The organism is Allobaculum fili, assembly GCF_020969955.1.
Taxonomy (GTDB): domain Bacteria; phylum Bacillota_I; class Bacilli_A; order Erysipelotrichales; family Erysipelotrichaceae; genus Allobaculum; species Allobaculum fili.
This window is the reverse complement of the sequence record NZ_JAHDSX010000007.1, coordinates 1-57671: the sequence shown is the minus strand read 5'-3', so window position 1 is coordinate 57671 and position 57671 is coordinate 1. Positions and strand designations below refer to the sequence as shown.

The window sequence follows — 57671 nt, the reverse complement described above, 5'->3', positions numbered from 1 at the left end:
GATTTCCTTAGGCAATGCCCGTCTTTCCGGCGTACGACGCAAGCTGACACAGGATGGTAAAACTGACCTGAGTGCCCAGTTTATGGCCGCTTATGAATCGCTTGTACCAGGCACTGTGTATGAAGGTGAGCTGGATCTGACGTCCAAAACGGCTCAGAATCTGATGATCACCACATCTCTGATTGCCCCCGACAATACTCTTGTCGATGTCCAGAGCAAACCGCTCACGCTCAAAGCCAAAGAAAAAGTCTCCCTTCCCGTGTCCATGTCGATTCCAGAAGATCTCAAAGACGGCAGCGTTTTACGGCTTATGATCTGGAACACGGATACCCTTGCTTGTGGGGGCGACTGCGTCTTTACGACTACGCTCAAAGACGATCAGGGACAGGATGCCGAAGCCGGCAAATATCCACAGCGCAAAACCGCCCTGGAACGTCCAGCGCAAACGGTCGTTGTTCCTGGCGATGAAATGGAGAAAACCGGAACCTGGGGCCGCTGGCCGGCTTCTGGCACGCAGGCAGGAACGCTTTCCGGCTACGAAACGTATGTCGAATCGAATAACTGGCAGAACACTTCCCTCTCCTATACCTTCACAGGAAGCCGCTTTACTCTCTATGCGAAAAAAGACGGCAGCCAGAGCGGCTGTGAAGTCTTCGTAGACGATCAGTCGCTTGGAACAGTGAGCACAAAGCGAAACGACGGACAAAATACGTATGAAGCGGTTTTCTCCCATTCATTAGAAGAAGAAGCCGAACATACCGTAAGACTTGTCCCTACCGGCAAATTTGGCTTTGACGCCCTTGAAATTCGTCAAAGCGGCCTCGTTCCCAAACCGGAATATGTGGAAGGTACGCCCGATACGACCCTGTATGGCTCTTCCGATCAGATTCAAAAGAGCAGCGGATGGGGGCAGTGGAAAGATGAAGCGGCCGGCGATTACGAAACGTACAATAACAGCGCCAATGCGACGCTGAGCTACGCCTTTACCGGTACCGGCATTTCCATGATGACCAAGTTTGACGGCGGCAAAACCGGTGCCCATATTTACATCGATGACAAGGACTATGGCGTTGTAAACTGCACAGACAGTACAGATGCCTATCGCAAAGGAATCGATATTCAGTCTCTGCCTTTGGGAACTCACACGGTCCGTCTGGTTACCACCGGCAAATTCGGTTTCAAAACGATTACCACAACGTATGGAACGCTTGAAGATCGCAGCGCGCTTTCCAAAGCCGTTGAAGCTGCGAAAAACCTCAAGGAAAGCGATTATGTAAGCGGCTGGAATTCCCTGCAGGAAGCCCTGAGTGAAGCCGACTTCGCGCTGCGCTCTTACAGCTTCTCTCAGTCAGAAATTGATGAACTGACCGATACGCTCAATGCGGCTATTGAGGCTTTGCGCAGACCGTCTTCCCTTTTTGGATCGGATCTTGGAAACAGTGTCGTAAAGGCAATTACCGTTTTGCGCACCAAAGACTACGATCCAGATTCGACGCATAAAGCGCAGTTTACCCAGGCTTTAATGAAGCCGTTGCGGGTCTGTTGGAAGACAATGCCACCCAGGCCAAGACTTTAAATTCAGCCCTTCTTGCCGGTATTGCGGCTATTCAGTATCCCAAAATCGACTTTGTTCTGGACGCCCTGGAAATGACTGTTACTAAAGCAGAAAGCCTGCTTGAGAACCGTACGGAATTCCCAGAGTCTTCGATGGATAAACTGGAAGAGGAACTCTCTAAGGCCAGATCCATTCTTTCTGCACCGCAAAGTCAGATCCAGATCGATGAACAGGCCCAACACATGAACCGCCTGCTGCTGAGTCTGCGCAAAGTCCCGAATTCGAATAATTCTTTGTTCTAGTCTCTCTTGCAACGTTCGCTCAGGATTCAAAACAGCCGTTTCCGATTCTGATCGGTTTTTGAACGGCTTGAGCAGATGGTTTAAAACTTCTGTCTGAACGCGGGTGGACTAAGCCATCCAGAATATGGATTTACCCAGTATTTCTAAAGAGTAACGCCGCAGAACAAACGGAATTCCGTTTGTCTGCGGCGTTCTTTCGTGACAAGCGAACAGGGGATCCCCTTCCTCCAGGCGGGTTACGAGGGCGTCATCCAATGGATTTGCGCAGATTTCGATCATGAATGGAAAGAGAAGCAGTCATCCTGATTCGCCGGAACGCCTGTAGACCTTCCATTCGTCTGTACAAAATTGCCCTGTTTTGTGTACATTCCGGCACGGATCGAAAGACCTCCAATCCTCCATATATAATTCGACATGTCTGCTACCCGATTTTTGAAGACGCAAGTCCTTTCAGACATCGCAGGCTGATCGAGATCAAAGGAGAATGGAACAATGAAAACAATTCCGAAAAGTGCTTTACGATTTATGCGGCTGCAGCAAGTCGGTTATGAACATGCACAGGCCGCATTTGAAGAAGATTTTGAAATTGAGGTTCTCACAGGCCGGATTGCCTGTCAGTACAAAAAGCCGTATGACAGCGATCTTCCCAGCGATGAGCGGGCGATTTATTACATTCGACTTCCTTTTGATTCTTCCAAAGTGATTGTTTCCCGCCATCCCGGAATTGTGGAATGGTTTCGAAAGTACAAAGGCATTGTGGATGCCCCGATTGTAGCCACAGCAAGACCAAAAGATGTAAAAGGAAAAATTGTGTATACCTCAGGAATCAATGTCGGTCTGCTCAAATACGCACAGGGCGCCTATATTGTCCGGATTCATCGAATGGCGGATATTGACTTTGATACTATCACCGCTGAGGAAATTGAAGAACTTGGACCGCAGCTCGTGTTTGTACGGGCCGCTGAGACAGAAATTTCAATTGACGCGGATATTTCCACTGCTCCAGAGCTGCCGGCTTTATAAATCGATTCGGATACGCCAAAAAGCTGAAAAGCGAATCAGCCCATTCACTCTTTTCAGCTTTTTGTCTGTTAAACTATGGATTTGAAAGCCCGTTCTGCCGAACTCCTTACCGTCTGTATCTCAGAAAGAATAGAGTTTTCAGGGCCTTACCAGTTTTTTATAGAAAGTAAAGGCTGGTCCAGGTTCAGAACGCGGATCGTTTATCAAATGAAAAGTATCCTGACCTGTTCAAGATGTTAACGCACCTCGAAGTTCGTCAAGTAAGGGAAATTGCTGAAACTGATCAGGATTTATACGAGGAGTCCATATGAGTCAAAAGAAAAAGTCTTCCGCAAAGTCTTCCAAAAAGAAAAAGAAAAGTGCGAAATTACCCTCCTGGAGCTCTATCGTTCCAAAAATTCGGGATGAGAATCCATCCGTTATCGCTTATGCTGACCGCCTTGGTCTTGCGGATGTAATGAAAGATTACACATGTGATCAAAATGGATATGCGCATTTTGGCGAAATTCATCTGGACAGTTTTGTTCTGAAAAGGAGAAACTGGCAGTCGGAATCCTCATATTTGCGCTTTATGCGTCTGATCTTAAATTTGAATCTGCTTATGAAACATATGCCATCGGTCAATGGACAGTCCATTCTCGTATGGGGACCAGAGGCGCTGCTTTATGCCGGGGCTGCTGTGAAGAGATTTCCTCAATCGCCCATTTATGTACTCGATACTTCCTCATCGGCTATCCCTTTTGAACGGCTTGTTTCCAGGGAAAAATCCTTTCGAAAGATTACGATGATAAGTGAAGGAGAATGCGATCTGATGCAGTTTGATTGTGTCCTAGGCGTAAATCTTTTTAATGAATGGCTTTACGATCGTAAAGTTCAGGATTTTCTTCCTGTTCTCGATCGGGTACGAAGCTATATAAAGGAAATAAAGCCTCGACTGCAATGGCTTGGAAAACGCGTTTCGAAGGGCGGCTGTTACGTGAATCTGCAGGACGATGCGGGATCAATGGCCTATTTAACATTTCGAAGATATCAGCTTGAATATTTTGAGCTCGGCCAGGGATCGCTGCTTTATCAGACAAGTGATAAAGACCAGAAGATGGATCCGTGGTGTAAAAAATTCACTGTGCTTGATGTATCTCTTAAAATCGATGAGCAATCCGTCATTCCTGAGAAAAGTCCGGAAATAGGATCCTTAAATGTGTATGACCGAATTTTTATTTCCCATATGACCCAATTCAGAAACGAACTGATCGATGCGAAAAACAATTCCAAGATCGAATCGGAGACCCCGGCAAATGAAGGAACTATAAACCGATTTATCGTTGAAACGTATTGGGAAGCCATCCGAACTGTAGAACTGGACGTCCTGCTGAAATCCGGAAAGCAGACCAAAATCCGCTCCTCCCTTTCGTTCTGGCAAGAAGAGGAGGGCAGCGAGCCATACTACTGCGTTTCCTTCTGGGAAATTCCTCAGGACAGCTATACGGTATTGACTTATAAAATCAACATCGAAGACCCAGAAAATCCGACAGCCAGACGCAGACTCACTGATCTACATAGAGATGCAATTTATGACCATTTTGAAGACGCAGTCATTCTGAATTCGAAAACGCTTCGCCGTAAGAAACTCGGCTGATCCGCACGCACAAGATCACTGCATATCCTACAGCCTGAAATCTTATATGGATTTCGGGCCTTTTTTCTGAAATTTTTCGCCACTGAAAATATTACCCGAAAAAAAGATGGAGAGCAGAACGATGGGATGGTATATAATAGGTAACCAGTTACATATAGCGGGTTAAAAGCCAGCTTTTCTAATTCAATACAGGAAGTCGAGCATTTTTACAGGAAGGAAAGGTACAGAAATCTCATGGAACTCAAAGATCGAATCGAGAAGTCCTCTCAAAATCCGGAACTTGCGCAAAGAGCCATCTTCAATCTTCTGTTCATGCTGACAAATCGGATCCAGAATCTCTTTGATGCAGGTATTCCGGAGGTTACACTTCGCCAGTTCATGCTGCTGTCGACTTTGCATGACCTTGAGCAGCCGCTCAGCCTGGGAGAATGCGGCAAGATGCTCGGCTGTTCAAGGCAGAATGTTAAAAAGCTCGCGCTTTCTTTAGAAAAGAAGGGCTTCGTCCATATAGAAACAAACCCGGATCGGCCGCGCGCTTTAATGATTCTTCTGACTGATAAAGCGGATGCCTGTTTTGACGGAGCTTTCGCTCCGTATCGCGAGCAGCTTGGCGAACTGTTCACCGGCTTGAATGAGGATCAGACGCTCGCGCTTTTTGAAATGCTTCTCAGCCTGTTAAACGGGGCAGATCTTCTGGAAAAAGCCGCAATGAAAGCACCTGATGAAGAGTCCCCTGTTCCTGCAAAAATCGAAGAAAAGCGCGCAGAAAACAAAAAAGACAAACTGCCGGAAACCCGACTTTCCGCAGACAAAGGAGAATAAGGATGAAAACAGCTGTCCTCTGCCATTCCCAGACCGGCTTTACAGAGCGGTACGCCCAATGGATTGCAAGCCGGATTGATGGCGAATGCTTCCCGCTCTCCAAAAGCCGAACTATGGATTTGTCGACTTTTGACGTACTGATCTTTGGGACCTGGATGCAGGCGGGAAACCTTCATGCCCTTGCCGACTTTGCCAAAATCCGAAAAAATAATCCAGATCAGCCCGTCTTTCTTTTTGTAACCGGAGCCGCTTCTTCTCCTTTTCCGGATACGCTCCTGGCGCTCGATGAAGCTGGAAAAGCACTGAATACTGCCCCGGAGCGTGTTTTCTATTTTCCAGGCGGTCTGAATTATTCAAAGATGTCTCTGGCGAGCCGGCTGATGTTGAAAATGCTTGCCAGCATGCTCAAAAAGAAGAAGGACAAATCAGAGCAGGAAGAGGCCATGTCCAGATTGTTGAGTCAGTCCTGTGATTTCACCGATCCTTCGATTATCGAACCGCTTTTTCAAGCCCTTGACGCTTTAAAACATCCAGAAACACTCCGGATTAATAAGCCGGTTTTCATTGTCTGTTCTTTCGGAGCAGGCGACTCGCCTGCATGTGCTAATTTAAATTGATCAATTTGAACGGATCGTCTTTAATGCCAAAAGAAGAAGGATTATTCCCGAGGATCTCTAATCTGCTATTAATTAAATCTAAAATCTCGTAATAGGCTAACCTCTTTCCTTTAGCGAAATCGCCAGACAAGGATCCCAGTTCACGGTTGTTTTCCAATATCCTTATCACGACGTCTTTAATCAATTCATCCATCACATGACCTCCTTGGGAGCATGAATCTAAGAACATTATGTACGGCTTCTAAGTGTTAAAAAACAATATTGTTTGGGAACTGATCTGCTTTGGTGTGAAGAAGACTCCTCTTTCTAATACCCATAACGAGACAAGGCTCAGCCTCCTGTACGGGACTGAGCCTTTCGTTTCGGTTTTGAATGTGATGAACCAGGCGATTGGACGCTTAACTGAGTTTCGTTCCGCAGTTGGTGCAGAATTTGGAACCTGGAGTCGTTTTCGCTCCGCAGTTCGGGCAGAATTTCACTTCAGGTTTTGACGTCCCGCAGTTTGCGCAGAATCGGCCAGTTGCGGTTTCGCCGCAGTTCGCGCAAACCCAGGTCTGGCTATCACTGCTCGGTGCAGGCGCAGCCGCTGCTTTGGCTGCTGCTTCCTGCGCTGCCTTTTCCTGTTCCATTTTCTGGGCAAGGAGCGAGGCGGTCTGCGAATTGCCACCGGCCATATTCATTCCCATAAAGCCGTTTACTGCCCCATTGGCATTGGCTGCAGCGTTTTGCATCGCATTGTTCTGCGCATTGACCATGGAACCGAACGCCATCTGGGAGTTGGAGAGCGTGCGCGCATTTTCCAGCTGCATGACGCGTTCCAGATCTGCTGGGGCAACTTCCGGGTTCAGAGCGACTTTCACGAGTTCAATGCCGCGTTTGTCGAGCCATTCCTGACCGAGCGCTTCGTTGAGCGCGTTGGCAAGATCGGTATCGTGAACGTAAATATCCTGATAGCCATTTACGCAGGCAGGCGCAATGCGGGTCAGCGCACCGGAAATTTTCGGCATCATTTCCACGCGCAGCTGTTCAGTAATTTCTTCCTTACGGTATTTTTTCGACGGATCCATCAGCAGATTTTCATAGAACGCTGCCGGGTTGGAAATCCGGAATGTATAGTAGCCATGAACGCCTAAAAGAAGACGTGTACCGAGATATGTATCGATAAAGGGTACTTTGCCGACACCAACCGGGTTTTCGGTGATTTCCTTCAGGTTGATATACACCAGCTGCATGCGGTTTGGAGACTGGCCGCCGTACTGGAAACGGCTCTTCACCAGATTCCAGACATTTTTCCATTCGCGGGTTCCGCCGTTTAATAAGGACGGCTCACGGGACGTATCGTAAATATACTGACCGGTCATTTTTTCATCGTCCGCAATGACGAAATCATGAACCTGACCATTTTCAATGAGCAGTGCGGCCTGGTTGATTCCAACGTTAAAGACGGAGCCGTCAGTTAAGACGTTTGGCGTGCCTTTTTTTCCTTTTGCCGTTGCGGGAACGGCCAGGACATCGTTGTTTAATCCTTCCGCAAATAATACTTCTTTGGGCTGATCCGCATACGCTGAAGCGGCTGCGTCAATTCCCCATCTGAGAATTCCCATTCTGTTTCCTCCATAAGGAATCCGGTTCACGTTCAGTCCAGTTCAGACGAAAGGAACACAGGATTTTCGATATTTGTACTATAGCACGGATCAACATTTCAAAAGACGGCTGTAAAGAAGCTTAATAGAGGATTCAGGATTCGTTAAGAAACAAAACCAGAAGACAAAAGCATCCGTATCTGTGGATTCTTATTTCTTCCGGTTTTACTGCTGCATATGCATCAGGAGCGCAGACTTTCCGTCTGTTCAAAGGACGGCAGCTGCCTCTGCAGCGTCTGGGCAATCTTTTTTCTTCGGGCCGCCTTGCGTTTTCGTTTGGCCCGGTTTGCGGCAAGAACGGCTTCCATCTTCTCTTCCATCTTGCGGCGGACCAGACGAACCATCCGCTTAGCATTGCGGTCGCTTTCGTATTCTTCTACGGCCTGCTGCCATTCGTCCAGATCCTCCTGTATGAAGACCAAAGGCGGATAGCCGTTTTGCATCAGATCGTAGCAGAGAAGCAGCTGCGCAACACTTTTGTCGGCATTTTCAAAGGGATGAATCGCCAGAAACTCGAGATAAAAGCGCGTAGCCCGTTCAATAGGATGCATTTCCTTTTTCCAGCGCGAGTTCAGATTGAGCAGTTCACTGAGTTTGGGTTCGATCAGATCGAGGGATATGGAACGATCGGCACCCGCACAGATGCGGACATGCACTTTCCGATACTTTCCGCGCGAAAAGGAATGATTGAGATCGGCCAGCGAATGGACCGCGCGAATCATGTTCTGGCTGAGCGTTTTCTTTTCCTTCAGACAGCTGAACAAATAAATCCAGGCATCGTGAACGCCTCGAACGTCGAGATGTTCGGCAAGGGAAAAAACTGGTTCGACCTGACCGTCGACCATATGCGAAGCCTGTTCAAAACTGAGATCCGCTCCCTGCTGGGCGCAGATGGAACTGGCAAATTCACAAATAAAGTTTTTCCTGCCGACCGCCTGGGTCAGAGGATCTTCCTGCGGAAGTTCCTTAACCAGCTTCTTGAGCAGATCGAGCCGGGTAAAGTCGTTGTATTTACGCTCTTTAGCCGCTTTATTGCGGCTTACCCTCTCATCTTTAGGCTTTTCTGCGTTTTCCGGAATCAGATAGCGCCTTCCCTGCTGCAGAATTCCGCGGATTCGGCCATTGGAACAGAGATAGCGCACGCGGCGATCGGAGATGTCCCATTTTCTTGATGCCTTCTGTACCGTCATATATTTCATCGGCATCAGCCCTTCCTAATCGGCAATACCATTATACTTTTCGGATGATAAAACCAAACGATGCCTGCCCAATGATCGATGTCAGAATTTACGCTTGAAATCGAATTTCACAATCGATCTCTGAAAATCCAGATGTCTGTATTTTGCCGGATCAGCAAAGCGGGCTCGATAATCCGCCTCACTCTGGCGCAGAGAGAACGGTTTTGGACAGGGAGATTCTTCCTTAAAAAAATCCGTCCCCTTTGGGCAAGAGATATGGAGAACGAGAAGAAGTTTGTTATCGTGGGCAGGCGTACTTCTGGACACGCATTGCATTTTGATTGCGTTTCCGTCATAATCCTGAAAACATTTACAGTTTCTGGAAAGACGCGGGATTGTCGTTTTCAAGTGTGATAAACTTTCAAATATTGTGAACAGCCTGTCAAAATCTTCGGACATTTGTCCCTTTGCACAGCCTGTTCCTTTTCATTAGGACAGGAGAAAAATTATGAAAAAAACCAACCTGCTTTTATCGGCTCTGGTCGCCGGTTCCCTGCTTGCCGGCTGCTCCGGCAATTCGAATGCTGGTGAGAGCGCAAAAGCTTCCAGCCAGAGCGGAAGCGACGCTTCGGCGAAAACGTTTACGGTAGGCTTCGACGCCGAATTCCCGCCATACGGCTATAAAGACGAGAACGGCGAATACACCGGATTTGATCTGGAACTGGCCGAAGCGGTCGCTGAAATGGAAGGCTGGACGCTCGTAAAACAGCCGATTGACTGGGATTCCAAGGATATGGAACTTTCCAACGGCACGATCGACTGCATCTGGAACGGCTTCACCATGGACGGACGTGAAGACGATTACACCTTCAGCGATCCGTATATTGATAACTCGCAAGTATTCGTCGTACCGGCAGACTCCGATATTCAAAGCGCGGCCGATCTGGCCGGCAAAAACGTCGGCGTACAGAAAGACTCTTCCGCGCTTGCGGCTTTGGAAAGCGAAGATAACGCCGATCTGGCAAGTTCCTTCGCCAACCTGACGCAGTACGGCGACTACAACACCGCCTTCATGGATCTTGAAGCCGGAGGAATTGACGCGGTTGCCCTCGATGTCGGCGTCGCGGATTACCAGATCGCCAACCGTGGAGACGGTGCATTCCGCAAGCTGGATGAGCCGCTGGCTTCCGAAGTGTACGCCATCGGCTTCCTGAAAGGAAATACCGATCTGCGTGACACAGTACAGGCCGATGTCTACACGCTGTATGACGAAGGCAAGGTTCAGGAAATTGCCGAGAAATACGGTCTGACGGACTTCCTTGTCATTGAGGATTATAAGAAATAAGGCTTTGCGATGGACTGGTATACATTTCTGGAAATCGGCAAAAGCCTTCTGGTCACCATTGAAATCTTCGCGCTGACCCTGATCTTTTCCTTGCCGCTTGGCATGATTGTGGCTTTTGGCCGAATGTCCAAAAACAAAATTATAAGTACAATTACCCGCATCTACATTTCCATTATGCGCGGCACCCCGCTGATGCTGCAGCTGATCGTCGTATATTTTGGCCCGTACTATCTGTTCCGTATGAAAGTCGGCGCGGACTATCGCTTTATTGCCGTCATTATCGCGTTCTCGATCAATTACGCTGCCTACTTTGCGGAAATTTATCGAAGCGGTCTGCAGGCCCTTCCCAAAGGCCAGGAAGAAGCCGCGAAAGTCCTTGGCTATTCGAGAACCCAGACGTTCTTTCATATCCTGCTGCCGCAGCTGATCAAGCAGGTCATGCCGGCGATTACCAACGAAATCATCACGCTCGTTAAGGATACGTCTCTGGCCTTCGTCATTGCGGTAGCGGAAATGTTTACAATGGCCAAACAGCTTGCCGCAGCGCAGGCGACGATTATGCCGCTGATGATTGCCGGTCTGTACTACTACGTGTTCAACCTGATCGTCAGCTTTGTCTGTGAGCGGATTGAAAAGCATTACGCCTATTACCGGGTATAGAAAGGAGCGCTTTTATGAATTCGAATGAAAACGCCTCGATGCCCGTACTGAAAATTTCGCATCTTTCCAAATCGTTTGGCGAAAACGAAGTGCTCAAGGACGTTTCGCTTCAGGTCATGCCCGGCGAAATCGTCTCGATTATCGGACCGTCCGGATCCGGCAAATCCACCCTGCTTCGCTGCTCCACGCTGTTAGAGACGATGGACCACGGTTCCCTTTATTACGGCAGCGATCCCGTCTGCAAAGCTCAGGGCACAGAAAACGGACCTTCCCAGTATGTCGATAAAAAGACGCTGGCAAGGCTCCACCGGTATTTCGGACTCGTCTTTCAGAACTTCAATCTGTTCCCGCATTACACCGTCTTAAAGAACATTACGGATCCCCAGACGCGCGTGCTCAAGGCGCCAAAAGACCAGGCGAAACAGACGGCTCTGGATCTGCTGGCGCAGTTTGGTCTGGCCGATAAAGCCGATGCCTATCCCTGCCAGCTTTCCGGCGGGCAGCAGCAGCGCGTAGGCGTTGCCCGTGCTCTGGCGATGAAGCCGGAAATTCTCTTTCTGGATGAACCGACTTCCGCACTGGACCCGGAGCTGACTGGCGAAGTGCTGAAAGTTTTAAAACAGCTGGCCAGCGAACACATCACAATGGTCATTGTCACCCACGAACTTGGCTTTGCCAGAGAAGTTTCCGATCGCATCATTTTTCTGGAACACGGCGTGATTCTCGAAGAAGGAACGCCCGAAGAGCTGTTCTCTTCATCCAAAACCCGCGTACAGGAATTTATCGGCAAGCTTTCTTCTTAAGCGGCAAGCCGGCTGTATTCCCTGGATAAAGTAAAAAAGCGCGATCTGCGTTGAAGGCATTTCCTTCTTGTGCAGATCCGCTTTTTCTTCGCATAAAATCTAAATCTGGTCAGGCTGTTTAGAAAATTTCATCTTCCTCTGGTGCAGGCATCGTTTTTGCCAGCGATGGATATTCCTCGCGAAGCTCGCGCATGGTAAACAGTCTGCATCCATGCAAAAGCGATCTAGGAATATGGCAATAGCCGCCGGGATTGCGACCGAGATAATTCTGGTGTTCCTCTTCTGCCGGGCAGAAGTTATTGAGCGGTTCTACCTCAATCTGAATGGGTTTGGAATAATGCCTCTGCAAGTCTTCCAGCATGCCCTTCGCGATTGCCGCTTCCTTTGGATCGTTCGTATAAATGCCGGTACGGTAGTTGATGCCGATATCGTTTCCCTGCCGGTTCAGACTGACCGGATCGACAATGGAAAAATAGGAAGCCAGAATCTGAGGCAGCTCAATACAGTCCGGGTATTCAATGCGAATGCCTTCGGTATGTCCGCTTCCCTCGCAGACATCCCGGTAGATTGGATGTTCTCCAGGACCGTTTACATACCCGACTTGCGTGTGCAGCGGGCGAAACTGGCGAAAGAAGGCTTCTACGCCCCAGAAACAGCCTCCGGCCAAAACGATAGAATGCATGATAAATATTCCTCTTTTCCAGCAGGCGATCTAAATACCGAAATTTTTTTGCCTCGATACGTAAACGGATCGGGGCAGATACGTTCGTATCTAACGGTCAAAAATTTCTTTCCAAATCGCCTTCTGATGGTGTTCTATGATGTTTTTCCACTTCTTATTATACTAGTTGGTTGATATTATCATCCTTTAACACTTTTTCACCGATGGGTCGCCCATTCAAAGAAAATTTACATTTACCATACAGGCTTGCGCAGACAAAGAAAAACCGGGATTAGTCCTCCCGGTTGTTGCAGCGATTTTTCAGTGTCTGACTGGGTTTGAATTTAGGAAGTTTGGTCGCTGGGATTTCCATACGTTCTTTCGTAACTGGGTTGATGCCCATTCGTTTCTTGCGATCAAAAATAACGAATTTTCCAAAGCCGGTAATTTCAACGGTTCCTTCGGAAATCAGAGCCTCCGACATTTCTTCAAAAAGCAGGTTCACGATCTCCGCAGAGTCTTTTTTCTTCAGGTTGAATGCAGAAGAAAGGCTGTCTGTAAGAGAATCCTTGTTTACGTACTTAGGCATGAATTAAAACTCCTTCTTTAAATCTCTAAGCATAAGATCACAGGCACAGTTTTTCGGTTCCTTGCCTTCGAAAAGGATCTGGTAGACCTCTTCGCAGATCGGCATGTCAATTCCGGTTTCTGCGGCGATATCATGAACGACTTTTGCAGTACGAATGCCTTCGGTCGTTTTCTTGTTCGTCTGAAGAAAATGTGTGACGTCATTTTCTTTGCCGATCTGAAGACCGGCCTGGAAGTTGCGGGAATTGATAGAGGAACAGGTAACGATCAGATCGCCGATGCCGGTCAGACCAACAAACGTTTCTGGACGGCCGCCAAAGCGCGTGCCAAAGCGGATCATTTCCTGCAGGCCGCGGGTAATGAGCGCTGCACGGGTATTGTCCTTGTACCCGAGACCGGCAATGATGCCCGAGGCGATCGCCATGACGTTTTTAACGGCGGCGCCAAGTTCGCTGCCGATTTCATCGTCGCCAGTATAAATACGCAGATACTGGTTGGAAAACAGCAGCTGAACGGCTTTCGCGTCGTCTTCCTTCAGGCTGACCGCATCAATGCTGGTCAGCTGACGCTCAATGACTTCTTCCGCGTGGGAAGGTCCAATCAGAGAAACGACCGAGGAAAGACGGTCCGCCGGCATGACGCGCCGGATGACCTGGCTCATGCGCTCATCGCTTCCCGGGTTGAAGCCCTTGGAAACATTGACCGCAATGACGGGTTTCGTTACATGCTCTGCGGCTTTTGAAGCAACCGATTCAATGGCTGCAGTCGGTACCGCAAAGAGGACGACGTCCGCGTCGTTTAAAACGTTCCAGTCCTTTGTGGCGTGAAGGGCCGGATTGAGATCGACGTCCCTGAAGTATTTCGAGTTTTTATGGTTTTGGTTAATGTCCTGAATTTCGGCATCGTCGACGCCGATCAGTTCGACAGGCTGATGGTTGTCACAGAGAACCTGAGCCAGCGCTGTGCCCCAGCTTCCGCTGCCAATCACAACAGTTTTCATTTTTATCTCTTCCTTGCGTGAATTCGAATCGGGGTTCCGATAAATCCGAAAGCCTCACGGAGCTTGTTTTCCAGGTATCTCTTGTACGAGAAATGGAACAGTTCCGGTTCGTTGACGAATATCAGAATCGTCGGAGGCGATACAGAAACCTGCGAAGCGTAGTAAATCCGCAGCTGCTTGCCGTTATGCGGTTTTGGCGGGTTCATCATCTGGGCGTCCATAATAACGTCGTTCAGTACGTTAGTCGGAACGCGCATCGTGCAGGCATCATGGACCTGATCGATCAGCGGGAGCAGCGTATTGACGCGGGCTCCGGTTTTCGCGGAGACAAACGCAATCGGCGCGTAGGAAAGATACTTGAACTCTTCGCGGATCTTTTTCGAGATTTCGTTCATCGTTCTTTCGTCTTTTTCTACGGTATCCCACTTGTTGTAGACGATGATGACGCCTTTTCCTTCATCATGGGCCAGTCCGGCGACGTGCTTATCCTGATCGCGGATTCCTTTTTCTCCGTCAATCAGAAACAGGACGACATCGGCGCGCTCAATCGCGGAAACGGCACGGAGAACGGAATACTTCTCGATGTTCTCCCAGACTTTTCCGCGCTTGCGCATGCCTGCGGTGTCGATAATGACATAGTCGCGGCCCTCGTAGCGAAACGGCGTATCGACGGCATCGCGCGTTGTGCCTTCCACATTGGAGACGATGGCGCGGTCTTCTTTGAGAATCGCGTTGACGAGCGAGCTTTTGCCGACGTTTGGACGGCCGATGACACAGAAGGTCGTCATGCCGTCGTAGACTTTCAGTTTTTTATCCGGCAGGTATTTTACAATTTCATCGAGGACTTCGGCAACTCCGGTTCCATGTTCAGCGGACATGGGAATCGGATCGGAAAGACCGAGCGTATAGAAATCGTAAATCGACATGCGCAGGTTTTCATTATCGGCTTTATTTACCGCTAAAACAACCGGTTTCTTCGATTTCTGCAGCTTGCGGGCAATGGCGATATCGTCATCGGTAACGCCTTCGATGGCGTTGACCAGAAACAGAATGACATCTGCTTCTTCAATCGCGATATCGACCTGCATGCCGATCTCATCCGCAAACGCCTGATCTTCCAGCTGGATCCCGCCGGTATCAATTAAATAAAACGGCTGTGTCAGCCACTCCGTCTGTCCATAAATGCGGTCACGGGTAACGCCCGGCGTATCATCGACAATCGACTTGCGCTCGCCGATGATGCGGTTGAAGACGGTAGACTTGCCGACGTTTGGCCGGCCGACTACAGCCACTGTACCTTTCATCATAAAAAACACTTCTTTCTGTCTGCCTCGCAGACTTTATGCATTCATTATGCGTGAGCCTCTGCTTTTTGCGCAGAGAGTGCCTGATTAATCCATTCGCAGACAACGTCTACGGTTTCCTGGAAATTCAGGCTGCTGGAATCAAGAACACGCGCGTCTTTGGAAACGCGAAGCGGGGCTTCCTTGCGGTTTTTATCGCGCGCGTCGCGCTCGATGATGGCCGCCAGCACCTCTTCGTACGGCTCTTCAATTCCCTTTTCTTCATTTTGAAGCATACGCCGCTTTGCACGGGCTTCCGGCGCAGCGTCCAGATAGATTTTGACGTCCGCATCGGGCAGCACGACATCGCAGATGTCGCGTCCGTCCAGAATATAGCCTTTGGAACGGGCGATTTCCTGCTGCAGGGCCACCAGCCGTATTCGAACTTCCGGCAGTGCGGAATAAATCGATGCCAGACGGCTGACTTCGGGCGTACGTATGATCTGGGAGACATTTTCACCGTTGACGGAAATGCTCTGATCGGCCGGATTCACTTTCAGATCGATGGAACTAAGCGCGTCTTCGAGTTCTTTCGAGCTTTTCGGCTCCATCTGCATCGCGTGCAGCTTCCAGGCCAGAGCCCGGTACATGGCTCCGGTATCGAGATGGATCAGATCATAGATCCGGGCGATTTCATCGGCAACAGAGGATTTGCCGGCTCCGCTTGGCCCATCGAGGGCCACATTGAATTTTTGCATCAGCTATTCAATCCAGAACGCTTTTTACGTCTGGATCTCCTCCTTTAAAATCTAGAAAATACCGAGTTTGGACATCCAGAAAATCGTAAGAATAATCAGAATGACGAGAAGGATGACACAGACGATCATGAAAATGGCTGCGCCTTTGGAAACAGGCTGATCTTCCTGATCGTAAACGGAAGCGCGAGGACGGGAATATTCTTCACTTTCGTCTTCTTCATCCTGCGTATGCAGTTCCGGCTTTTTTGCTCTGGCTTTGCGGGCGTGTTTTTTGCGGTGTGTCGGACGCTTTTCTTCGACTTCGTCTTCTGCATCGAGATCGTTATAGTCTTCATCAAAGAGGCGATCCTGATCGTCGTAGGAAAATTCGGAGCGTTTTGCAGGGGCGGCGATAATGACATCCTCTTCGACGAGAGCGTCGTCATCAAAGGCGCCAGGCACCTCTTCTTCCTCATCGATTTCGACATATTCGTCTTCATCGTCTCTGGATTTTCTGCGGGACTTAAAGAACGGTTTTCTTTTGCGCCGGCTTTTAGGCTTCTCTTCGTATTCTTCTTCGAATGCTTCTGTCGTTTCCTCTTCTGGTTCGGATTCGGGTTTTGCGAAGAAGTCATCGCGGGCAGAATGCTTTTTTGAAGCGGACTCGAGTACGCTTAAATCCACTTCAATTTCGCGCTCTACTGGCTCTTGATCTTCCTGGGCGGCTGCTTTTTGGGCCGCTTCTTCTTTCTGGCTCTTGCTTCTGGCAGCCAGATCCATGAGATCGGAGCTGTAGAGATTGAGCGTCGTGGAACCTGGAGCGGCGGTTTCCATCTCTTCAAGATGACGGTTTCGCTTATCCGCTTCGGGGTTTCGGTCGCTGTTAATGGTATGCAGAATCTGCATTTGTGTATCGTCACTGACAAGATCGCCGTTGGAGAGGTTGTACTGTTTTACTTCTCCAAGCAGATCTTCAAGAACAGGGTTTGTCGATTGTGCACGACTGTTTACCGGAGCCGCTTTGGCACGGCTTTCGCTTTTGACATCCGGTGCGGCCAGGCGAACGGTCTTTTCATTTTTTTTGCGCACTTGGCGCGGAAGTTTTCGCTTCGCCATTCTGGTCGCTGATCGTCTGACGCAGATCCTGGTAACGGTCTTTACGGGACAGTCTGGTCATTCATTTCCTCCTTAAGCACGGTTTTCATTATAACAAATTCATAGCAAAATAATTAAAACAAGCCTTTAAATAAAGGCAAAAAACCAAAAAGAAAAGCCGCGGTATGCGGCTTGGAAGAAGACTAGTTTTTCGCGCGTCCGGAATATTTTCCGTCTGCAGTCGAAACAACGATCATTTCGCCTTCGTTGATGAACAGAGGAACTTTCAGCTCAAGGCCGGTTTCCAGTTTTGCATTTTTCTGCGCAGCACTGGTGGTATCGCCTTTTACAGCTGGTTCACATTCAACAACCTGGAGAGTTGCTTTGTCCGGAAGAGAAACACCGATGATTTCGCCTTCGTAGCTGGTTACGTTTACGTTATCGTTTGGCTTAACAAATTTGCGTTCCCATTCCAGGCGAACTGTCGGGATCTCAATCTGTTCGTAAGTTTCGTTATCCATGAAAACCATGGCATCGTCTGTATCGTACAGGTACTGCATTTCGCGCTTGTCGATCATGGCAGGCTCTACTTTTTCACCGCCGCCCCAGGAAAGCTCTACGTTGCTTCCTGTACGCAGGTTGCGGACTTTGGCTTTGACAACCATTGCAGAACGGGCTGTCTTATTCTGAAGGGTGTCCAGAACTACGAAGATATCATCTCCAACGCGAATTGTCTGTCCTGGTTTTAAATCGTTCGAACTGATCATGTCGGTTATGGCTCCTTTGTGATTGAATTTCGGTTTTATTTTAAAGAATTCCTGCCCCTTGTCAACTTTGCATCCTGCCTGCATGAATTTGATTGGCAAATATTTGAATTGCCGATAGACAAAGGCGATTCGTTTCTCCTGCGCTTTTTCGTCTCTTTCACAAGGCAGAAAACGGGTTTAATACCAAACCGGTTCATCCGTTCAGTAAAGCAAGACTGGATCAGTAAAAATCATGCACCCGTATTTGTGCTGCGACAAAAGATACAAAAGAATCGGGAAGAAAACGTGAAAACAGACAGAAGCGTCTGTCCGCAAAAAATCCGGACAGGCCTTCTGCCTGCAGTTTGAATCGTTTAAAGCAGAATCGGGAAAACTCAGGCGTCTTTGAGCAGCGCCTTGTCGATGGCTGCGGCGGCTTTCTTGCCGGCACCCATCGCGGAAATAACCGTAGCGGCACCCGTAACGGCATCCCCGCCGGCGTAAATGCCTTCGCGGGTCGTCATTTCGTTTTCGTCAACGATCAGACAGCCCTTGCGGTTGGTTTCCAGACCTTCGGTCGTCGAGCGGATCAGCGGGTTTGGCGAAGTACCGATCGCCATGATCATGCAGTCGGCATCGATCATGAAGCTGCTTCCTTCTTTGGCAATCGGGCGTCTTCTTCCGGAAGCGTCCGGTTCGCCGAGTTCCATTTCGATGCATTCCACCGCATTCACGCAGCCGTTTTCATCGCCGTGGACGGCAACTGGGTTGTTGAGCAGTTTGAAGATGATTCCCTCTTCCATGGCGTGTTCAACTTCTTCCTTACGGGCCGGCAGTTCTTCGAGCGAACGGCGGTAGACGATGTACACCTCGCTGCCAAGACGTCTTGCGCAGCGCGCCGCATCCATGGCGACGTTTCCGCCGCCGACAACGACCGTCTTTTTCGGATGCTGGATCGGGGTCGGCGAATCTTCACGGTACGCTTTCATTAAATTGAAGCGGGTCAGAAATTCATTGGCGGAGAATACGCCCTTGAGCTCTTCACCGGGCAGATTCATGAAGTTAGGCAGACCGGCGCCGGAGCCGACAAAGACGGCTTCATAGCCTTCGTTCATCAGCTCTTCGATCGTTTCGGAGCGGCCGACTACGAAGTTGGTCACAAATTCAACGCCGAGATCTTTCAGCTTGGAAATTTCGTGCTGAACGATGGCTTTGGGCAGACGGAATTCCGGAATCCCGTACATGAGTACGCCGCCCGGCGTATGCAGGGCTTCAAATACGGTAACTTCATAGCCCATGCCGGCCAGATCGCCGGCTGCGGAAAGTCCGGCTGGACCGGCACCGACCACTGCAACTTTATGACCGTTTGGCTGCGGTTTTTCCGGCTTGCCTTCGCCTTTTTCGCGCATATAGTCGGCAACAAAGCGCTCGAGGCGGCCGATGGCCACCGGTTCGCCTTTAATGCCGCGTACGCATTTGGATTCGCACTGCGACTCCTGCGGGCAGACACGGCCGCAGATGGCCGGCAGCGAGCTGGTCAGCGAAATGATGCGATAAGCGCCTTCAAAATCGCCTTCGGCAACTTTCGCGATAAAGTCCGGAATATGAATATTGACCGGGCAGCCGCCGATGCAGGGCTTGTGCTTGCAGTTGAGGCAGCGCTTGGCTTCTTCGATTGCCGTTTCCGGCGTATAGCCTAAAGCGACTTCTTCGACGTTGGTAATACGGATATCCGGTTCCTGAACGGGCATCGGATGCTTGTTCATCTGCATGTTCGGCATGTTCAGTCCCCCTCCTTCCTGTTCAGAAGCCGGCAGGCTTCTTCATAGTCGTGATGCTCTTTTTCCTTATAGGCACCATTGCGGCTCATCGCCGAATCAAAGTCGACTTTATGTCCGTCAAAATCTGGACCGTCGACGCAGGCAAAACGCATCTGGCCATCGACAACGAGGCGGCAGCCGCCGCACATGCCGGTACCGTCGATCATGATCGGGTTCATGGAGACAACGGTAGGAATGTCATATTCCTTGGTCAGAGCGCAGACAAATTTCATCATGATCAGCGGTCCGATCGCGATGACTTTATCGATTTTCTGTCCGTTTTCGATCAGCTCTTTCAGTTTGGCGGTAACCAGACCTTTTTCGCCAACCGAACCGTCGTCGCTCATCAGATAGTACGTATCCGAAACGGCTTTGAACTCGTCTTCGAGAATGACAAGATCCTTATTGCGGAAGCCGACGATCGTTGTGACGTTTTTACCGGCATCGTGGAATGCCTTGGCCGTCGGCAGAGCGATTGCGCAGCCGACACCGCCGCCGATGATCACGACGTTTTCGCCTTCAATTTCCGAAGGACGGCCTAATGGACCGGCAAAGTCCGCGAGTTCATCGCCTTCTTCCAAAGCCATGAGCTTTCTTGTGGAGGCGCCGACCACCTGATAGATGATCGTTACCGTTCCCTTTTCGGGATCGGCGGCAGCGATGGTAAACGGAACGCGTTCACCGTCCTGGTCTGCACGAAGAATAATGAACTGACCGGCTTTCGCGTGCCGGGCAGCGTGAGGCGCATCGACCGTAATCTGAACGACGGTCGGATTGAGCACCTTCTTTTCCAGAATTTTGTACATAATCTTTTCCCTTCGCTAATGTGGTCTAATTATAAGCAAATTGTGTTTTCTCTTCTACACAGGCTCTTCAAAACGAAGCCGCGCAGGCTCTTTTTTCATGAAAATTCATGAAAACTTTTGATCCATCCAGACGGTTCGCGTACGCCCGTCGGATTTTCTCACACAAAAAAGATAAGCCTGTGCCCAGTCGGGCGCTTTACCAGATCCAATGCCGCATTTACCGCGTTCTTTCGCTGGACAAAGCCATCAAAAACAGAGTCTTTCGGTTGAAATGGCGAAAAGCCGTAGCAATCGTATCGGCAAAGTACCCGGAAACGGCCTATACGTTCCCGTCAGATTTTCTGATCCAGATCGGCCAGTTCAAAATAGGTCGGAAGAAATCCAGGGGGCATATCCATTTCGTAGTTGCGATCGCCCAGAAAATCGAGGAACGCCTGTTCGTCTTCCGGGCTGCCTGGATGAGCCAGACAGGTTTCGAAAAGATCAATGGTCCGCAAAGCTTTCTGCAGCGCGGTTTCCATCAGATCAAAGACCGATGCCGTGGTCGCTTCTCCGGATACCGGATGGCGCCATGGACTGTGCAGCAGATTGCATATGTCGACATTGTCTTCGTAATGGGCCGGAATGGAAAAGCCGGTCATCAGAAACTCCAGACGCGTCATTTTTTCCAGCGGGCGCAGCAGCTTTTTCTTAAGATCTTTCGGATCCCGGAAATGGCGTTCAATGCGCCGCCAGTCTTTCAGTACCTCCAGAAAGCTCGAAGGCGCAACGTGTTCGCCATAAATTTCGGCAATCGCCGGAACGTAAATCCGCGCCATGGCGCGTGCGGTCTGCGGCGATGTGGAAAAGCATTCCTTCGAAAAGTCATAGTCGGCAATCGTGAGATTTTTCCGGTATTTGAGCATGGCCGCGTCCAGCATCGATTCAAACTGATGGTGGCGCCAGGAACTGTCGCCTTTGCAGTTGCCTGTTTTCGAATAAATCAGCGGATGCATCGTGGAATCGAGCGCCCAGTGGCAAAGATGGCCGCACACGTAGACGATCAGATCGTCCTGAATGTCCTTGTTTTTTTCGTTTTCAATCGAATGCAGCGCGCTTAAGTAAAAGTCATTGACGTGCTCGTTATGAAAGAGTCTGCCGTATTTGCGGATATCGGAAGGCTTGAGAATATCGTAAAAAGGATCGCTGTGATGAAAAAACAGAAAATCCGGTCCCTGGCTTCCTGTCAGAAACATCTTTCGCTTCGCGTTACACAAAGGATTGTTCAAGCGTTCGAGCACATCGTCCGCAAACAGGGCATGCGTAATCAGATTTGGCATTCTTCTTCCTCCAGTTTCTGTTTCAGGCCATCGGCCAGTTTCTTTTCGGCCAGCGTATCGAGCGAGCAGTATTCGCTGATATCTCTGGCCAGCTGCAGCTGCTGCAATCCGCGTTCATTTTGTGCCTGGCGGTATACGTTGACCGCCTGTACGCCGTTGGATACGTCCAGATCGTGATAGCTGACATCCTGGGCAAAGAGCGGCAGCAGCGTTTTCAGAGAACTGTGCGAACGCTGAGCAAGATTATAAAAGCAGCCGCTTTCAAAGGGCAGCGCAAGATCGATCATCCGCTCGCAGACCGATTCCAGCTGTTCTCGATACTCTGGAAACTGCTCGGCCAGCTGACGCAGACGCAGCTTTTCCGCGCCTTCCATATTGAAGACAAGAATGCTTCCCGTCTTTGGCAGATCGCGCAGCAGCGATCGAATAAACGCTTCCCGGCAGTCTCCCGTTTCAAAAAAGGCAGTATGGCTTAGCTTTCCCTCTCTGGTCTCGACATGCAAAGAATACTGAAAGCACAGCACATCAAACGGCCGCATGCCGGCATAGGGGGAGAGAACGTACGTGTCCCATTCAAAATCCAGATAGGAAAGCGGAAACGTCAGTTTGGAAAACCATTCTTCCACCCCGCCCGCATCCAGAAAATAGCCTTTTGGATTTCTGGCCGCCATGATCTGCGCGTACTGAAAAGGACTGCCCTCGACCGCTTCACCCGGAACCTGATCGAGCGTAACAATGCCTTTTTCCATCATCTGGCCGGCAGCAGCGCAGGAAGAAAGAAGTGCGACGGAATCATTTGGCAGCGTTCTCTTCTGATAGCACTCTTCATAAAAGGGACAGTGGGCGCTCGAACAAAGTTTGGTTTTGCGTACGGCGATTTCATCGAGTGAAAGATCAAGCGCCTGATCCAGCGCTTCTGCCGCCAGATTGAGAAACTTGCCGAAAGGTTCTTTCTGTTCGAGATCTCGAACCATTTCAATGGCTGTCGGCTTGCGAAATCCCCCGCGCGGTTTGCGCAGATGATCGTAGACGGTAAAAATCTCGTCCGCTTTTAAATCTGGATCGCTGATCAGATCGCTGCGCAGACAGATGAAGCGAATGGACGACACATCGATTCCATTGGCCGCCAGAACGGCACAGTCCGCGTACAGCCGATGCAGCATCGTATCTTTTGGGTTTGTTCCATACACGGGATACCAGACGATCCAGAGCGGCTTACCCTGTTCGATGGAGCCTTCCCGATCAAATTCCAGAACCGGAATCGTCGTGCAAATGCCCCGGCTTTCAAAGCGAAGATTTCGCGCCTTGTCGTGATGTCGCAAAATATCAAAGGAACGCTCGCTTGAATCTCCCTTTTGTCCACAGGGGAGCGGATCGTTTTCAAAAAGCTCTTCCAGGCGGCGGCGAAATTCGTGACCGTCGGGCAGTGCAAAATCATCGACTGCCCCATTCTGATGCCGTATTAAAACTACCTTGCGCAGACAGTTCAGGGCGCCTGCCGCTTCATTGGTGTGAATCATTCGTCGTTTCTCGCTCATAGGCACCATCTCCTCATTTCCTCTTGCCTGATGCGGATGGACTGGAATGAAAGCGAAGCATTCCGTCCTTGTCCAAACGTATGCGAACGGCGGGCGGTCTGGTCAGGCAAAAGGACCCTCTTCTGACTATCATACTCAAAAATAAATCAGGCGGATACACGTCCGCCTGATCGAGAAATAAACAGCAGTAAAAATTCAGCGGGAAAAGTTTGCTTAATCCCTGTAAAGATCCAGGATGGAAGCAAGCTTGTCCGTATATTCCTTAGCCAGCCATTTGGGGGCCAGCAAAATCACATCGTTTCCAAAACGGAACAGATTGCGTTCGATATGCGCCGGATCGTCGCAGAAGAAAGAATAGGTCACCCAGCCTTCGCGCTGTTCGCCGATTTTTGCAAAGCTCTGGCCCCAGCGAATTTCTTCAAAGAAGCGGCACTGTTCCTTGCGCACTTCAATCAGATAAATTTCCTTGTCGGCGCGTGTAAGGGCAGAAGTACCCAGATAATCCTTGAGCTTGAAATCTGCCTGCCGTTCGAATGTCGTATCGAGAAGTTCGAGCTTTAAAAGGCGCGCCGGCGAAATCCGAAACGTTCGGACAGCCTGACGATAATGGTCAAAGCCGACAAAGTACCAGTTGCCGTCCGAGCAGACGACATCGTACGGATCAACGACACGACGGATGGGATCCTTGCTTTCGCGGGAATGGTACAGAATCGAGATCTGCTGGCGACGGAACACCGCTTTGCGGATCCGGCTTAAATCGTCCTTTGCGGATTCAGAGAAATCGTTAATCCGGCTCGGGGTAAAGTAAATCGGCTTTTCCGGATCGCTGACCGGGTTGGACGCGATAATTTCATCAAGCAGTTCCGCACCCTTGGCCGCATACGGCTGATTGGGCGTGGACAGCAGACTGTCTCGGATCGTGGTCAGAATATCGATCGATTCATCGTTATATAAAGGCAGAGGCAGGACGGCTCCGCCTTCAAGCTCATAGCCGCCTCCGGCACCGCGTACCGTTTTAATGGTATAGCCGGCTTGTTCCAGTTCTTTCTTGTATTCACGAATGTTTCTTGGATTGGTCTCGAGAAGCTCTGCAAGTTCAGAGGTACAGACCGTCTGTCGGCTTTTCAAGATCATAAGCATTCGGATGCAGCGGGCAGTTCGGTTCATTCTGTTTCCTCCTCATTCTGTTTTTCCAAAGTTGCATCAGCCGCGCACCTTGGCGGCTGGCTTTGTCTGGCGTTCAGAATCTTGTGTTCTGAATTCCGTATTTTACACGTTTGATCGCAGGTGTCGACTCTATGGCTTTTTTCTGTGCATCTCATTTTGCTCAAATCCATGAAATGATCCTTAAAGAAGAACAGAACACTCAAAACGGTTTTCTTTTCAAACGTTCTTCTTTTTGCATATTCGTCAAAAAAGCGAAAGAAGAACGTCAGGTTTTCAGCGAAAATCCGTTTAAAAAAACGCCTGGATCCGACAGGTAAGCATACCGTCCGAAAAGCAGATTCGTAAACTTTTTCCAAAAAAGAAACTGCTTTTCACTTAATTTCAGTATATCGAACTCCTTAGGATTTCAACTAGTTTCCGAACGAATTTTCGCGTTCTTTTTACGCAAGTTAACAAATTTCTTCTTTTTAAAGTGCGTAAAAAGTAACATCTTCGTCAAGTTGTCCATACATAACACGCATAAGCAAAAGATAGGACTAGACTTTGTGTATAATACGTGCACAAATAGTGACAACAAAAGCATTTACAGGATTCACAGAATATATGGCTGTTTTAAGCGATTATGTAAGGGCTTGATGAGGTTTGGAAACCCGCTCATTTTTCTCTCATTTTGCTTTTTCGGGTTCCGCCAATTCTTCTGTTATTTTCAAGGCGTAAAATTGGCAGGTAATTATTTTTTTGCAGGAGGATCTGCCTATGAAATACATTTTCGTTACCGGGGGCGTCGTATCCGGGCTTGGCAAAGGCATCAGCGCTGCCTCGATCGGACGCCTTCTTAAAGCACGCGGCTACAAGGTCACGGCGCAGAAACTGGATCCTTATATTAATGTGGACCCGGGCACGATGTCGCCGTTCCAGCATGGCGAAGTGTTCGTCACCGACGACGGCCTCGAAGCCGACCTCGATCTCGGGCATTATGAACGCTTTATCGATGAAAACCTTCACCAGTACTCCAATCTGACGACTGGAAAAGTGTACTGGAATGTGCTTAACAAAGAGCGCGAAGGCAAATACCTCGGACAGACGGTTCAGGTCATTCCGCACATTACCGACGAAATCAAAAACTTCGTCATGCAGGCGGGACGTTATGCGGATGCCGATGTCATCATTACCGAAATCGGCGGTACGATCGGCGACATTGAATCCCAGCCGTTTCTCGAATCGATTCGACAGGTCGCAGCCGAAGCCGGACGAAACAACTGTCTGTTCGTTCACGTCACCTACATTCCCTATATTTCGGGAAGCAAGGAATTCAAGTCCAAGCCGACCCAGCATTCTGTCAAGGAACTGATGAGCTTTGGCATTCACCCCGATCTCATCATTGCCCGTTGCGATGAATCGATTCCCTCTTCGGTTCTAGACAAGATTTCCCTTTTCTGCAACGTCGAACCCGAGTCGGTCTTCGAAAACCGCACGCTCGATTCTCTGTATGAAGTGCCATTGATGCTGGAAGAGCAGCATATTGCAGACGTCATCTGCAAAAAGCTCGGTCTCGAAAACCGAACGCCGGATCTGGAAAACTGGAAAGCCATGGTCGATTCCATTCACAAAGCCGATCAGGAAGTCACGATCGGTCTTGTCGGGAAATACGTCGCCCTGCATGACGCGTATCTTTCTGTTGCGGAAGCGCTCCATCACGGCGCCTTCAAAAACGGAGTCCGCCTGAACATCAAATGGATCGATTCCGAACATCTCGACAATTTTGACGAAGTTTTCTCGGATGTCGACGGCATTATCGTTCCCGGCGGCTTTGGCGGCCGCGGCATTGAAGGCATGATTGCTGCGGCGGGCTATGCCAGAGAGCATAAGATTCCTTACCTGGGCATTTGTCTGGGCATGCAGATCGCAGCCATTTCCTTTGCCCGGGACGTCCTCGGACTCGAGCAGGCGAATTCCTTTGAATTTGATGAAAACACGCCCGATGCGATTATCGATTTCATGGCCGATCAGTCCAATGACATTCGCAAAGGCGGAACGATGCGGCTTGGCGCCTATCCGTGCTACATCCATGACGGTACCCGCCTGCATGATCTGTATCAGGCGGACCGTACGAGCGAAAGACACCGTCATCGCTATGAATTCAACAATCTCTACCGCAGCCGCTTTGAAGAAAACAAAATGACGATCGCCGGAACGAGTCCGGACAATTCTCTGGTAGAAGCCATCGAGTATACCGATCATCCATTTTATATCGGCGTGCAGTACCATCCCGAATTCAAATCCCGCCCTACCCGCGTACATCCGCTCTTTGACGGACTGATTCAGGCCGCTGTGAAAAACGCCAGAATGAAATCCGAAGAGCAGGAACAGGAGTAGGAACAGGGGTAAGAGCAAGCGTAAGAATAATTGTAATTTCAGCCGTCTTTGTGACGGCTTTTTCTCTGTCTTCCAATAGGATCCAGAAAGCCCCTCCGTATGTCCGGTATTCGATGACGCTGTAAACGCATGTGATTTTCAGGCCAGTCCGCATCGTATACAGAATGTACCCGCAGGGTGAATCCAGACGGACGCCGCTTTTTGCCGTCACTGCCGGAACACTCGCATACCGTATGCAAAGTGAGGTTGATTTTCGCGAATTTCTTTGCATTTCCTGTTCAAAACGTTACTTTTCCGGTCACGGTTCTTGTTTTTTTCGCCGGATGAACATTATGGTGATAAAATTAAATTCATTTTTTACGAATCAATTTGTTCGCCTTTTTCATTTCATTTGTTATAATCACGATTGAATTCCGGCAGATGATGTCCTTTTTGGGCAATCGTTTGTGAAAAATCGGATTAACGACGGCTGTATGCCGTCTGGAGGACAGACAAATGAACAAAAAAGCATTTGCGGCTCTCACCGCTGCGACTCTCCTTTTCGCAGGCTGCACATCTGGAAGTGCAAACAGCTCCAGCGCAGCCGGTGAAACCAGCAACACCGCTTACGTAGACCACGACGGTCAGGACGTATCCGCAACCGTTACGAAGAAAGACGGAAAAATCACGGGCGTAACCATCGACGAAACCACCGAAGATGGAAAAACAAAAAAAGAACTCGGTGCCGAGTACGGCATGAAGAGTGCTTCCGGCATCGGCAAGGAATGGAACGAACAGGTTGAATTCCTTGAAAAATACATCGTTGAAAACGGACCAGAAGCCGTTAAACTCGATGCAGACGGCTACGCAGAAGACGAAGACGTGAAGAGCGGATGCACCATTAACCTTTCCGCCATCATGGAAGCCGTTGACGAAGCAGCAGCGAAGTAATTCACTCAAATGCCTGCGCGCAAACTTTTGCGCCGTCAAAAATACGCATAGGAAGTAAAGGCATAGCCACCATACTCGAAAGACTTGGGGAAGTTCTGTTCGGGTTTAGCGTGTGCCTGAACTTTTAAACCATGCATAAACGAAAGCCTCATGACCGATCGCATGTCATGAGGCTTTTTTGCGGATTCAAATAGTATTTCGGTCGGGTTTCCTTCTCGCTTTTCGGGAAGTTAAAACCCAAGAATCTTAAAGGAATTGGGTTCGACATGAACCGATCCCTGAATGTCTTCGCTCTCGTCATTCATCAGGTTCGTCATGCGCTGATGGGCTGGAACCGGGATATCGACCGGTTCATCGAGCAGATTGACGGCGGTCCATACGGATTTCCCATCGAGGGAGCGCTGGAACAAGCACCAGGGATTGTTAATCGCGATCTGGGTGTAGTCGCCATACACGAGTTCCGGATGCTCAAGACGGATTTTCGCCAGACGGGCGATCTGATCCGTCAGTTCATTCCATTGAGGAACTTTAACTTCCTTGCGCAGTTCCGTATCGTTCTGGTTTTTGCGGCCTTCCATTCCCCACTCGCTGCCGTAGTAAACAGCCGGAATGCCCGGCATCGTAAAGAGCATCGCATAAATCGCTGGCAGCTGCTTTTTGTTTTCGAGCTGGGAAGCGATTCGGTTGACGTCATGATTATCGACAAAGGAGAGCAGATGCCTGCCGGTATAGAGACACCACGGTTCCTTGCCAAACTGGCGTTTGAAGGAATAGAGAATCTCGTAAAAGTTTTTCGAGTTGAACGAGGAATACAGTCCTTTGTAGCATTCGTAGTTCGTACACGAATCGAGCATCTCGCTGTTTACCCAGGTGTTGTAATCGCCATGGAGCGTTTCGCCAAGCAGGAAAAACTCCGGATTGCGGCTTTTGACATGATGATGAAGCGTACGCAGGAAATCCGGATCCAGGCAATAGGCGACATCGAGACGAAGACCGTCTACGCCAAACGTGTCGATCCAGAAATCGACGACGGAAAGAAGCTCCGAAACGACTTCCGGATTTTTCAGGTTGAGCTTGACGAGCGCGTCATACCCTTCCCAGTTCTGGTACCAGAGATGATCGTCATAGGAATTGTTGCCGTTGAAATCGATGAGAAACCAGTCTTTGTAACGCGAATTTTCCCGGTTTTTCAAAACGTCCTGGAACGGCGGATATTCCCTTCCTGCATGATTGAATACTGCGTCAAACAAAACCGAAATGCCGTTTTCATGATAACGGTCGACCAGATGCTTCAGGTCTTTCTCGTCCCCGAGCCGGGAGTCGACTTTGCGATAATCCGTGGTGTCGTAACCGTGGCTGACGGATTCAAACAGCGGATTGAACAGAACCATGTTCATGTTCAGCTTTTTGAGATGATCCGTCCACGTTTCAAAGCGGCCAAGCCGGTGCGTCAGCTGGCGGTCGTTTTCAAATGGAGCACCGGCAGCGCCAAGCGGATAAATCTGATAAATGTTGCTGGAAAATGCTTTCATACATAAAACATCCTTTCTCTGAAAGTGTATCCGCTCAAACCCGTACTTTCCAATCCCAGACAATCATTTGGAAAGCAATTCAAACAAAAAATACAAATTGATTTATCAACAATCCGCAGTACAGTCTTCCTATATCCAAACCAAGAAAAATCCGGTCCAAAACAAAGAAAAATCCGGATCTTTCTCTTTCGGGAGAAGCCGGATGTATGTTTCTGTTTTTCAGCTGCCTGCGGGCAAAGCTAGTCTTCGCAAAGATCTGCCGGTTTAACCTGGAAGGTTTCGATCAGATCGTTCGGATTGATTTCAATCTGCACGCCGATCTGACCGCCGGAAAAGAAAATCGGATCGTGAGAGAGGGCGCTCTGATCAATAAACGTTGCAAACTTCTTTTTCATGCCAAGCGGCGAACAGCCGCCATGTACATAGCCGGTCAGCGGAAACAGTTCCTTTTGCGCGATCATTTCAATCTTCTTGGTTCCCACCGCTCTGGCGGCTTTTTTCAGGGAAAGATGGGCGTTTGCCGGCAGCATGAACACGTAATGTTCTTTATCGTGTCCGACGGTAACGAGCGTTTTGAACACCTGCTCTTCGGTTGTATTTAGCAGATGGGCTACCGTCTGTGCATCCGCAGCTTCGGAAAGCTTTAAATCATGCGGAACATAGTCAATTTTATGCGTATCAAGCTGACGTATCGCGTTTGTCTTTTTTACTTTCACTGGAAATTCGCTCCAATCTGGCAAGGATCTGCCTTGCGGCGGCCACTTTGGTCATCGAATGATCCATCGCCGTTTTCAAAATGTACTGGTGGGCTTTCTCTTCCGACCAGCGGCACTTCAAAGCCAGTTCGATTTTGACCTGACTGATGAATTTTTCATCCTGTGCCTTCTTTTTCTCCCGCATCAGCGACTGGGAAAGACGTCTTGCCTCATCAATGGACTTGCGCAAATACGCAAGAACCTGAACCAGAATGGTCCGCGCCGTATTGACGGGCAGAACCAGAATCGGGACGCTTCGCATCTGATAAGACAGCGTATCGACCAGCTCGGGTGAGCAGAGGATCAGACCGGAAATCTGATGCAGCGCGCAAAGTTCCAGAACAAGAGAAGAAATCGCAGACTGGCGTCTTTCCACTTTCACTGCGATCAGATCGACCGATGAGGAAGCCAGATAGCGTCTGGCGCTGCTGCTGTCCATGCGCAAAACGGCATTCCAGCCGCAGTTTCGCAGCAGGTCTTCACTGAGCTGCGGCAGCTCATCGAGGATGAGCAGAGTTCTCACGGACACAGCATTACCCTCTGGTTTTATACGCCTGAATTACGGCCGGATCGATATAGTGCTCAACAAATGCGGACTGATCCGCCAGAATCTGCGCTTCCAGGCGGCTTGCGGCGACTTTCTGGATGGGAACGTCTTCAATTTTGAGATTTTGCCGCAGGCCTTCCATACCCGCAAACAGCACAAGAGCAAAGGTCAGATACGGATTGGCCTGCGCATCGGGAAGGCGGACTTCCAGCACGTCATGCGATAGCGGCGGAATGCGGACCATGACGTTGCGAATTCGATCCGAAAAATTAAAGCGCTTAGGTGCCGTCGCATACGCCAGACGCGTATACGATTCGGCAGAAGGGCAGAGAAAAAGCTGAACGTCCGGCAAATAGCGCAGCAGTCCGGCGATAAAGGCGCCCTGTTTATACAGACTGTCCCCGAGAAAACGGATCTGCACGTGCATCGCACTTCCCGGCTGATTTTGGAGCGGGTTTGGCGAAAAATCGGCATAGAGACCATTGGAATTGGCAGTCGTACGGACAATCCACTTAAACAGAGACGCTTCATCGGCAGCATCGAGCGGTTCTGAAAAATGAAAGTCGATCTCATTTTGTCCCGGACCGAGCTGATGGAACGATTTATGCGGATCCAGCCCCATTTCTTCAAGCAGCAGACAGATCTCACGGCGGATATTTTCCCCGCCATCTAAGGGCGCCACATCCATATAGCTTCCCTCATCAAAAGGAATCTTCGTTCGCTTTCCCTTTTCGTCGCGTTCAAAAAGATAAAACTCAAATTTGGAGGCCATGAGCAGATCCAGATCGAGAGCATGCGCCTGATCGAGGGCATTTTTCAGCAGGGTGCGCGGATCCGGTTTATATTTGCGGCCGTCAATATGATACAGATCGCAGACCATATGAATCACGCCGTTTTCCATGGAACGCCAGGGCAGAAGAATCATCGTCGAGGCGTCCGGCTTAATGACCAGATCTTCCCCGTTTGTGCTGTTTCCAAAAACCTGCAATCCGTCGATCGTAATTCCCTTCTCAAACGCCTTTTTCAGCTGTACAGGCATGATCGAGACATTTCTCTGTACCCCAAATAAATCGTAGTAGGCCAGGCGGATGAATTTTACGCCTTCCTCTTCCACATACTGCAAGACATCATTCTGACTGAACATAAAGATTCCTTCCTGTTCGGTATGAACCGGCTGAACGATTCAAATTCTCATTTTGTATCGAAAATCCGCTTTTTGGCGCTCGAAGCAGGAGCCGATTTCAACAGGCGGATTTGTTTTTTTATACGCTCTTTCAAGTATAGACAGTCGGCGCAGAGATTATCAAAGCTTTCTGTACAGTTCAAAAACTCACCATCCAGAGGGCGGTTTATTTCTGAACTTGAAATCGATTTCCTGCATTATTCCCCTGTGCGAATTTGGAAGCAAATAAAAAAAGATGGCCAAATTCTTTTCCAAACGGACCATCCAGTCGAACCGGAACTTTACCTGGACGGCTAAATCTGTGGGCTCTTTGCAGCGCCTTCGGAATGTTCCAGCCGCTTCTGGTAATTCTGGATAATCTTTTCCAGCGTAATTTTCTTCATTTCCTTTTCAAACTGCTGCTGAAATTCGTCAAAGCTGTCCTGCAGAGCCAGACAGAAAGGAACAGAAAGAATGACTTCTTTTTCCGCAGTGAGCGACTGGCAGAAAGCGGCCGACTGGATCCGGCAGGCGTACGGTCTTGTCATCTATGCAGCCAACGGCTTTTCCATGAGTGAAAACCTTGCGATCCTCCGTCCTTCTGGCTGGTTCAGTGAAAATTTTGCCGACTTTATTCAGAAATACGGCTTTCAGACTCCTTTGCAGGGCTTGAACTATCCTTTCCCAAGTCCAGCGAGTTTAATGCGTTTTATACCCGGCTGCTCAAAGGCATTCACTACGAGAAGCCAGTCTCTCCGATTCTGCCTACGCTTCGACAAATTACACAGAATCGGCCAGACTATATCCTGACCACAAACGTGGAAGACCGCTTTGCGCAGGCAGGATATCCTGAAAATGGAATCTTTTATCTCGAAGGCCGCTTTACCCATCGAGCAAATCTTGAATACATACCAGAAGAAGATCTGTCCTCCATCCATTCTCCTATGGATCTGGAAACTGCTTTTTAAGACCGCTCACCGCCCAGATGCCGTGTGGTTATCCGCAAAGCTGTCTGATCGAGATGAATCATCAAAAAATGTTGTCAGCCCCTGTTTCCTCTGTTCGAGAGCTCGATATGACCGGCAATTTGCAGGAAAATCTTGAACTTCTTCAAAATGAACTGCAACGATAAACATCGCTTTTTCAAATACAGACCAAACCGGAAGCCTTCATCACCGGGAAAGAAGGACTTCCGGTTTATTTCAGGCAGTATTCGATTATGAGCTGCATCGGCAGGTGCCATCGTTTTTTAAGGCAAGCCGCCGAACCCGCTTTCCTGACTGCTTCGTCAGCATAAGTCAGACTATTTTCTTTATTCGGGCAGTCGACTGTTTCTACGGATATCTTCAAGCTGTCTTGCGGTCTGAATCTTGTTTCGATCGTTCTTTTCATAGTGTCTGGCAAAGAAGCCGGCATAAAGAACGTTCAGCAGATAGGATACGGACTGCTCGCTCGCAAATGTTGCAATCTTGGTATAGAGATGTTCATCATCTGGAATGGTCAGAACGTTTGTGAAATTTTCGCGAAGATAATTATTTCCCGCGCTGGTCAGAACGGCGGTGGGAATTCGGGCGTCCTTAAGATACGGAACGATCGTCATCGGTTCCGCATCGGAATTGTTTCCGGCGTAGGAAATGAGAATGGCCATATCCAGACTGGACAGCGTTCTGGCGGTAATGCCCATTTCCCTGGGGGTACATACTTGCACGGGTTTCTGCATCGTCATCATTTTTCTGGCAAAAAGATACGCACTGTACGTATGGGGTGAGATACTGAAAACCGCAATCCGTCTTGCCCGCTCCATTAAGGAGACAATCCGGCTGACCATGTTCAGATCCAGCGTTTCCCGGGTATCTTCGATGGTCTGAATCATCGTTCTGGCCAGCGCATCCGTGATGGAGTTCAAATCCGAATCCGCCTGAAACGGATAGTTGACATCGACCCGTTCAGGATGGACCTGGGCCGTGTACAGCTCGGCGACCACGTCGTCTCGAAAATCGCGCCAGCCCGCATAGCCAAAGCTCTGCGCAAAGCGGACTACGGTCGGTTTGGAGACAAAGGCAAACTCGGCTATGTTTTCCAGAGAAAGCTCATGAAAATCGGTTCGATGTTCAAGAATGACCGATGCAATGCATCGCCTCGTATTAGAATACTTCAGAGCAGCTTCTTCAATTTGCTGGATGAGTTTCATGCTGTCCTCCCGCCTGCCTCTGCAGGGGATGTATTTTCATCTTAACAAGTCAGAAAATTGAATAAAACCTCTTACGGTCCATTTGGTTCCTTTCTCCTGCTCGTGCAAAAAGATCATCCGATTCTAGTGGAAAGCTGCTTTTCCCTTTTTCTATCTCCAGTTTTCTATCTCCAGATTCCGTTGTTGAAAAAAGAGCAGGAAGACATATTCCAGAGAAATGGCTCTTCCCGCTCTTTTCGATTAATCTTATAACCTTTGCCTTTGATCTTTCGTTTTTCTGATTCAGATATCTGCTGGTTTACAGTCACTTGGACTGGATCAGGCTTTCTCCGTTGGTCTGAATGACATCCCGGTACCAGTAAAAGCTGTCCTTTGGAATTCGTTTCATATCCTTGAGATCTTTTTCATCCCGATTGATATAGACGAAACCGTAACGTTTCTGATAGCCCTGGTGGGTGCTGACCAGATCCATAAACGACCAGGGGCAATAGCCCATCAGCTCAACGCCATCCTGAATGGCCAGAGCAGCCTGTTTTAGATGCTTTGCATAATAGTCGATTCGATAGCTGTCGTGAACATGGCCGTCATCTTCCAGAAGGTCTCGGGCACCCATACCGTTTTCCGTAATCAGCAGCGGCATGTGGGCATGGGCATAGAGGCGGCGCAGCGTCGTACGAAGACCGACGGGATCAATTTTCCAGCCAAATTCGGTCGATGGAAGGCATTCGTTTTCTTCTGCACGGTAAACGCCTTCTTCCCCGACCATCACCTGCTGATCGCCGTTTCGCGGCTGGCGGTCATGTCCGTCATTTTTTGGTGCGCTGACGGTAGCGGTCGCGTAGTAGTTCACGCCCATGAAATCCGGTCTGGCTTCGCGAAGAAGCTCCATATCCCCTTCCTGAATTTCCGGCTGCCAGCCATGGTCTTTGAGATACTCCCAGGCCAGCGAATTGTACCGTCCGTGTGCATACATATCGATGTACAGCCAGTTGCGCAGCGTTTCCCAGTTATCCGCCGCAATGGAATCTTCAGGGGCACACGTCTTGGGATAGACGGCAATGATATTCGGGGCAGCTCCGATGTGGGCTTCCGGATCGATCGTTCGCAGTCTCTGAATGGCTCTTGCTGAAGCCAGAAACATGTGATGGTTTTGCTGGTAAAGCTCTTTCTGACTCGGTACACCGCGGGGATTCATCGCGCTTGGATGCAAAATCATGACATTCTGCTCGTTGATCGTCAGCCAGTCCTTAATCTGATTCTGGAATTCCTGAAACAGCAGGGCCGCATACGCTTCGAAGGCATCGATCGTCTCCCGATTGGACCAGCCGCCGTTTTCGTCAAGCGCCAGAGGTAGATCGAAATGATACAGTGTGGCGATCGGGCGAATGCCGGCAGCGCAGAGTGCGTCGACGAGTTTGTGGTAAAAATTCAGACCTTCCTGGTTGATCTTCCCTTTTCCTTCGGGGAAAATCCGGCTCCAGGAAAAGGAGAAGCGATAGGCTTTCAGCCCCATCTCCTTCATCAGCGCCACGTCCTCCAGGAAGCGATGGTAATGATCGCTGGCTACGGAGAAATCGGACGTTTCTGCCGGATGGTGAAGATCCTGTACCGACAGACCTTTTCCGTCTTCGGCTGCAGCGCCTTCTACCTGATAGGCGGAGGTGGAAGCGCCCCAGAGAAAATCTTCGGGGAACGCAGGTTTTTCATGATAGAACATATGGATTTCCTTTCTGGATCGATCGGGTTAAACCGATTTGCACGTATAGAGAATTCCATTGGGAAGACAAATTGAATTCTGATTTTCTTCCCAACGGAATCAAGAGTCTTTTGATTTTGAATTCATTCCGTCGATTTCTGACAGGATGAAGCACCTTGCAGCCCGTTATCTATTCGTAAACGCAAGGTTTTCTACAACTTCTACGTCTTCAAATTCGGGGGTATTTGTGACGATAACCATCGTCTGGGTTGGATAGCCGGCTTTTGCGATCGCGTCTTTATCAAATTTCAGAAGGGTCTGTCCCTTTTGGACGCGCTCACCCTGTTTTGCGAGAGCGGTAAAATGTTCGCCGTTCAGTTCCACGGTGTTAATGCCGACATGAATCAGAACTTCAATCCCGTCGTCGCTCATAAGGCCGATGGCATGGGCGGTCGGGAAAAATACCGAGATTATTCCGTCAAACGGAGCTTCAACAATTCCCTTATCTGGCTCAATCACTGCGCCTTTCCCAAGAAGGCCTTCAGAGAACGCTTCGTCTTTTGCTGTACTTAACGGTGCGATCGTTCCTGGCGTGCAGGCTTCAACGATGGCTTTGGATGGTTTTGCGGCTTTGGGAGCCATTTCAATTTCTTTTGAACTCGTTTTGGAAGCAGACGTTTCTTTGCGGTCTTCTTTTTCGGAAGAAGCTTTTGCGTTTTTCTTTTCAAAGCGGATGGCCAGAATCCAGGTCAGGATGGCTGAGGAAACGCATGCGATAACAATTGCGATCAGAATGTTGTAAAAGAACATCATGGTATTGTCGCCGATATACAGCAGGACGGCGGACAGACCGCTCGATCCGGTTGCGAAGCGGTGGGTATGGGTAAGGCCGGCATACAGTCCTCCAAGCGCACCGCCGATCATGCTGGCGTAGAGAGGATATTTCTTTGGAAGGTTTACGCCGTATAAGAGCGGTTCGGTAATGCCCATGTAGGCAGTAATCGTACCGGCTGTGGCAATCTGTTTTTCCTTGCGTTTTTTTTCACGGAAGGCAACGACTGCACCGGCGGACGCCTGCGCCATATTGGAGCAGACGCAGCCGGGACCGAAAATGGAATCGTAGCCAAGCGTACCCATCTGCATGATACCGAGCGGTGCGATGCCATTGTGAATACCAAACATGACCATGACAGGAAGCAGACCGCCAACGAGAACGGCGGGTGCCCAGGCTGCATTTTCCGCAAGGTAGTTGAAGATCACGCCAAGCCAGGAACCAACAATGTTTCCAAGCGGTCCAATGATAGAGAGCGCCAACGTGCCCATGATGATCATCGTGAGCATCGGAACGAAGATCAGATTGACCGATTTTGGCATGATCCGATTCAGCCATTTTTCAACATACTTCTGAACAAGAATGATCAGAATGATGGGAACGACGCTGTTCGCGTAATTGACCAGCTGGAACGGAATGACTTCAAACAGACTGACCGGCACTCCGGCAGAGACCAGTCCGGTCCAGGTCGGATGCATGAGAATGAGCGCGGTTACGCACGCCAGAATCGGATTGCACTTCAGTTTCTGAGCTTCCGTAAACGCCACCAGAACCGGCAGGAAATAAAACGCGGAATCGGCGAACATGTTAAGCAGAATGTACGTCTGCGAATCGTTTGTAATGAAATGGAACACGGTGAGCAGAGCCAGAACGGCTTTGATCATACCGGCACCGGATAAAGCGGGAATAATGGGCTGGAATACGGAGGAGACGAAGTCGATGACCGTATTCATCGCCCCCTTCTTCTCTTCTTTTTTTCCTTCGTCCTTCCCGGAAGCTGAAGACAGATCCGCAAGCTTTTCTACCTCTTCAAAAACGTCCGCGACATGTGTCCCGATAACGACCTGATACACGCCGGCATTTCGAATGACCCCGGCTACGCCGTCCATGTTTTTAATGGCTTCATCATCCGCAAGCTGTTCATCCGCCAGACTAAAGCGAATACGGGTCTGGCAGTGATATGCGGACTGGATATTTTTCTGGCCGCCAACCTTTTCAATAATGTCTGCGGCAAGCTGCTCGTACTTTTTCGACATATCTTTCTCCCTGTTTTCAAAATGAATCGAGATGATCGGGCCCTGGTTTTCTCTTTTTCCCTGTTGCACTTGAAAGATACCATCCCTAAATTCTTTTCGATACCGCTTTCAGACCGATTGAAATGCCGTTTCACAATCACGGAGGTTTCTTTCCATTGGGATGAAATCCGCTGAAACGAACGGGCCAAAACCGGCCAGAATGGCTGGAAGCCGCATAAATTCGCTGAACTGTCTCCTGTCGTGTAATCCGCCAGACAGCCGAAAAATGGTCTGAGCCGGCCTTTGTGGATTTGCGTTGATCTGCATTGCTCTGGATCGGACGGCAGAAAAATGCCTTTTGTCCTTTTGCTGCCGCCATCCCGTTCCTCACGTTTCCCGTTTTCAGGCGATGGAACGAGAACTCTTGAAAGCAGGCTTTCGTTTTCAGAAAATTGGGAAAACATTCAATTGTAATCGTTTACATTGCAGATCCTGTGTCCGGAACGCTTTTTCCGTTTCCGTTCTTGACCATGCGCTTTTTGATCTTGTATTCTTACACCAGCGAAAAGGCAAAGACGCCAATAAGCTTCAACCCACGTTCACTCCGATTAAGTGGCGAGTTGCAGCTGGAGTGTCTTTGCCTTTTTTCTACTATAAGGAGATGGATTATGAATACGAACGTCGCAGAAATCTTTGGTGAAAAGGTCTTTGACGACCAGAAGATGCGAGAGCGTCTGCCAAAAGATACGTATCGAGAACTGAAAAAAACGATCGACCAGGGCCTTCCGCTGAACCGTAAAATCGCCAACGCCGTCGCCCATGCCATGAAAGTCTGGGCCATTGAAGAAGGCGCGACCCATTTCACGCACTGGTTCCAGCCGATGACCGGCATTACCGCTGAAAAGCACGATTCCTTTATTACGCCGGACGGAGACGGAACCGTCATTATGGGCTTTAAAGGCTCCGAGCTCATTAAAGGCGAACCGGATGCTTCCTCTTTTCCAAACGGCGGTCTGCGTGCCACGTTTGAAGCCCGCGGCTATACCGCATGGGACCCCACCAGCAATGCATTTATTAAGGAAGGCGTTCTTTGCATTCCTACCGCTTTCTGTTCCTATACCGGACACGCTCTGGATAAGAAAACGCCTCTGCTGCGATCAATGGAAGCGATCGGAAAGCAGACCAGGCGGATTCTTCGCCTGTTTGGAATCGATGATGTCGCCTCCGTCAAAACGACCGTCGGTCCCGAACAGGAATATTTTCTCGTCGACCGCGATCTGTACAACCAGCGCAAGGATCTGATCTTTACTGGACGTACCCTCTTTGGCGCACCGGCTCCAAAAGGGCAGGAAATGGAAGATCATTACTTTGGAACGATTCAGTCCCGCGTAAAATCGTTCATGGACGAACTGAATGTCGAGCTGTGGAAACTTGGCGTCATGGCAAAAACCCAGCATAACGAAGTGGCGCCCGCTCAGTTTGAAATCGCACCGATTTTCTCGACCACCAACCTGGCGACCGATCAGAACCAGCTGACTATGGAACTGATCCAGCGTATCGCCAAAAAACATAACCTGGTTGCTCTGCTTCACGAAAAGCCTTTTGAAGGCATTAACGGCAGCGGCAAGCACAACAACTGGTCCCTCTCCACCAATACCGGACTAAACCTTCTCGAACCCGGCGATACCCCGTACGAAAACCTGCAGTTTCTGACGTTCCTGGCCGGCATTGTCAAAGCCGTCGACGAACACCAGGATCTGCTCCGCCTTTCGGTAGCCACCGCCGGAAACGATCACCGTCTGGGTGCAAACGAAGCGCCTCCGGCTATCATCTCCATCTTTACCGGCGACGAACTCGCGGAAGTCATCGAAGCGATCAAAGCCGATGCCGATTACGGAAGCAAGGACAAGCAGTTCATGAACATCGGTGCCCGCGTTCTGCCTAAACTTCCCGTTGACACGACCGACCGCAACCGCACATCCCCGTTCGCGTTTACCGGCAACAAGTTTGAATTCCGTATGCCCGGCTCCGCCCAGTCCATTGCCGGCATCAATATGATTCTGAATACGGCGATCGCCGATTCGCTGATGCAGATTGCCGACGTGCTCGAACAGGCCGAAGATCTTCCTTCCGCTCTGCACAAGCTGCTTCGTGACATTTTCACGAATCATTCCCGCATCATCTTTAATGGCAACGGCTATTCCGACGAATGGGTCGAAGAAGCCGAACGCCGCGGCCTGCTCAATCTCAGGACCACGCCGGAAGCCATCCCGTATTTAAAACGCCCCGAGAATATTGCGCTCTTTGAACGGCATCACGTTCTGAGCGAAGAAGAAGTTCTCTCCCGCTATGAAATCCTGATGGAAGAATACGTTCATCTGCTGAACATCGAAGCCAGAACGATGATCGACATGGCCGGCCAGGAAATCCTTCCTGCCGTCAGTGCCTATCAGAAATCGCTTGCCGATACCGTTCTAGTCAAAACCCAGGTGGGTCTGCCCGCCGATCAGGGCTACGAAGGCACGATGCTGGCGCGCGGCAATTCCGAACTGACCAAAGCGTTTGCAGCGCTCGAACAGCTCAAGGCCGATCGCGATACGATGGATCATCTGGAACCGATCGAAACTGCAGCCGACTATGTCCGCGAAGTAATCCTCCCGGATATGGAAGAGCTGAGAAAGCATTGCGACGCGCTCGAAACCATGACGGACCAGAAATACTGGCCGTTCCCTGGCTACGATCGACTTCTGTTTGGACTCTAAATTTCACAAGCGGCTCTGCCGCTTGTTTTCTTTCACCCATTTTTAAGGAGAATCTTATGTGCACAGTTTTTTCCGTACAGACTTATCATCCGAATGCTGATGCAATCGAAGCGGCTTTGAAGAAAACGGAAACCCGCGGACCGGATGACACGAAGGTCGTTGTACTCGATGGCGCAGTGCTTGGATTCCAGCGGCTGTCCATTATGGGCCCTGACGCTTCAGGCATGCAGCCCTTCTTTCTTGGCGAAAATGCGCTGGTCTGCAATGGCGAAATTTACGGGTTTCGAAAAATCAAAAGCGAACTGGCGGCCAGAGGCTATGCCTTCCATTCCGATTCTGACTGCGAAATTCTGCTTCCTCTTTACGAAGAATACGGCACCGGGATGTTTGAACAGCTTGATGCGGAATTTGCGTGCGTGATTTACGATGGCCAGTCGAAATCGCTGATCGCTGCCCGCGATCCGATCGGCATTCGTCCTCTGCATTACGGCTATACCCCATACGGCGAAATCTGCTTTGCCTCAGAAGCCAAAAACCTGGAAGGGCTGGTCGAAACGATTTATCCCTTCCCGCCCGGACATTTTTACAAAGACGGTCAGTTCATCTGTTATCGTGACATGAGTCAGGTGGATGCCGTGATTGACGATGATCTTGAAACGATCTGCAAAACCATTCATGACCGGCTGATTGACGGCGTGCTGAAACGCCTGGATGCGGATATGCCCGTCGGTTTCCTCCTTTCCGGAGGACTCGATTCCTCTCTGGTCTGCACCATTGCCGCCAGACAGATGGACCGTCCGATCGAAACGTTTGCGATCGGCATGGAAGACGATGCGATCGATCTCAAATACGCAAGACAGGTCGCTGAATTTATCGGAAGTAATCATCACGAACTGATCATGACCAAAGAGGAAGTGCTCTCCTCTCTGGAAGAAGTCATTGCCGAACTGGCTACGTTTGATATCACAACGATCCGCGCGTCCATGGGTATGTATCTCCTCTGCAAAAAGATCCGGGAAATGAGCGATATCCGCGTGCTTCTGACCGGTGAGATTTCCGATGAGCTGTTCGGGTACAAATACACCGACTTCGCCCCCTCCCCTGAAGAATTCCAGAAAGAAAGCGAGAAGCGTGTACGCGAGCTGCATATGTATGACGTTCTGCGAGCCGACCGGTGCATTTCCACCCATTCCATGGAAGCCCGGGTCCCCTTTGGAGATCTCGATTTCGTCTCCTACGTAATGGCCGTCGATCCGGCCAGAAAGATGAATACGTACGGCATCGGCAAATACCTTCTGCGTCATGCTTTTGAAGAGGATCATCTGCTTCCTGAGTCCATTCTCTTCCGTCAGAAAGCCGCGTTCTCGGATGCGGTCGGCCATTCGATGGCCGATGATCTCAAAGCGTATGCCGAAGAACGATATACCGATGAAGAATTCGAAGAAAAGAGACAGCAGTATACGCATGCGATGCCCTTTACCAAGGAGTCGCTGCTGTATCGCGAACTGTTTGAAAAACACTATCCAGGCCAGTCGCAGATGATTGTCGATTTCTGGATGCCCAATAAAAACTGGAAGGGATGCGATGTGAAAGATCCCTCCGCCCGCGTGCTTTCCAACTACGGGGAAAGCGGAAGCTAGAAAGGAAATCCTTATGAATGAATTCCTGAAAGAACACGATGCCTGCGGCATCGGTACCGTCTGTCAGATGGACGGTACGCCTTCCCATCACGTTGTCGACCAGGCGCTCCATATTGTCGAAAAGCTCGAACACCGCGCCGGAAAAGATGCCAGCGGAACGGTAGGCGATGGAGTCGGCATTCTTCTGCAGGTCAGCGATACCTTTTTCACCAAGGCCTGCCGGCAGATCGATATCGACTACGTCCCCAATGGCCGTACCGGCATCGGCATGTTTTTCTTTCCGCAAAATGAACTCGAACGAAACCAGGCCAAAAAGCTGTTTGTGACGATGGCCCGCAAGGAAGACTGTACGTTTCTGGGCTGGCGAAAGGTGCCCGTTCAGGAAGAAATTCTTGGCGAACCCGCAAAAGAATGCATGCCCTCCATCTGGCAGGCGTTTCTCAAAGCGCCAGATACAGTAAAGACGCGCAAGGACTTTGATCGTCTGCTCTATGTGCTTCGCCGCGAGTTTGAAAAGAGCTGTCCGCACACATACGTCGCGTCGCTTTCCTGCCGGACGATCGTCTACAAAGGCATGTTTTTAGTGGATCAGCTGCGGCGGTTTTATCTGGATCTGCAGTCGGAAGACTATCAGAGTGCTATCGCAATCGTGCATTCCCGCTTTTCGACCAACACAAAACCAAGCTGGAAACGCGCGCATCCCAACCGGATGATTGCGCACAACGGCGAAATCAACACAATTCGCGGCAATGCAAACCGCATGCTGGCGCGTGAAGAAAGCATGACGAGTCCGCTGATCGACACCCAGTATAAAAAAGTCCTTCCCGTCATTAATCCGGATGGATCCGATTCAGCCATGCTCGACAATACACTCGAATTTCTGACGATGAACGGCATGGATCTGGCCAAGGCGGTTGCAATCTGCATTCCCGAACCGTGGAAGCATGTCCCGATGGATCCAAAGCGCAAGGACTTTTATCACTACTACGCGACCATGATGGAACCCTGGGACGGTCCAGCGGCCATTCTGTTTTCCGATGGCGAAGTGTGCGGGGCAGTTCTTGATCGAAACGGTCTGCGTCCAGCGCGCTACTACATCACCAAAGACGGGCAGTTCATTCTTTCTTCGGAAGTCGGCGTACTCGATATTGAACCGGATCAGATCGTCGAAAAATCGCGGCTGATGCCCGGCCGAATGCTGCTGATCGATACGAAGGAAGGCCGCCTGATTCCTGATGAAGAACTGAAAGCGCGCTACGCCAGTTCTCACCCGTATGGCGAATGGCTGAGCCTGAAACTCATGCATCTCGAAGATCTCAAATCGCGCGATCGAAAACCGCAGATGCACGAGCAGAAACTGCGCGACGAACTGTACCGCAATTTCGGCTACACTTACGAAGATGTGAACGATCAGATTTTGCCGATGGCCAGAGAAGCAAAAGAACCGATTGCTTCCATGGGAACCGATGTTCCGTTAGCGCTGCTCTCGAAACTTCATCCCACGCTCTTTCATTATTTCAAGCAGCTGTTCGCGCAGGTCACCAATCCGCCGATCGATTCGCTGCGCGAAAAAGTCGTTACCGATACGACCATCTATATTGGTTCTTCTGGAAATCTTCTCGAAGAAAAAGCCGGCAACTGCGCACTGCTGGAAATCAATCATCCCATTCTCGATGCCAGCGACATGGACAAAATTCGCAGTCTCAATCAGCCGGGACTGAAATCCCGCGTCATTTCCCTGCTCTTTTACAAAGGAATGCCCCTCAAGGACGCGCTCGATCAGCTGTTTATCGAATGCGACCGGGCATACCGAGACGGCTGTTCGATTCTGATTCTTTCCGACCAGGGCGTGGACGAAAGCCATATGGCGATTCCGAGTCTGCTTGCGGTTTCGGCCCTTGAACAGCATCTGGTCGCTACGAAAAAGAAGACGGCCATGTCGATTCTTCTCGAAAGCGGCGAGCCGAAAACGGTCCATGAATTTGCGGCTTTGCTCGGTTTTGGTGCCAGCGGCATTTATCCGTATCTCGCCCACGAATGCATCGAAGAGCTGATCGACAAGGACATTCTCGATAAGGAACCTTCCAAAGCCATCGAAGACTACAATCAGGCGGTCCTTTCGGGCATCGTCAAAATTGCCGCCAAAATGGGCATTTCCACCCTCCAGTCGTATCAGGGTGCTCAGATTTTTGAAGCCGTAGGTATTTCCAAAGACGTTATCGACGCGTACTTCACGAATACGCAGTACGAAATCGGCGGTATTGGTCTGAAGGAAATCGAAGAAGATCTGCTCTGGCGCCACGCCCGTGCCTTCGATCCGCTCGGATTGCGCGCCAATACGTCTCTCGATTCGATCGGCTTTCATAAGCTGCGCTCGGGCAAAGGCAAGGAAGACCACCTGTATTCTCCAGAAGCGATTGTTATGCTCCAGAGCGCAGTGCAGACCGGGGATTATGACTTGTTCAAAGCGTATTCGAAACGGATTCATGACGAAAATGCACCCCATAACCTGCGCAACCTTCTTTGTTTTGAGGGAAGCCGTCCATCGATTCCGCTGGAAGATGTCGAACCCGTTGAATCGATCGTGAAACGCTTTAAAACGGGGGCCATGTCGTATGGGTCCATTTCTCAGGAAGCGCACGAATGCATGGCGGAAGCCATGAACCGTCTGGGCGGCCGTTCGAACTCCGGGGAAGGCGGCGAACGGCCCGAACGCTATGGAACCTTGCGCAATTCCGCCATTAAGCAGGTTGCTTCCGGCCGCTTTGGCGTCGATTCCGCCTATCTCTGCTCCGCCAGCGAAATTCAGATCAAGATGGCGCAGGGCGCCAAGCCGGGCGAAGGCGGTCATCTGCCAGGCGGCAAAGTGTATCCGTGGATCGCGAAAACGCGCTGTTCCACGCCAGGCGTAACGCTGATTTCTCCGCCTCCTCACCACGATATTTACTCGATTGAAGATCTCGCCCAGCTCATTTTCGATTTGAAAAACGCGAATCGAGACGCCAGAATTTCCGTCAAGCTCTGTTCGGAAAACGGGGTAGGCACCGTCGCCTGCGGTGTCGCCAAGGCCGGTGCGGCGGTCATCCTGATTTCCGGCTACGACGGCGGTACCGGCGCTGCCGGCCAGAGTTCGATCCATCATGCAGGTCTTCCCTGGGAGCTCGGTCTCATTCAGTCGCATAAGGAACTGAGTGCCAATGGTCTGCGTCAGCAGGTGATTCTCGAAACGGACGGCAAGCTCATGAGCGGAATCGATGTCGCCATCGCGGCGTTACTTGGCGCGGAAGAATTTGGCTTTGCGACGGCTCCGCTCGTATCCATGGGCTGCCGCATGATGCGCGTCTGCTCACTCGATACGTGTCCGTTTGGCATTGCGACTCAGAACGAAGAACTGCGCAAGCGCTTTAAGGGCAAACCGGAATACGTCATGAACTTCATGCGTTTTACCGCCATGGAACTGCGCGAAATCATGGCTGAACTGGGCTTTGCGACGCTCGATGAAATGGTTGGTCAGGCGGCCAGCTGTCTGAAAGTCCGAAATACGCAGGCACTCGAACGCGCCGAACTTGCTCATCTTGATGATCTTCTCAAAGGCATTGAACCGATCCATCATCAAAGCGGTCAGGCGTTTGATTTTCATCTCGAACAGAGTCTGGATGTGGATGTGCTCCTTCCTGCGCTGCGCAAAAATCTGAAACGCAGAAAAGCGTGTGAGATGGATGTCGACATCTGTTCGACCAACCGCACCTTTGGCACGATTCTTGGCAGTGAAATGACCCGCTCTTTAGCCAAAGGCGAAACGCTGGACGAAGATCTGATTACCGTACGGGCGCATGGCGGTGCCGGACAGTCCTTTGGCGCGTTCATTCCGCAAGGGCTCCGCCTGGAATGTGAAGGCGATGCCAACGATTACCTTGGAAAAGGTCTTTCTGGCGGTACGCTGGCCATTTATCCGCCAAAAGTTTCCGGCTTTAAACCGGAAGAAAATGTGATCATCGGCAATGTGGCGCTTTATGGAGCCACTTCGGGCAAAGCGTTCATCAACGGAAAAGCCGGCGAACGCTTCTGCGTTCGAAACTCTGGCGCCGTGGCGGTCTGTGAGGGCTGCGGCGATCACGGACTCGAATACATGACTGGCGGAACGGCCGTGGTTTTAGGTCCGGTCGGCAAAAACTTTGCGGCCGGCATGAGCGGCGGCATCGCCTACGTGCTCGATCGAGAGCATGAGCTGTATCTCCATGTGAACCCGGAACTTGTCGATCTGGAAATGCTGGAAAGCAAAACCGATATTGAGGCCCTTGAAGCCATTCTTAAAGACCATGTGAAAGCGACCGGCAGTCCTTTAGCCGCATCGCTTTTAAAGGACTATCGGACGAAGCTCGATCAGTTCAAGAAAATCGTGCCGCGCGATTACCAGAAAATCCGCACAGATATCAAGGCGCTTGAAGATCTGGGCTACAGCGAACAGGAAGCCGCTCTCAAAGCCTTTGAGATGGCCTATCCGCACTAGAAAGGACGATGTCACTATGGAAAAGAACTTTGGATTTCTTGAATACACCAGGCAGGATGACCCGATTCTTCCGGAATCCGAACGTTTGAAAACGTTTGGCGAATTTCATCGTCCCTTAGACGAAAGCCGAAGAAGAGAACAGGCGGCGCGCTGCATGCACTGCGGCGTTCCGTTCTGTCAGTCCGCGATTTCCCTGAACGGAATGACGACAGGCTGTCCGCTTCACAATCTCATTCCGGAATGGAACGAACAGCTCGCCCTCAAAAACGATCAGTACGCCCTCATCCGGCTTTTGAAAACGAACCCGTTTCCTGAATTTACCAGCCGGATCTGCCCTGCGCTCTGTGAAAAGGCGTGCATCAACGGCATCGATTCACAGCCGACCACGGTTCATGACAACGAGTTTTTCATTATTGAAAACGGGTTTAAAAACGGCTGGGTCAAGCCGGCCGAAATTGAGGAACAGACCGGAAAGCGCGTGGCGATCATCGGTTCCGGTCCTTCCGGTCTGAGCTGCGCAAACTATCTCAATCGGCGCGGTCACTTTGTGGATGTCTATGAAAAGGACGATCGTCCTGGCGGACTTCTGATGTACGGCATTCCCAACATGAAACTCGACAAGTCAGTCGTTGAACGGCGCATCCATCTGCTCGAACAGGAAGGCGTGGCTTTTCTTTGCGGCGTAGAAGCCGGCAGGGACATTTCCTTTGAACAGCTAAAAACGCAGTACGACGCGATCGTTCTGGCAGCCGGCAGCATCGTGCCGCGCAGTCTGAATGGAGTCGACACGGCGCTTGGCGGCGTATATTATGCGGTCGATTTTTTGCGGCAGACGACTAAGGATGTTCTGGCCGGTACCGATTTTCTGATTTCGGCCAAAGACAAAAACGTGATTATCGTCGGCGGCGGGGATACGGGAAATGACTGCACAGGAACCGTTCTTCGTCAGCACTGCAAATCCGTTACTGCTCTGGAAATGATGCCCAAGCCGCCGCTGCACCGCGCTGAAAACAATCCATGGCCGGAATGGCCCAAAGTCCTGAAAACCGATTACGGGCAAAAAGAAGCTATAGAACGATTTGGAGAAGATCCGCGTCGTTTCCAGACGACGATCGCCTCCATTACCGAACAGGACGGGCATATTGAAAGCGTAACGACCGTAGAAGTTGGTCCGGGCTTTAAACCGATTGAAGGTACAGAACAGACGCTTCCCTGCGATCTGCTGCTGATCGCGGCTGGATTTGTGGGCGTACCGCAGTCTCTGGCCAGCGAATTTGATCTGCCGCTTACCGCTCGAAACACCATCGAAACAGAAGCCGGCGGAAAACGCGTATCTGACGCGCTGTTCGCGTGCGGCGACTGCCGTCGCGGCCAGTCTCTGGTCGTCTGGGCGCTGATGGAAGGCCGGGAGTGTGCCAGAGAAGTCGATGAATACCTCATGGGCTACTCGAATATCGAATAGACTAAGTCAAAAAGAATGGTGAAAAAAAGAAGGATGAAAAAAGATGAATGGCTGATCGGCAAAGCGCGGAACTGACGAGAAGGTCTGCGCCTTCCCGATCGGATTCCTCCATTCCTCTTGCGCAAATCCTGTTCCACAAACCATTTCCATTTTCAGGAGGATCAATTCGTAAACTCGATTCGTCCTCCTTTTTTTCTTTCTGGATTCGTTTTGCATTCCATATACGGGATTTCTAAGACAGCAGGATGGCGGTATGATTGATTTCCTCAGACAAATTTCAAATTTTGAAAATAAATCTCTCCTGAATGTAACAAAGTACAGCGTTCCTGCGTCTTATAAGTGAAAGGAGGAACACGATGAATCAGGATCTTGATCAGATGTACAGAACCTATTCCCGCAAGGTGTACTTGTATCTGCTCTCGCTCAGTCAGAATCCAGCTTTATCCGAAGACCTGATGCAGGAAACCTTTCTGAAGGCGGCTCTGAAAATCGATACGTTCCAGGGAAACAGTTCCCTTTCCTCATGGCTTTGCTCGATCGCAAAAAATCTGTACTGCGATGCTATGCGGCGGCAGAAGAATCATGTTCCATTGGCAGAAGAAATGTTCTCCTTCGATCCGAAACAAAGGGATCTGCGCATTTTTGGATGCCTGCATGAGCTTTCTGAACCGTACCGGGAAATCCTGTATCTGAGAATTTTCTGTTTCATGAGCTATCGGGAAATCGGAGAAATACTGGGCAGAAGCGAAACGTGGAGCCGGGTGATGTTTTATCGAGGCAAGGAAAAGCTTCGCGAATTATGGCTAAGGAAAGAGGGGAATGTAAAATGATGAATTTACCGGAGAACAATCCAGATAAAAGGAATGCGAATACAGAAAATTCAATGAATATGGAGACGGCTTTCGACAAGGAATTCGTTGATTCCAATACGCAATGTGAACTGGTACAGGATCTTCTTCCTCTTTACGTGGAAGGACTGACCAGCCCGTTAAGCAGTGCGTTTATCCAGAGACATATCGATCAGTGTCCGAAATGCAAAGCCGAATGGGATGCGATGCGTCAACCCGTCCCAGAGATCCCGGACGTACAGGACATTCCTGTAAAAAACGCCCTGAAAAAGACAGGGCGTACGCTTCGAAAAAATCGGGTGATCGTCACCGTTCTGATCCTTCTCTGTCTGGTTCTTGGCATCGGGTCCGGCGTTCTGTTTTTTCACGGCAGCCGTCTGGAGGTACAGGATGTCTACATCCGGTCGCAGTATCAAAGCGAGGATGGAAACTCCACCGTTCTTGTTATAGCCGGTACGAGTCCTTCCATCGGATTTGTAAAAAGCCAGATCGCCTGCGACGCCAGCAATGAAAACTGCGAACTGACGCTCTATGGCGGGAGCGGCCTGCTCAGCCAGAAAGAAACCGTTGAAGTCGACTTTCCGCAGTCCGTCCAGCAAATTACGCTTAAGGGAGAAGTCATTTACCGGGATGGGGAGATTATTAATGCGATGGGCCGCTATTACGCTCCGTATATGAACGGATCTCCAGGCGACACTCAGCGAATGCCGCTGTGCTGGCCGAATTTCACGGTGGATCACAGGCCCGTCTCTTTCACAATGGACTACACGGAAGATCCACAATCTCGAATCTGGATATGGAAAACGGAAGACTGCACCCTGAATCAGTTTTCTGAATCCGAGGTTCATTCCTGGAAAGACCGCTGCAAAATCATACTGGCATTAACCCCTGCTCTGCAGGAAATCCGCGTACAGGATAAAAACGGCGACAGTCTGTCGGTAAGCAGAAAAGATCTGGAAAGTCTTTTAACTGAAGAACAGATCCAGAACGGATTTGCGAACGAAGCCGAACTTCAGCGCTTTTTAAACGAAATTGCGCCAGCAGATCCAGAACAGATTCACGAACGAAGTCGAACTTAGCGCTTTTTAACGTAATTGCGCCAGCTGCGTAAACAATTGGATTGAAGGCAATCTATTTCAACGCGAAAACGCCAGACGGAAAAGACGGATCTCGCTTTTCTCTCTGGCATTTTTATGTATTCGTTACCCTTCCCCATTAAAACCAGGTATTCGATTATTTCGAACCAGGAAGGCGATGGAATAAACATAGAATTTGAGTCTGATTCTTTCTTCCCCGCTCCCTTTTTCATTCCTTTGCAGGTCAAAACAGACATGAGCAGATTACAAGCTCCACCTGTTCCCCGCTTATAAAATATAGATGAATCTGCTCCCGGCAAAACTTCTTCTCGAGCTGACCGCTCAGGATTCTTATTTTTTGCGGGTTTGGGGGCAGAAGCGGAGGTTTATTTATGTACGATATGATTATTGTCGGCGCAGGTCCTGCGGGAATCAGCGCTGCTGTTTATGCGAAAAGCCGCGGCAGGGACGTTGTTGTCCTGGATGAAAACGGTGTAGGCGGCCTCATTAAGAACGTCTCCTGCATTACCCATTACGAAGGCGTTCTGGACCAGGAAACCGGTGCAGAATTTGCGAAGCGCATGCAGGATCAGGCAGATCGCTACAACGTGGAAGTCGTTGAGGAAAAAGTTATCGATACAAAACTCGATCAGCCAATGAAAACGGTAGTGACCGAGCAGAATACATATACCGCTCCCGTCGTAATCATTGCGGCCGGCGGAACAAAGAAGAAACTGGGCATTCCCGGTGAAGACAATCCAGGCATGTATCTGAACGCGCCGAGAGATGCCAAAACGTATGCCGGTAAAGATGTTTATGTTATTGGCGGTGCAGACGGGGCCGTGAAAGAAGCACTGTATCTTTCCGAATTTGCGAATAAGGTTTATCTGGTCTGCATTGAACCGGCTCTGGCCTGTATTGCTGAGTTCCGTGAAAAAGTCGCCGATAACGACCGCATTGAAGTCATTGCCCACAGCGCCCTTACTGAAGTGAGCGGAAACGAACAAGTCGACACTCTCACCCTGACCGATCTGAACGATGGATCGGAGCGTATTATTACCGATCCAGGTGCCGGTATTTTCGTTTATGCGGGTGCCATTCCAAATTCCCCGCTTTTCAAAGGCGTGAAAACCGATGAAGCCGGCTACATTCTAACCGATGAATCGATGGAAACCAATCTGGACGGCGTTTATGCCATCGGAGATATTCGGGCGAAAAAAGTGCGTCAGGTTGTAACCGCAGCAAGCGATGGAGCCATTGCGGCGATTTCTGCCAGTCTCAAAAACTAAGGATTCGGACATTTGCCGAGCGGATTTGAAATTTCAAATTGCTCGCTCTTCCATTGACGAAAAGACGAATCGGAAGAACTGAACATTACTCGTTCACGTTCTTCCGTTTTTTTCATCGAAGTACAATGTCATTAAGTTAACCGAATGGCATTGACGTAACACGTTCAGTTTGCTGAATAATTCAACATTTTTGACAGTTTCTTACTGTTTCGGATCATAATGTCTCATTTAAATATCTTAGTCACCGCAACGGATTGTATTTTTTCAAAATGATACATTTCAGATGAGAGCATGTGGACAGCCATGACAGTAAGGGAGGCTTTTATGAAGCGGTGGAACAATCAAAAACATGTATATGGTAAAGATCAGTCCCAAAAGGTCTTTTACAAAAAGCGAAGGCAAAAACAATCCGGTTTCCTGCACTGGATGCTTTCCTGGCTGGTCATTTTTGCGCTTTGTCTGGGATACGGCGTTTCCATCGTTCCCTCTCATGCGCAGGAAACGAACTTCTCATCCGCAAAGGTTTCGCAGACTATGGAAACGACACAGCAAGCGGATCACGATGCAGAAGGATCCTCGCCTTCGGCCGGCAGCTTTGCAGGCGGTGAACGCGTTCTGACGCCCCGCGAAGCGGCAAGCGGCTGTAATGCCGATCATACGATTTCTTTTTCCATGTCCGCAGATCCGTACAGTTCTCTGCAGACGTCCATGTCGAGGATCGGGGAAATTCTTGTTTCCAAAAACGTCCAGCTGCATACGGCCAGTCAGCCGGAAGATTCCTCGTTTGACGTATCGCTCTCCGCGCTTTCAAGCTGGACGAACGTTACCGGTCTTTTAAGCAATCCGGTAGATGTTGTCATGGTTCTCGACACTTCTGGAAGCATGATAGCCAGCTATAACGATTCCGGAATGACGCGTATTGAAGCCATGAAAGATTCCGTGAATCTGTTTATCAACAGTCTGGAAAAATCAAACAGCGAGATCGGGGAGAATTCCCTGAAATCCAATCTCGGAATTATTACGTATAACGATGATGCAAAGGTGGAAATCCCTTTGACCAGCGATATACAGTCCCTTCGGAACTGCGTTAACGCGCTTTCGGTCCAAGGCGTTACCTACTGCAACCTTGGCCTCCAGGAAGGCGAGAAAATGATTCAGGAATCCCAGCAGGACGGCCGCAGCAAGATCGTCATCTTTTTTACCGACGGCATGCCCTCGAACGGTTACGGTTTCACCCGTTCCATCGCCAACGAAGCGGTTTCGGCGGCCAGCAGCATTCGAAAATCCGGAGCCAGGATCTATTCGATCGGCATTTTCCCTGGTGCTGATCCCAATGTCGACGTTGCGCTGGTCAATGGCCAGGAAAATACAAACCGCTTCATGCAGGCGGTTTCTTCGAACTTTCCGGACGCCACCCTGTATTCCGAAGACCTCGGGCCGCGCTCTTCCGATCAGTATTATATGAGCGCCGACAATCCAGCCGATCTGGAAGCCGCCTTTGACTTTGTTTTCCAGACGATGGACGGCGGAAGCGGCTATCCGACCCAGACCGATCCGAACGCTCCAGAAAGTTCCGGGTATATCACCCTGCACGACGAAGCCGGTGAGTGGATGCAGTATGACGATCCCATCCTTTCGGTAAACGGGCAGGAATATTCTCCTGTCTCGCAAAGTGCAAATGGAAATGTTGTTTTCTATCGCTTCTCTGGGCAAGTGCCGACTAACGCATCAGGCGTCATGGCCAATCTGTCCGATATCAAGGTGACGATCACCAAAGGACAGCACGGAATTGGCGATATTCTCGAAACCCAGATTCCGGCAGTCCTTCTTCCACTTGATGTGTATGCGCGCACGTCCCTGCCGGAAAAAGAAAACATGAGCGATTCGGCACAAGTCACTTATGCGATTCCGATTTCCGTGCAGACAACGGCGAGCCTGAATATTTCTATGAAAGATGCTTTAAAAGGAATCAAAAACGATAGCTCGCTGGAATCGGTCAACTGGTTGAACACCCATGCCCAAAGCTCGACCGCGCGGCAAATCAGCATGTACAGTTTCTTTTCCAATCAATGGGAAAGCCGTCGCGCAGCCTGGGCTTCCTTTACCCCTGCAGCGGAAAACGAGTTTTATAATGCCGAACATTCTGATCCTACAGCGTTACAGACCGCGCTTAAAGAAAACAATCCGACCGAAACCGAAAAAAACCTTACGACACTGGAAAAAGAGAGCGAAACAGACGGTTCATCCTATCGTCTGTATCTTGGAAATAACGGACGGCTCGATCTCTCTCTCGACCATTCCGTCACCATTTCAAAAACCGTGCTTTCCCAGGACGATTACCCCGCTCCCGATACGGTATTTACTTACGAAGCCACACTGACTCAGCCGGATGGAACTCCCTTTACTGGAGAGATCGATATCGAAAATACGGAGCATCAGGACGATCAGCTGTCGTTCACAAACGGAAAAGCATCGTTCAGACTTTCCAGCACACAGTCCATCCGTCTTAAAAATGTTCCTTTGTATTCTTCCCTTCAAATCGAAGAAACCCCTGTTCCGGGTTTCACCTGCTCGGTTCATACGATTCATGGAAGTCAAACGGAGGAAAGCGACAGCAATTCCTCAGAAGCCCTTGAATTCATCCCGGGTACGCGCGCATCCATTCATTTTGTGAATACGTATTCCCTGAGCCCATTAACGCTGACGCCGGATCAGAGTTATCTGCGCGGCGAAAAAGTCCTCACCGGCAGAAACTGGCAGAATGGCGATTCCTTTACTTTTGAAGTCCGTGCCCTTTCCCCGGCGAACGCCCCGCTGCCGCAAAAAGCGAATGCGGTCGTTCAGGAATCGGACGCTTCGAGAGCGTTTGACTTTGGATCGGTTACGTTTGATCGTCCCGGTCAATACATTTACGCGATCTATGAAAAAGAACCGGAAGAATCTCTTCCCGGCGTCTCAAATTCCCTGAGCGTGTATGCGGTGCAGATCACGGTAACCGATGGCGGCAACGGAACGATGCAGGTCGGCCCCCCCCAGATTATTCAGCTGCGAAATGATCAGGGCGAATCGGTTCAGAACGCAGTCGGTTCCGCCGTATTTACCAATGCGTATAATGCGCAGGAAACCCAGTACAGTCCTTCCATCACCAAACAGATTGCAGCGTTTCCAAACGGTTCAGACAGCGAACAAAGTGGCATAGCCGCCCCTGACGCATTTACGTTTTCCTTTACCCTTCACGCACTCAATGAAGACGCTCCGATGCCTGCGGGAACTTCCAATGGGTCCGTTCAGGCTGCCAATGCCGGATCGCTAGTGCAGTTCCCGGCGATTTCCTTTGATTCTTCACACATCGGCAAGACGTACCATTACGAGATCAGCGAAGATCCAATTGAGTCCCTCAACCCGGCTGTTCCTGGCATGTCGGCAAGCAATCAGAAGATTCTTCTGGACGTGGTGGTTACCCGAGCACTGGTGTACGGCACGGAAACCGTAGTCTGCACGCCACAGTATTTTACGCAGGATCATCAGCCTCTCACTCCAGAGCAGGCCGTGCTGACCAACCATTACGAGTATTCCCCAGCCATCGCATCGATCCAGGGTGAGAAAACGTTGCAGGGACGCGATATGGCAGCCAATGAATTCTCGTTTACTCTTTCCGGTGCAAATCCGGAAACGATCCAGGCGATTGCAGACAAAAGCATTCAGATCTCGGATCCCGTCTATTCTGGAGCTGCAGAAAACGGCACTCCAGCCGACTTTTCCTTTGAAAACATTCAGTTTTTAAAGCCGGGACGCTACTTCTTCCAGATTCAGGAAGATCCAACCCATTCGCCGGCCATTGAACAGGATGCGAGTCTTCATTATGTGATGGCCGAAGTAGCTCTTGATACGCGAACCGCCAGTTTGCAGGCGCATATTACGTATCTCAATCACGCCGACTACGACGCGAACGCGCTTCAGTTTGAAAATCTCTATGCGCCGCAGTTCGATGAACAGAGTGCCGTTTCCCTAACTGGAGGAAAAATTGTTCTCTCCTCCACAGCGGATTCTGGAATCGAAGATGCGATCTTCCGTTTTCTGATGACGGATCCAAAAGGGGTACAAAGCGTTTTGTATTCGCCTCAAGGCGCCTTTGATATTTTGAAAAATCAGACGTTCCACAAGGCTGGAACTTATGTATACCAGCTGGAAGAACTCCCTGCCGTCTCCGGTTATCCGCAGGAAGCTCTGCAGTTTGATTCGGCCAAATATCGAATTGAAATCGATGTAGTCGATAACGGACAGGGCGTGCTTACTGCTCAGCAGCCCAGAATCTTCCGCAATGATCAGCCGGTCGATCAGATTCTTTTTGAAAATCCAATTGCCGCGATTCCCGCTGTTGCCGATGCGCTCCCGTTTGGTACAAAGGAACTGAGCGGCAAAACACTCGAAGAAAATGAATTCCATTTTACCTGGAGTCTGAAAACGGACGTCGCGGATGGCGTATTCGTCGACGGCAATTTATGGGACAGTCCGCAGGAAGTTACCAATGCGGCCAATGGCGATATTGCCTTTTTCGGCAAGGAACTTCGCTTTGTAAAGCCCGGTCATTACGAAATCACCCTGCAGGAAAATGCCGGAGAGGATCAAAATATTCACTACGACAGCACCCTGCTCAAGTGGAGCTACAATGTGTCCCTTAAGGAAGGTGCACTGACTATTTCCGTCGTCTGGCCGCAGAATCTCCCATTTCATAATGTGTATACATCCTCCGCGACCGAGCCGGTAAGGGTTGCAGTCGCCGCGAAAAAGCAGCTGAAAAACGGAACCCTCAAGGAAGGGGCATTTTCCTTTGAACTTGTTCACGATGGAAACGTCATTCAGACCGTCACCAACAAAAAGGACGGATCGATTGTCTTTGATCCGCTGGCTTTCGACCAGGAAGGCACAGAAGAACTGATTCTTCGTGAAAAGGCCGGAAAGGATACCAGCATTGAATACGACTCGTCGCAGTTCAAAGTGAACGTTAAAATTGAAAAAGACAGCTCGGGAAAACTGGCAGCAGCCGTTACCTATGACAAAGAGCCTGTCTTTGTGAATATGGTTAAATCCGCCGCTCCAAAGCCCGCTTGGCCGCCAAATACAGGAAATCTGACTTTTGTCTGGTTCTGGATCCTTCTCTTTACGGCAGCAGGAAGCACGATTCTATATTTACGGAAACGCGTCCAATAACCAGCTTTAAGAGCGGAGTTCCAAAGTGGATCAGTTTTCAATTACGCAACTGGACCAGTTTTCAATTGACAAAAACAATTAATTAGAACTTTCCCAACGAGCTTAACTATACTAATCGCTCGTTTTTGAAACTTTATCTCATTAGAGAGCCTTTTTTCGAGGCTCTCTTTTAATTCTGCCTGGCTTCATGACCAGACATGCGATTAACAAGCATTATTAAGCAAAAATCGTAAATCAATTTGATTCTGAGAAATTTCATTTTTATTATAAAAATCCTCCCTGTATAGATTATTTAATGATATAAGACAGATATAAATACACTATACGAAAAGGAGCCAAAAATGTCTGTCCCAGCTGAGATTCGTGCCGTCCCACGTCCCAAAAATTCGATTGTCTATGCCTATGGAAAAAACAAGGATCGATACGCTGTCAAGCAGCGAGTCGGCTGTGTCCGCAAGAACGGCCATTGTTATCCGGTCGATGGCCCTACCATCGGCCACATTATTAACGGTAAGTTCGTACCTCTTGAAGAACCGTCTTCCTCTGCTGTTCATACATCTGAGACGGTTCTCAGGGACTGGGCCAATGTTGAACTCTGTTTCAGGCTGTCCGCTGACCTGTTGGATGAACTGCTTCAGGTCTATAATCGTCAGGATGCAGATAAGATTCTGTGCATGGCCATTCTTCGCGTCTGCTATCCGCATATCAAAGACTGCGAACTCAAAGAGAGTTGCGATGAATCATTTCTGACAGAACTGATGCCTGAAACCGCAATGAGCAAGAATACGATCAGCATATTTCAAAAAGATCTTGGAAAAACGTGTAACCGAATTCTGAAGTTCATGAAAAACCGGGCAGCTAAAGTTGGGATTGATGATCATCTTCTGATCGATGGAACACTGAAGTCGAACGATTCCAGGCAAAACACGCTTTCGGAATTTTCCAGAAAAGCCAGACTGAAAGGAAGACGGGATATTTCCGTACTCTATGCTTTTGATCTGGAAAAAATGGAACCCATCTGTTCGCAGTGCTTTCCCGGCAATATGCTCGACCTGACTTTCTATGACAGTTTTGTGAAACAGAATGGCATTCAAAGCGGAATAATGGTTGGAGATAAGGGATTTCCCGTCAAATCGATCGAAGAAATCCTTAAAGACTGCCCGCAGCTTCATTATTTCAACCCGCTTCATCGGAATGCCAAGCTTGCCTTCGATCATGAGATGTATAACTTCGAGGGAGTGATCGAAGGCTGCTGCGGCTTTCTAGGGCAGAT

At 49.7% G+C, this 57671-nt stretch carries 44 protein-coding genes and 1 pseudogene (1 of these 45 running past the window's edge); 21 read left to right on the top strand and 24 right to left on the bottom strand.

The window, feature by feature from the left end; translation table 11 throughout:
* The 3 genes from Afil_RS03015 to Afil_RS03005 form a co-directional block, all read left to right on the top strand.
* Positions 1-1576 carry the 3' portion of a hypothetical protein gene (locus tag Afil_RS03015; protein WP_230267042.1) on the top strand. Its footprint begins 1115 nt before the window's first position, so the window shows 1576 of its 2691 coding nt (coding positions 1116-2691); its start codon lies beyond the left edge, outside the window; its stop codon occupies positions 1574-1576.
* A complete protein-coding gene (locus tag Afil_RS03010) occupies positions 1543-1857 on the top strand; it encodes a hypothetical protein (RefSeq protein ID WP_230267041.1) in 315 nt (104 codons plus the stop codon). Before Afil_RS03015 ends, Afil_RS03010 begins: the two co-directional genes overlap by 34 nt.
* A 492-nt stretch (positions 1858-2349) precedes the next feature.
* On the top strand, positions 2350-2880 hold the full coding sequence (locus Afil_RS03005; protein WP_230267040.1) for a hypothetical protein: 531 nt from the start codon (positions 2350-2352) through the stop codon (positions 2878-2880).
* A gap of 845 nt (positions 2881-3725) precedes the next feature.
* On the opposite strand, the gene Afil_RS03000 is transcribed toward Afil_RS03005, so the two are convergent.
* Entirely contained in the window at positions 3726-3959 is a 234-nt protein-coding gene (locus Afil_RS03000; protein WP_230267039.1) for a hypothetical protein, read from the bottom strand.
* 146 nt (positions 3960-4105) lie between these two features.
* Between Afil_RS03000 and Afil_RS02995 the strand changes: the two genes are divergently transcribed.
* The 3 genes from Afil_RS02995 to Afil_RS02985 all read left to right on the top strand — a co-directional run bounded on the left by Afil_RS02995 (position 4106) and on the right by Afil_RS02985 (position 5955).
* Positions 4106-4516, top strand: coding sequence for a hypothetical protein (locus Afil_RS02995; RefSeq protein ID WP_230267038.1), 411 nt, complete (start codon positions 4106-4108; stop codon positions 4514-4516).
* A gap of 234 nt (positions 4517-4750) precedes the next feature.
* Complete coding sequence (locus Afil_RS02990) at positions 4751-5338, top strand: MarR family winged helix-turn-helix transcriptional regulator (protein ID WP_230267037.1); 588 nt, start codon at positions 4751-4753, stop codon at positions 5336-5338.
* Between the two features lie 2 nt (positions 5339-5340).
* A complete protein-coding gene (locus Afil_RS02985) occupies positions 5341-5955 on the top strand; it encodes a flavodoxin domain-containing protein (RefSeq protein WP_230267036.1) in 615 nt (204 codons plus the stop codon).
* Here the strand turns inward: Afil_RS02985 and Afil_RS02980 are convergent.
* The 3 genes from Afil_RS02980 to Afil_RS02970 form a co-directional block, all read right to left on the bottom strand.
* Positions 5942-6148: a hypothetical protein gene (locus Afil_RS02980; RefSeq protein WP_230267035.1), complete on the bottom strand. Its 207-nt coding sequence runs from the start codon at positions 6146-6148 to the stop codon at positions 5942-5944. The two genes, Afil_RS02985 and Afil_RS02980, sit on opposite strands and share 14 nt — an antisense overlap.
* A 205-nt stretch (positions 6149-6353) precedes the next feature.
* Entirely contained in the window at positions 6354-7559 is a 1206-nt protein-coding gene (locus Afil_RS02975; protein ID WP_230267034.1) for an SPFH domain-containing protein, read from the bottom strand.
* 221 nt (positions 7560-7780) lie between these two features.
* Complete coding sequence (locus tag Afil_RS02970; protein WP_230267033.1) at positions 7781-8803, bottom strand: Fic family protein; 1023 nt, start codon at positions 8801-8803, stop codon at positions 7781-7783.
* Between the two features lie 481 nt (positions 8804-9284).
* On the opposite strand from Afil_RS02970, the gene Afil_RS02965 reads away from it, so the two are divergent.
* The 3 genes from Afil_RS02965 to Afil_RS02955 are packed head-to-tail and all read left to right on the top strand — an operon-like array spanning position 9285 to position 11584.
* Complete coding sequence (locus tag Afil_RS02965; protein WP_230267032.1) at positions 9285-10121, top strand: amino acid ABC transporter substrate-binding protein; 837 nt, start codon at positions 9285-9287, stop codon at positions 10119-10121.
* Between the two features lie 9 nt (positions 10122-10130).
* Entirely contained in the window at positions 10131-10781 is a 651-nt protein-coding gene (locus Afil_RS02960) for an amino acid ABC transporter permease (protein ID WP_230267031.1), read from the top strand.
* A 14-nt stretch (positions 10782-10795) separates the two neighbouring features.
* Complete coding sequence (locus tag Afil_RS02955) at positions 10796-11584, top strand: amino acid ABC transporter ATP-binding protein (protein WP_304504422.1); 789 nt, start codon at positions 10796-10798, stop codon at positions 11582-11584.
* 118 nt (positions 11585-11702) lie between these two features.
* Here the strand turns inward: Afil_RS02955 and msrA are convergent, their stop codons facing one another.
* The 12 genes from msrA to Afil_RS02895 all read right to left on the bottom strand — a co-directional run bounded on the left by msrA (position 11703) and on the right by Afil_RS02895 (position 24344).
* The gene (gene msrA, locus Afil_RS02950) at positions 11703-12266 is read right to left on the bottom strand and encodes a peptide-methionine (S)-S-oxide reductase MsrA (protein WP_230267030.1); all 564 of its coding nucleotides are present in this window, start codon (positions 12264-12266) and stop codon (positions 11703-11705) included.
* 271 nt (positions 12267-12537) lie between these two features.
* A complete protein-coding gene (locus Afil_RS02945; RefSeq protein ID WP_230267029.1) occupies positions 12538-12834 on the bottom strand; it encodes an HU family DNA-binding protein in 297 nt (98 codons plus the stop codon).
* Between the two features lie 3 nt (positions 12835-12837).
* Positions 12838-13833: an NAD(P)H-dependent glycerol-3-phosphate dehydrogenase gene (locus Afil_RS02940; protein ID WP_230267028.1), complete on the bottom strand. Its 996-nt coding sequence runs from the start codon at positions 13831-13833 to the stop codon at positions 12838-12840.
* Between the two features lie 2 nt (positions 13834-13835).
* Complete coding sequence (der, locus tag Afil_RS02935) at positions 13836-15140, bottom strand: ribosome biogenesis GTPase Der (protein WP_230267027.1); 1305 nt, start codon at positions 15138-15140, stop codon at positions 13836-13838.
* Between the two features lie 44 nt (positions 15141-15184).
* On the bottom strand, positions 15185-15874 hold the full coding sequence (gene cmk, locus Afil_RS02930; protein ID WP_230267026.1) for a (d)CMP kinase: 690 nt from the start codon (positions 15872-15874) through the stop codon (positions 15185-15187).
* Positions 15875-15925: 51 nt separating this feature from the next.
* The gene (locus Afil_RS02925) at positions 15926-16942 is read right to left on the bottom strand and encodes a hypothetical protein (RefSeq protein ID WP_230267025.1); all 1017 of its coding nucleotides are present in this window, start codon (positions 16940-16942) and stop codon (positions 15926-15928) included.
* Positions 16943-17151: 209 nt separating this feature from the next.
* Positions 17152-17715 carry an elongation factor P gene (gene efp, locus Afil_RS02920; protein ID WP_230267024.1) on the bottom strand — a complete coding sequence of 188 codons (564 nt, stop codon included), beginning with the start codon at positions 17713-17715 and terminating at the stop codon, positions 17152-17154.
* Between the two features lie 374 nt (positions 17716-18089).
* The gene (gene gltA / locus Afil_RS02915; protein ID WP_230267023.1) at positions 18090-19475 is read right to left on the bottom strand and encodes an NADPH-dependent glutamate synthase; all 1386 of its coding nucleotides are present in this window, start codon (positions 19473-19475) and stop codon (positions 18090-18092) included.
* Between the two features lie 2 nt (positions 19476-19477).
* Positions 19478-20320: a sulfide/dihydroorotate dehydrogenase-like FAD/NAD-binding protein gene (locus tag Afil_RS02910; RefSeq protein ID WP_230267022.1), complete on the bottom strand. Its 843-nt coding sequence runs from the start codon at positions 20318-20320 to the stop codon at positions 19478-19480.
* A 332-nt stretch (positions 20321-20652) separates the two neighbouring features.
* Positions 20653-21639, bottom strand: coding sequence for a zinc dependent phospholipase C family protein (locus Afil_RS02905; RefSeq protein WP_230267021.1), 987 nt, complete (start codon positions 21637-21639; stop codon positions 20653-20655).
* Positions 21627-23177: a DUF2779 domain-containing protein gene (locus Afil_RS02900; protein ID WP_230267020.1), complete on the bottom strand. Its 1551-nt coding sequence runs from the start codon at positions 23175-23177 to the stop codon at positions 21627-21629. The genes Afil_RS02905 and Afil_RS02900 overlap by 13 nt, the downstream gene beginning before the upstream one ends.
* Positions 23178-23390: 213 nt before the next feature.
* Positions 23391-24344: a helix-turn-helix transcriptional regulator gene (locus Afil_RS02895; RefSeq protein ID WP_230267019.1), complete on the bottom strand. Its 954-nt coding sequence runs from the start codon at positions 24342-24344 to the stop codon at positions 23391-23393.
* A 131-nt stretch (positions 24345-24475) separates the two neighbouring features.
* Between Afil_RS02895 and Afil_RS02890 the strand changes: the two genes are divergently transcribed.
* The 3 genes from Afil_RS02890 to Afil_RS02880 all read left to right on the top strand — a co-directional run bounded on the left by Afil_RS02890 (position 24476) and on the right by Afil_RS02880 (position 27650).
* Positions 24476-24661 carry a hypothetical protein gene (locus tag Afil_RS02890; protein ID WP_230267018.1) on the top strand — a complete coding sequence of 62 codons (186 nt, stop codon included), beginning with the start codon at positions 24476-24478 and terminating at the stop codon, positions 24659-24661.
* Between the two features lie 439 nt (positions 24662-25100).
* Positions 25101-26720 (top strand): CTP synthase, encoded by a 1620-nt coding sequence (gene pyrG / locus Afil_RS02885; protein ID WP_230267017.1) that lies wholly within the window; start codon positions 25101-25103, stop codon positions 26718-26720.
* 495 nt (positions 26721-27215) lie between these two features.
* Positions 27216-27650, top strand: a complete 435-nt coding sequence (locus Afil_RS02880; RefSeq protein ID WP_230267016.1) for an FMN-binding protein — start codon at positions 27216-27218, stop codon at positions 27648-27650.
* A gap of 230 nt (positions 27651-27880) precedes the next feature.
* Here the strand turns inward: Afil_RS02880 and Afil_RS02875 are convergent, their stop codons facing one another.
* The 8 genes from Afil_RS02875 to Afil_RS02840 form a co-directional block, all read right to left on the bottom strand.
* On the bottom strand, positions 27881-29182 hold the full coding sequence (locus tag Afil_RS02875; RefSeq protein WP_230267015.1) for an alpha-amylase family glycosyl hydrolase: 1302 nt from the start codon (positions 29180-29182) through the stop codon (positions 27881-27883).
* Positions 29183-29421: 239 nt separating this feature from the next.
* Positions 29422-29898, bottom strand: coding sequence for a Cys-tRNA(Pro) deacylase (gene ybaK, locus Afil_RS02870; RefSeq protein WP_230267014.1), 477 nt, complete (start codon positions 29896-29898; stop codon positions 29422-29424).
* Positions 29861-30466, bottom strand: a complete 606-nt coding sequence (locus tag Afil_RS02865) for an ANTAR domain-containing protein (RefSeq protein WP_230267013.1) — start codon at positions 30464-30466, stop codon at positions 29861-29863. The genes ybaK and Afil_RS02865 overlap by 38 nt, the downstream gene beginning before the upstream one ends.
* A 4-nt stretch (positions 30467-30470) precedes the next feature.
* Positions 30471-31628, bottom strand: a complete 1158-nt coding sequence (locus Afil_RS02860; protein ID WP_230267012.1) for a glutamine synthetase family protein — start codon at positions 31626-31628, stop codon at positions 30471-30473.
* Between the two features lie 332 nt (positions 31629-31960).
* Positions 31961-32194, bottom strand: coding sequence for a hypothetical protein (locus Afil_RS02855; protein ID WP_230267011.1), 234 nt, complete (start codon positions 32192-32194; stop codon positions 31961-31963).
* 764 nt (positions 32195-32958) lie between these two features.
* The gene (locus Afil_RS02850) at positions 32959-33837 is read right to left on the bottom strand and encodes a MurR/RpiR family transcriptional regulator (RefSeq protein WP_230267010.1); all 879 of its coding nucleotides are present in this window, start codon (positions 33835-33837) and stop codon (positions 32959-32961) included.
* 304 nt (positions 33838-34141) lie between these two features.
* The gene (locus Afil_RS02845; protein WP_230267009.1) at positions 34142-35554 is read right to left on the bottom strand and encodes a glycoside hydrolase family 1 protein; all 1413 of its coding nucleotides are present in this window, start codon (positions 35552-35554) and stop codon (positions 34142-34144) included.
* A gap of 165 nt (positions 35555-35719) precedes the next feature.
* Complete coding sequence (locus Afil_RS02840; RefSeq protein ID WP_230267008.1) at positions 35720-37621, bottom strand: beta-glucoside-specific PTS transporter subunit IIABC; 1902 nt, start codon at positions 37619-37621, stop codon at positions 35720-35722.
* Between the two features lie 647 nt (positions 37622-38268).
* Here Afil_RS02840 and Afil_RS02835 point away from each other — a divergent pair.
* From Afil_RS02835 to Afil_RS02795, 9 genes and pseudogenes are all read left to right on the top strand, one after another.
* Positions 38269-40362 (top strand): glutamine synthetase III family protein, encoded by a 2094-nt coding sequence (locus tag Afil_RS02835; RefSeq protein WP_230267007.1) that lies wholly within the window; start codon positions 38269-38271, stop codon positions 40360-40362.
* Positions 40363-40418: 56 nt separating this feature from the next.
* Positions 40419-42002 (top strand): asparagine synthase B, encoded by a 1584-nt coding sequence (asnB, locus tag Afil_RS02830; RefSeq protein WP_230267006.1) that lies wholly within the window; start codon positions 40419-40421, stop codon positions 42000-42002.
* A gap of 13 nt (positions 42003-42015) precedes the next feature.
* A complete protein-coding gene (gene gltB / locus Afil_RS02825) occupies positions 42016-46512 on the top strand; it encodes a glutamate synthase large subunit (RefSeq protein ID WP_230267005.1) in 4497 nt (1498 codons plus the stop codon).
* Between the two features lie 16 nt (positions 46513-46528).
* Positions 46529-47974, top strand: coding sequence for a glutamate synthase subunit beta (locus Afil_RS02820; RefSeq protein ID WP_230267004.1), 1446 nt, complete (start codon positions 46529-46531; stop codon positions 47972-47974).
* Between the two features lie 356 nt (positions 47975-48330).
* Positions 48331-48804, top strand: coding sequence for an RNA polymerase sigma factor (locus Afil_RS02815; protein WP_230267003.1), 474 nt, complete (start codon positions 48331-48333; stop codon positions 48802-48804).
* A 53-nt stretch (positions 48805-48857) separates the two neighbouring features.
* Positions 48858-49901, top strand: coding sequence for a zf-HC2 domain-containing protein (locus Afil_RS02810; RefSeq protein ID WP_230267002.1), 1044 nt, complete (start codon positions 48858-48860; stop codon positions 49899-49901).
* Positions 49902-50290: 389 nt separating this feature from the next.
* Positions 50291-51187, top strand: coding sequence for an NAD(P)/FAD-dependent oxidoreductase (locus Afil_RS02805; protein ID WP_230267001.1), 897 nt, complete (start codon positions 50291-50293; stop codon positions 51185-51187).
* Positions 51188-51613: 426 nt separating this feature from the next.
* The gene (locus Afil_RS02800; RefSeq protein WP_230267000.1) at positions 51614-56398 is read left to right on the top strand and encodes a Spy0128 family protein; all 4785 of its coding nucleotides are present in this window, start codon (positions 51614-51616) and stop codon (positions 56396-56398) included.
* A gap of 341 nt (positions 56399-56739) precedes the next feature.
* Positions 56740-57671, top strand: a pseudogene (locus Afil_RS02795) (hypothetical protein); the annotation flags it as partial.

What these genes read in the sequence shown, in the direction of transcription:
- Afil_RS03005 (WP_230267040.1), top strand. Translation starts at nt 2,350, where the DNA reads ATGAAAACAATTCCGAAAAGTGCTTTACGATTTATGCGGCTGCAGCAA.
- Afil_RS02995 (WP_230267038.1), top strand. Translation starts at nt 4,106, where the DNA reads ATGACCCAATTCAGAAACGAACTGATCGATGCGAAAAACAATTCCAAG.
- Afil_RS02990 (WP_230267037.1), top strand. Translation starts at nt 4,751, where the DNA reads ATGGAACTCAAAGATCGAATCGAGAAGTCCTCTCAAAATCCGGAACTT.
- Afil_RS02985 (WP_230267036.1), top strand. Translation starts at nt 5,341, where the DNA reads ATGAAAACAGCTGTCCTCTGCCATTCCCAGACCGGCTTTACAGAGCGG.
- Afil_RS02980 (WP_230267035.1), bottom strand. Translation starts at nt 6,148, where the DNA reads ATGGATGAATTGATTAAAGACGTCGTGATAAGGATATTGGAAAACAAC.
- Afil_RS02975 (WP_230267034.1), bottom strand. Translation starts at nt 7,559, where the DNA reads ATGGGAATTCTCAGATGGGGAATTGACGCAGCCGCTTCAGCGTATGCG.
- Afil_RS02970 (WP_230267033.1), bottom strand. Translation starts at nt 8,803, where the DNA reads ATGCCGATGAAATATATGACGGTACAGAAGGCATCAAGAAAATGGGAC.
- Afil_RS02965 (WP_230267032.1), top strand. Translation starts at nt 9,285, where the DNA reads ATGAAAAAAACCAACCTGCTTTTATCGGCTCTGGTCGCCGGTTCCCTG.
- Afil_RS02960 (WP_230267031.1), top strand. Translation starts at nt 10,131, where the DNA reads ATGGACTGGTATACATTTCTGGAAATCGGCAAAAGCCTTCTGGTCACC.
- Afil_RS02955 (WP_304504422.1), top strand. Translation starts at nt 10,796, where the DNA reads ATGAATTCGAATGAAAACGCCTCGATGCCCGTACTGAAAATTTCGCAT.
- msrA (WP_230267030.1), bottom strand. Translation starts at nt 12,266, where the DNA reads ATGCATTCTATCGTTTTGGCCGGAGGCTGTTTCTGGGGCGTAGAAGCC.
- Afil_RS02945 (WP_230267029.1), bottom strand. Translation starts at nt 12,834, where the DNA reads ATGCCTAAGTACGTAAACAAGGATTCTCTTACAGACAGCCTTTCTTCT.
- Afil_RS02940 (WP_230267028.1), bottom strand. Translation starts at nt 13,833, where the DNA reads ATGAAAACTGTTGTGATTGGCAGCGGAAGCTGGGGCACAGCGCTGGCT.
- der (WP_230267027.1), bottom strand. Translation starts at nt 15,140, where the DNA reads ATGATGAAAGGTACAGTGGCTGTAGTCGGCCGGCCAAACGTCGGCAAG.
- cmk (WP_230267026.1), bottom strand. Translation starts at nt 15,874, where the DNA reads ATGCAAAAATTCAATGTGGCCCTCGATGGGCCAAGCGGAGCCGGCAAA.
- efp (WP_230267024.1), bottom strand. Translation starts at nt 17,715, where the DNA reads ATGATCAGTTCGAACGATTTAAAACCAGGACAGACAATTCGCGTTGGA.
- gltA (WP_230267023.1), bottom strand. Translation starts at nt 19,475, where the DNA reads ATGCCGAACATGCAGATGAACAAGCATCCGATGCCCGTTCAGGAACCG.
- Afil_RS02910 (WP_230267022.1), bottom strand. Translation starts at nt 20,320, where the DNA reads ATGTACAAAATTCTGGAAAAGAAGGTGCTCAATCCGACCGTCGTTCAG.
- Afil_RS02905 (WP_230267021.1), bottom strand. Translation starts at nt 21,639, where the DNA reads ATGCCAAATCTGATTACGCATGCCCTGTTTGCGGACGATGTGCTCGAA.
- Afil_RS02900 (WP_230267020.1), bottom strand. Translation starts at nt 23,177, where the DNA reads ATGAGCGAGAAACGACGAATGATTCACACCAATGAAGCGGCAGGCGCC.
- Afil_RS02895 (WP_230267019.1), bottom strand. Translation starts at nt 24,344, where the DNA reads ATGAACCGAACTGCCCGCTGCATCCGAATGCTTATGATCTTGAAAAGC.
- Afil_RS02890 (WP_230267018.1), top strand. Translation starts at nt 24,476, where the DNA reads ATGGCTTTTTTCTGTGCATCTCATTTTGCTCAAATCCATGAAATGATC.
- pyrG (WP_230267017.1), top strand. Translation starts at nt 25,101, where the DNA reads ATGAAATACATTTTCGTTACCGGGGGCGTCGTATCCGGGCTTGGCAAA.
- Afil_RS02880 (WP_230267016.1), top strand. Translation starts at nt 27,216, where the DNA reads ATGAACAAAAAAGCATTTGCGGCTCTCACCGCTGCGACTCTCCTTTTC.
- Afil_RS02875 (WP_230267015.1), bottom strand. Translation starts at nt 29,182, where the DNA reads ATGAAAGCATTTTCCAGCAACATTTATCAGATTTATCCGCTTGGCGCT.
- Afil_RS02860 (WP_230267012.1), bottom strand. Translation starts at nt 31,628, where the DNA reads ATGTTCAGTCAGAATGATGTCTTGCAGTATGTGGAAGAGGAAGGCGTA.
- Afil_RS02855 (WP_230267011.1), bottom strand. Translation starts at nt 32,194, where the DNA reads ATGACAAGACCGTACGCCTGCCGGATCCAGTCGGCCGCTTTCTGCCAG.
- Afil_RS02850 (WP_230267010.1), bottom strand. Translation starts at nt 33,837, where the DNA reads ATGAAACTCATCCAGCAAATTGAAGAAGCTGCTCTGAAGTATTCTAAT.
- Afil_RS02845 (WP_230267009.1), bottom strand. Translation starts at nt 35,554, where the DNA reads ATGTTCTATCATGAAAAACCTGCGTTCCCCGAAGATTTTCTCTGGGGC.
- Afil_RS02840 (WP_230267008.1), bottom strand. Translation starts at nt 37,621, where the DNA reads ATGTCGAAAAAGTACGAGCAGCTTGCCGCAGACATTATTGAAAAGGTT.
- Afil_RS02835 (WP_230267007.1), top strand. Translation starts at nt 38,269, where the DNA reads ATGAATACGAACGTCGCAGAAATCTTTGGTGAAAAGGTCTTTGACGAC.
- asnB (WP_230267006.1), top strand. Translation starts at nt 40,419, where the DNA reads ATGTGCACAGTTTTTTCCGTACAGACTTATCATCCGAATGCTGATGCA.
- gltB (WP_230267005.1), top strand. Translation starts at nt 42,016, where the DNA reads ATGAATGAATTCCTGAAAGAACACGATGCCTGCGGCATCGGTACCGTC.
- Afil_RS02820 (WP_230267004.1), top strand. Translation starts at nt 46,529, where the DNA reads ATGGAAAAGAACTTTGGATTTCTTGAATACACCAGGCAGGATGACCCG.
- Afil_RS02815 (WP_230267003.1), top strand. Translation starts at nt 48,331, where the DNA reads ATGAATCAGGATCTTGATCAGATGTACAGAACCTATTCCCGCAAGGTG.
- Afil_RS02810 (WP_230267002.1), top strand. Translation starts at nt 48,858, where the DNA reads ATGAATATGGAGACGGCTTTCGACAAGGAATTCGTTGATTCCAATACG.
- Afil_RS02805 (WP_230267001.1), top strand. Translation starts at nt 50,291, where the DNA reads ATGTACGATATGATTATTGTCGGCGCAGGTCCTGCGGGAATCAGCGCT.
- Afil_RS02800 (WP_230267000.1), top strand. Translation starts at nt 51,614, where the DNA reads ATGCTTTCCTGGCTGGTCATTTTTGCGCTTTGTCTGGGATACGGCGTT.